The organism is Streptomyces macrosporus (assembly GCF_039533145.1).
Lineage (GTDB): Bacteria > Actinomycetota > Actinomycetes > Streptomycetales > Streptomycetaceae > Streptomyces > Streptomyces macrosporus.
Genome location: NZ_BAAASZ010000026.1, coordinates 171,247 through 228,917 on the forward strand (window position 1 = coordinate 171,247; position 57,671 = coordinate 228,917).

Consider the following 57,671-nt stretch of genomic DNA (forward strand, 5'->3'; position numbering starts at 1 on the left):
CACGCGCCGAACTCCACCGGCCGGCGCAGCGCCCGCCCGAAGACCCACGCGGGCGGGCTCAGCCGCAGGCTCTCCCGGACGACCGCCTCCAGCCACGGCCCGTCCCCGGCCCCTTCCTCCCCGCCCGAGACGGCCTCGTCCTCGGCCCGTGCCAACGCCGCCGGATGGTGCAGCAGCAGGTCGAAGGTGGAGGCGAGCGCCGTCGCGGTGGTCGCGTAGCCGCCCAGCAGGAAGGCGACGACCTGGTCGGCGAGGGCGTCCTCGGCGAGGCGCCCGTCCGCGCGGGCCCGCGTCAGATCGCCCAACAGCCCCGGCCCGCCGTCCCGTTCGGCCCGCGCCCGGGCCGCGGCCTCCAGACAGTCGGTCAGTTCGCGCCGGGCGCGCAGCACCCGCCGGTACGCGCTGCCGGGGACGTGCCGGGTCCACGGCAGCAGCAGCGAGCCGAGGGTGGTGCGGCGCAGCGTCTCGGTGAGGCGGGCGACCCGCGGCGCGAGCGGGTCGGCGTCGGCGTCGGTGCCGAAGACGGACCGGACCATCAACTCCAGCACCAGGGCGCGCATCTCCGCCAGCAGCCGCACGGGCCGCTCCCGGCTCCAGCCCGCCGCCGCCCGCCGCGCGGCCCCGGCGATCTCCTCGCGCCGGGCGAGCACGCGGGGGCCGCGCAGCACCGGCATCACCAGCCGGCGGGTCCGCCGGTGCTCCTCGCCCTCGATGACGAACGGCGAGCGCGGGCCCCACAGGAAGTCCGCCGCGGCGTTCCACTCGGTCGCCGTGGAGACCTCGTCCGGCAGCCTGGTCACCAGCCGGGCCAGGGCCGGGTCCGAGCTCCACACGGTGACCGGCCGCCGCGGCACCCCGAGCGTGTAGGTGTCGCCGTAGCGCCGCCGACAGGCCCCGGCGAACGCCTCGGGCGTGTACAGCATGCGCAACCCCTGGACGGTGTACGGCCGTCGGGGGCCGGGCGGCAGCATCGTCCGCCGCACCGACGCGGTGTCCACCATGCTCGCGGCTCCTCGCGTTCCGCGGCCCCGTGCCCGGCCGCCGGGACCCTCCTCGCAGGGGGCCAACGAAGGACCGGCGCGGGAGGGCACGGCGGGTCACTCCCGCAGCCCCGCCGACTCCACCGGCCGGCGCCGCAGCGCGAGCGCGGCCGGGACCGTCGCGGCGAGCACCGCCAGGACGGCGCACGCGCCCACGGAGACGCCCAGGACGTCCCACGGCACCACGACCGGGGCCCACACCCCCGAAAGCCCCGGCGCCGCCCACAGGCCGAGCAGGTTGAGCCCGGCGACCAGCGCCCCGAGGACCGCGCCCACCGCCACGACCGTCAGCGCCTCCGCGGCCGCCCACCACAGCACCTGCGGCCCGGTGGCGCCGGTCAGCCGCAACACCGCCGGGTCGCGGACCCGGTCGGAGGCCGCCGTCACCAGGACGTTGGCCAGGGCGATGCCCGTGTAGACCAGGGCGATGCCCAGGACCAGCGCGAAGCCGAGGCGCGTCGTCCCGTCGGGCCGGGGCGATTCGGCCCGCAGCCACGCCTCCCGGGTGAGGACCTCGGCCCCCGTCCCGGCGAGCGTGTCGCGCAGCCCGCCCGCCACCGCGGCCCGGTCCGCGCCCCCCTCGACCGCCACGTCGACCCGGTCGACCCGCGCGCCCGGCGCGTTGCGCGGCGTGACGAGGACGCCGTCGTCGCCGGTGCCGGTGCGCAGCACGGCCGCGATCCGCAGCGACCTGCGCGTGCCGTCGCCCAGCCACACGTCCACGGTCCGCCCGACGGCGTGCTCCTCCCACTCCTCGTTGACGACGATGGCGTCGTCGTCGAGGTCCGCCAGGCGGCCGGCGGCGAGCGGCGGCCGGACCGTCGCGGCGAACGCGTCGGGCTCGACGACCCGCGCGTCGGACCTGATCAGCGCGGTGCCCTCCTTCAGGACGTGGACGGCGCTCGCCGCGGTCGGCGAGACCACCGCCCCGGGCAGCGTCCGCAGCCGCCCCACCGCGTCCCGGTCGAGGCCCGCGCCGCCGGCGAGGACCACGAGGTCGGCCGAGGTCCGCTCCCGCAGCTCGACGGCCCGCGCCGCGTCGATCGTGGCGGTGGCCCCCGGCAGGGAGCCCCCCAGCGCCACCGTGATCAGCACGGGCGCCGCGAGGGCGGCGGTGCGCCGGACCCCCGCCGCCGCGTTCTCCCGCACGAGCACGCCCGTCGCGCCGGGCAGGCGCGCGGCAGGCCAGGCCACCAGCCGGACCAGCGGGCGCGCCGGCACCGGGGCGAGCAGCGCGAACGCGACGATCAGCAGCATCGGACGGCCGGTGTACGTCTTGCGGTGCAGCAGCTCGCCCGGCTTGGTGAGCAGGGTGAAGGCGAGCAGCCCGAGACCGGTCAGCAGCAGGCCCGCGCCGAGGAGCCGACGGAGGCACGGTCGTCGACCCGGAGGTCGTCCGCCAACTGCTGCGCCGCCGCCGCGACCCGCTGGAGCGCCCGACCCCCCGGGAGCGCGAGGTGCTGTCCCTCGTCGCGCAGGGGAGGTCCAACGGGGCGATCGCCCGGGAGCTGGTCGTCTCCGAGGCCGCGGTGGGCAAGCACATCGGCGCCATCCTGGCCAAGCTCGACCTCCCGCCGACCGACGAGAGCCACCGCCGGGTCATGGCGGTCCCGGCCTGCCTGCGGGCCTGACGGAACGCGGTCGTCCGGGTGATTCGCGCCGGGGATACGGGGGACCCGGGGAGCTGCTCCAGTGACATCCGCCGGTGGGAAGGAAGGTCGCAGATGAGGTACGACGAGTTCCTCGCCCGAGTCCGTGACCTGGGAGAGTACAAGAGCCAGAAGGAAGCGGAGGAGATCGCCGACGCGGTGCTGTCGGTGCTCGCCACCCGGATCACCCCGGGCGAGGTCGAGGACCTGGCCGCGCAACTGCCGGGCCATCTGAGCGAGGTCCTGGAGGAGAACCGGGTGGACCAGCCCGAGACGTTCGGCGTGGAGGAGTTCTGCCGCCGGGTGGGCGAGCGGACCGGCGCCCGGCCCAGGACGGCCGAGTGGGACGCCAGCGCCGTCCTGGCCCCCATGGCCGAGGCGATCTCCGGCGGCGAGTTCAACCAGATCCTCAGCCAGTTGCCCTCCGGGTACGCCGTCCTGTTCGGCAAGCCGGAACTGAGCGGGTGACCGTGGGCGACGAACGCCCGCCGTCCGTCGGCGTCCGGGGCCCCGCCGCGCGGCGGGGCCCCGGCGCGTACGGCACACGGACGCGACCACCACCCGTACGACAGATGTTCGCTGTGCGTCACCACTTGTCACGCTGAGCTACCGGTGTCACCGTGGGGGCGTGACGAACGACCTCCGACCCTCCGCACCCGCCATCCGTCCGGCCGCCCCCGCGCGACACCACCTTCCGCGGGTCGCCGGTCGCCCGACCGGGCCCGACCCGACGCGGGCGGCGGGCCGCCCCGGCGGGGAGGTCCCCGTGGGCGCGGGGCGCGAGCGGGAGACGGCGCGCTCCTACCGGGCCGAGGTCGTCGCCGAAGGACCGGTGAACGGCACCACCGTCGCCGTGCCGCTCGGACACCACTCGGCGTCCGACCGCCGCCTCGCGCTGCGCTGGCTGCGGGAGCAGGCCCGCCGCATCGCCGACGGGCTCGACCCCGAGCCGTCGGCGCACTGGATCCCGGCCGGCACGCTCGGCCGCGTGCCGGAGCGGCTGCCCGACGTGCCGACGGAGCTGCGGCGGTGGTGCGAGGACGAGGAGCGGCAGTGGGCCGCGTACGACCTCCTGGCCCGAGGGCTGGCGTTCCACCTCACCGTCGCCGACCACACCGGGAGCTACGCGCTGCGGGCCTGGCCCGTCGGCGTCACCACCCCGGCGCTCGGCACCTCGCCGCTCGTCTACGCGCGGCGGGCCCACCAGCCCCCGTCCTGGTCACCCGAGCCCCACCTCCACCCGGCCGTCCGCCGGGCGGGCTCGGCCACCCACCCCCGGTGACCAGGGCGGGTCCGGTTCCGCGTCGGGGCCCGGGGCAGAAGGCGGCCGGCGTCTAGCGGGCGCCGGCGCCGCCGTTCGGGCCGGGGGAGGGGCGGGTCTCGACGACGTCGCCGGGGGCGGCCCGGACGATCCGCGGGGCGGTGCCCTCGGCGCCGGACGAGCCGTCCGCCCTCATGGCCCTGGCCTCGCTCTTGAGGATGCGGGTCGCCTGGCCCGCGGAACGGGCCAGCTCGGGGAGCTTCTTGGCGCCGAGCACGACGATGACGACGATGAGGAGGATGGCGAGTTCGCTGATCCCGAACATCGGGCTGCTCTCTCCCGGGGGTGGCGGGCGACTGTGGAAACCTGCGGCGAAAATCTACAGCACTGTAGAAGCCCGGGGAAGGGCGTACCGCGGACGCCGGCTACGATGAACCGCCCCGCTGCGGGGCGCGGCTTGGAGGGAGACAGGGTGAGAGGCCGGCAGGAGCGCCCCAGGCGGCGCGGCCAGGGCGAGTTGGAGACGCAGGTGCTGTCGGCGCTGCGCGAGGCGCCGGGCCCGGTGGACACCGCGTGGGTGCGGGAGCGGCTCGGCGGCTCCCTGGCGTACACCACCGTGATCACCGTCCTGACCCGGTTGCTGGCCAAGGGCGTGGTGACCCGGCGGAAGGAGGGCCGGTCGTTCGTGTGGACGGCCGCCGCCGACGAGGCCCGGCTCGCCGCGCTGCGGATGCGCAGGGTGCTGGAGGCGGAGAGCGACCGGGAGGCGGTGCTCGCCGGCTTCGTGGCCGCGCTCTCCCCCGACGACGAGCAGGTGCTGCGGGACCTTCTGGGCCGGGCGGAGGAACCGGAGGACTGATGTCCATGGGGGTCTTCGTCTTCCTGCCGCTCGTCCTGCCGTTGACCGCCTGGCCCATCGCACACCTGGCCGAGCAGCGTCTGCACCCGCGCACCGCCACCCTCATGCTGTCGGCCACGGCCGGCGTGCTCGCGGTGTGCAGCTCGCTCTGCCTGGCGCTGCTGGTGGTCGTGGGGACCGCGCAACTGCCGGGCAACCCGCTGCCGGACGGCTGGTCGGACCCGGAGGTGCGCGCGGCGGTCCCGTACGACGAGATCGCGGGGAAGGCGTCCATCCCCGCCCTGGCCGCCGTGCTGGCGGCGGTCGCCAGGACCCTGTGGCGGCACCGCCGGACGCGGCGCCGCGCCCGGCGGGCGCTCCGGGGGCTGCCGGGGAAGTCCGTGGCGGTGCTGCCCGACCCCGCCCCCTACGCCTACGCGCTGCCCGGACCGAAGGGGCGCGGGGGCCGCGTGGTGGTCTCCACGGCGGTGCTCGCCCGCCTCGACGCGCCCGAGCGCCGCGCGCTGTTCGCCCACGAGCGGACCCACCTGGAGGCCCGGCACCACCGGTACCTGCTGGTGGTGCAGGTGGCGGCGCGGGCCAACCCGTTCCTGCGACCGCTGCGCACGGCCGTGGTGTACACCGTGGAGCGGTGGGCGGACGAGACGGCGGCCCGCGCGGTGGGCAGTCGGCGGACGGTGGCCCGCGCCATCGGCAAGGCGGCGCTGGTCTCCCGCGGCACGCCGGCGGCGACGCTGGCGGGGTTCGCCGGGCCCGGACCGGTGCCGCGCCGGGTGGCGGCCCTCCTCGGCCCGGCTCCGGCGCCGCGCGCCTGGCCCCCGGTGTTCACGGCCGCCGGGCTGGCGGTGTGGACGGCCGTGGCCGGTGCCGCGTTCTCCGCGCTCTCCTCGGCGAACTCGGCGGTCACCCTGTTCCTGGTGCTGAGGGCGGCCACTCCGCTGTGACGGCCTCGCGCGACAGGGGACGGGCGCGCCCGCAGGGCCGGGCGCGCCCTCTGGAAGGACCTTCCGATCAGCCCTCTTCCCCGTCTTCCTCGAAGAAGTCGCCCACCTCGTCGACGACCTCGGCCGCGACCATCCCGCCGGCGACGCCGACCGCGAGCCCCGCGGCGCCCGCGGCGATCGCGGCGCCCGCGCCGGGACCGGAGTGCCGGCCGTCGTGGCCGTGGTGACCGTCGTGGCCGTACGGGTCGCCGTGGCCGTGGAGACCGTGCGCGGCGCGGCTCTCCACCAGGTGCCGGACCCAGCCGTCGACCTCGGCGTCCCAGTCGCGGACGTCCTGGTGGCCGACGGTGAAGCGGGCGAGGGCGTCGTGGCCGCCGGAGAGGAACCCGCCGCGCTTGTCGGCCTCCAGCACCACCTCCATCCCGCCCGGGTACGCCAGGAAGGTGACCTCGATCTCGTTCACCGCGTGCGCGTACCGCGGGGACGGGGTGATCTCGATCTCCTGGTAGAAGGGGAGGCGCTGGCCGGTGCCGCCGATGTGCCCGTACTCCAGGTCGGCCGACCGGAACCCGAAGCCGAGCCGGCCGAACGCCTCCAGGACGGCCTCCTGCACGGGCAGGGGGCGGACGGTCAGGGGGTCGAGGTCGCCCTTGTCCTTCGCGCCGGCCACCGCCAGCTCGGTGCGCACCCCGAGGACGACGCCCAGCGGCTGCCCGTGCAGCTCGGTGATCGGGGTCTCCCACGGCAGCGTCACGGTGAACGGAACACTGTGCTCCGCGCCCTCGGCCAGGCGGAAGCCGCCGCCGACGGTGAAGCGCTCGAAGGCGACCGAGCCCTGGTGCTCCCCGTCGTCCGTCTCCGCCTCGACGTGGGCGACCAGTTCCAGGTCGATGCGCTCGACGTCGAAGTCGGCGCTGCCGCCCCTGAGGTTCACCCGCCCGGACAGGGGACCGCCCGGCAGGGCCGCGCCCGGGTCCAGGACCGTGTCCACCGTGGGACCGCCCACGCCGAGCGAACCGAGCAACCGTTTGAACACCATCGCGGCGTCCACTCCTTGTCGTGTTCCGATCTTCTACAGACGTGTAGAAGAATAGGGGAGCGCGGCCCGCCGTCCACCGCCCGCCGGGCGCCGGAGGGAGAACGTCCGAAAAGCGCCGGGCACCGAGCGTGACGACGCGTTTCCGCCGGGTGTTTTGCCGACCCTTTACTATGGGGCGGGGGTGTCGGTACTCTCCGGACATCCCGACTATCAGCCAAGAAAGGGCAACACACCCGCCATGGGCGAACCCCCCAGTACCAGCCGTGCCACCCGCGGCCGCTTCACCACCGGTGAGCGAACGGAGGTGGCACGGTGACCGAAGTCCTGCTCCTGCTGGCGGCCCTCGCACTCGTTCTGGGATGCGCCGTCTTCGTCGCGGCCGAGTTCTCCCTCACCACGGTCGAGAGGGGCGAGCTGGAACGGGCCGCGCGCGACGGTGAGCGCGGAGCCGACAGCGCGCTGAAGGCCGTCCGACACCTGACCTTCCAGCTCTCCGGCGCCCAGCTCGGCATCACGGTGACCTCCCTGGTGATCGGCATGCTCGCCGAGCCCTCCCTGGCCGTGCTGCTGCGCGGACCGCTGCTGGCCGTCGGTCTGCCCGCCGGCGCGGTCTCCCCGGTCGCCACCGTGCTCGGCGTCACCGTCTCCACGGTGGTGCTGATGGTGGTCGGCGAGCTGGTCCCCAAGAACTGGGCGATCTCCAGTCCCCTGACGGTGGCCAAGGTCGTCGCCGGGCCGCAGCGCGGCTTCACCGCCGCCTTCCGCCCCCTGATCCGTCACCTGAACACCACCGCCAACCACCTGGTGCGCCGCCTCGGTCTGGAACCCGCCGAGGAGCTGGCCTCGGCCCGCACCCCCGACGAGCTGGTCTCCCTGGCCAAGCGCTCGGCGAAGGAGGGCGTGATCGAGGAGGACTCCGCCGAGCTGTTCGTACGCACCCTCCACCTCAGCGAGCTGACCGCCGAGAACGTGATGACCCCGCGCGTGGACGTCAAGGCGCTGGAGGCGCACGCCACCGCCGCCGACGCCGCCAACCTGACCCTGGCCACCGGACTGTCGGTCTTCCCCGTCTACCGGGACACCCTGGACGAGGTGATCGGCACCGTCCACATCCGTGACGTCCTCGCCCTGGACGCCGCGCGGCGCCACCGGACCCCCGTCACCGACCTGCTGACCGAGGCGCTGCTGGTGCCCGAGACGCTGCCCGTCGACCGGCTGCTGGAGCGGCTGCGCAGCCGCCGCACCATCGCGGTCGTCGTCGACGAGTACGGCGGCACCGCCGGTGTCGCCACCGTGGAGGACATCGTCGAGGAGGTCGTCGGCGAGGTCCGCGACGAACACGACCCCCAGGAGGAACCCGCCCTGAACCCCGTGGGCCCGACCCCCGACGGCCGGGAGTGCTGGGAGGCCGACGGCGGCGTCCGTCTGGACGAACTGGAACAGATCGGTCTGACCGCCCCCGACGGCCCCTACGAGACGGCCGCCGGACTGCTCGCCACCCTCCTGGAGCGCATCCCCGTCCCCGGCGACGTCGTCGAGGTCGACGGCTGGGAGCTGCGCGTCCTCGACGTCGACCACCACCGCGCGGACCGGATACGGATCACCGCCCCCGCGCCGAGCCGCGAGCTGGTCGAGGAGGGCGCCCGATGACCACGGTCCAACTGATCGTCGGCGCCCTGACGCTGCTGACCAACGCCTTCTTCGTCGGCGCGGAGTTCGCACTGGTCTCCGTGCGCCGCAGCCAGATCGAGCCGCACGCCGAGAAGGGCGTCAAGCGCGCCCGCACGGTGCTGTGGGCCCTGGAGCACCTCTCCGCCCTGATGGCGACCGCCCAGCTCGGCATCACCGTCTCCTCGCTGGTCCTGGGCGCGGTGGCCGAGCCGGCGATCGCGCACCTGCTGGAGCCGCCCTTCGCGGCGATCGGCGTCCCCGACGCGCTGGTGCACCCCATCGCCTTCGTCATCGCGCTGACCCTGGCGACCTACCTGCACATGCTCGTCGGCGAGATGGTGCCCAAGAACATCGCGCTGGCCGCGCCGGTCCGCACGGCCCTGCTGCTCGGACCGCCGCTGGTGACCCTCACCCGGGCCCTGCGGCCGGTGATCTTCGGCATCAACGCCTTCGCCAACACCCTGCTGCGCCTGCTGCGGGTGGAGCCCAAGGACGAGGTCGCCTCCGTCTTCACCGACGAGGAGCTCGCCCGGATGGCCGAGGACGCGGACCGGGCCGGGCTGATCGAGTCCGGCGGCCACCGGCGCCTGCGCGACGCCCTGGCGCTGGGCCGCCGCCCGGTGGGCGAGATCCTGGTGCCCCTGCACGAGATGCACACCGTGGGCCACACGGTCACCCCCGACGAGCTGGAGCGCACCGCCACCGCGGCCGGCTACTCCCGGCTGCCGGTCACCGGACCGGGCGGAACGGTGCTGGGCTACCTGCACGTCAAGGACGCCCTCGGCGCCGTCCACCGGGACCGGCCGTTCCCGCCCGAGGCGCTGCGCAGGGTCGTCCGCGTCCGTGCCGACACCCCGATGGACGACGTCCTCACCACCATGCGCGCCGCCGGCACCCACCTGGCCGCCGTCACCGGCGACGAGGACGTGCTGCTCGGCTTCGTCACGATGGAGGACGTCCTGGAGCAGCTGGTCGGACCGGCCCCGGCGGCCGTCTGATCCGGCGACGGCCCGTGAACGACCGGGAGCCCCGCCGCGCGAACGCTCGCGCGGCGGGGCTCCCGCCGTGGTCGGGTCGGGCTTCCGTCGCGCCGGCGTGTCCCGGAACCCCCGAGCCGGACGCCCCGGACCGTCCGCGTCGCCCTCGACCGCGCGCTGCGCCGGTGGCGAATCCGGGCCGGGGTCGCGTGCGGTGAGCTCCTCGGACGGTCGCGCCCGAGGGCTCACCGCCGGGACGGATCGGCGGAACGGGCCGCCGGAAGGGCGCCCAGGGCCCACGGCATGTGCTTCCTGTGGGTGACGACGAGCACCGGCACGCCGCCGTCCTCGCACTCCAGGACCCGGGCCCGACCGTCGTGGTCGGGACGGTCGGGATGGTCCGCCGTGCAGGGCGGGCGCCCCCGACACGGCGAGGCGGAGCGCGCCCACCAACGGGACACCGAGCTGCCGGGGACACGCCCTGACCGAGGTGGGGGAGCGCCGGGCCAACCAGTACCGGGCCCACAGGAAGCCCGTTCCGTGGAAGCCGAGGGCGAGGCCGAAGGCGCAGAGGATCCGGTGGTCGTCACGCGGGTCTGCGGTCGTGTACCGGCGCCCGGTCTCGAAGTCGACGTACCGGCGCGGCGCCGCGCATCGCCGTGCGCTTCCTCGGGTGGGACACATCGGTCGTCGCGAACGTCACCGGCACATCCTGTGAGGGGGACGACGGGAGGGGACACGGGCGACGGGCGCCCCTGTGAAACACCGCTCGTCGCCGGAAACCGGCAACAGCCCGCCTGGCCGCGGCGGCGGTCGGGCCGCTCGTGACGGGCTCGGCCGAACGGCGTCCCCGGGTGCCGTGTGTGGACGGTCGTGTGCGCTTCGGCTTGAGATGTGATATCAATCCATGGCCTGCTTGTGAACTCAGTTGTCCGATAGAGTGGGCGTTGGGTGAGCACACGTCAGATGTTCACCGTTCGGCTCGGCCCGGTGGGGGCATGGCGGGGTTCGAGTCCCCGACCGGGCGCCATGCCTCCGACGTTCGGAGACAGGTGGAGGAAAGAGGGGGGTCTCATGGCCCAGTACAACTCCGGTCCCCAGCAGTGGGGTCCCGGCCGGCCGCAGCAGCCGATGCCGCCGCAGAAGAAGTCCAACGCGGGCAAGATCATCGGATTCGGATGCCTCGGCGTCATCGCCTTCTTCATCGTGATCGGCGTCATCGCCGCCGCTCTCGGCGGGGGCGGCGACGAGAGCGCGGAGAAGAAGCCGGCCGCGTCGTCGGCGCCGAAGGACTCCGGCGGCGAGAAGGGGGGAGAGAAGGAGGAGGCGCCGAAGGAGGAGGCCGCCGAGGAGTCTCCGATCGCGATCACGGCGGAGAAGACGGACCTCCGGCCGACCATCCTCGCCGACGGCGAGGACTACACCTCCATCCTGGTCACGGTCGTCAACAACGACACGGAGAAGGTCGACGTCAACCCGCTGTACTTCGAGGTCACGGGCGCGGACGGCGCGAAGTACGACGTCGAACTCGCCGTGGACGAGCGGCAGATCGACACGGTCGAGCTCGCCAAGGGCGAGAAGGTCACCGGGGCCGTCACCGTCAAGGGGACCATCGAGCCGAAGTCGGTCACCTTCATGAACGGTCTCCTCGGGGACACGATCAAGGCGGACGTCGAGTAGTAGCCGAACCGGTTACGGCCCGGCCCGAGTGCTCTCGGGGGCTCAGGGGGTTCGAATCCTCCACCGGGCACTGCGCCGCTCCCGCCGTTCGGGAGCGGCCGGAGGGGGACCGCGTCGCGGGCCGCGCCCGGCGACGCGCCCCGACAGGGCGCCGTACAGCGGGACTTGTACCGTGCCCGGGACGCGACGGCGGCCGGGGGAGGCGCGGAGTGGGGCGGCGGGCGAGGGCGGTCGCGGTGACGGACGCGTTCGTGGTGGGCGGCGCCGGATACGCGGCCGCGGAGGTCCTCCACCACAACGCCCGGTACGTTCTCCCGCCGAAGCCGACGCCCACCGTCGAACCCGGCCCCGTGGACCCGGAGGTGGCGGCGCTGTGCGAGGGGAGGGCGACCCCGGCCCCCACCCCGTCCGTCCCGACCCCGTTCCCGCGCGCGAGCGGCGACGGACGGGCGCACGCCACGGTCACGGTGGTGGCGTGCCCTCGGCGGTGGCCGCCGACCGTCCCCGAGGACTGGCGAGCGGACGAGCGGTGACCGCCGCGACGGCCCCGCCCCGCCGGCACGGCACACAGCCCGTACAACGCCGCCGCCGACGCGCACAGCGGCGCGGTGACCGGGTGTGACCACTTGCCGCCCCTCGGTGGCGGCGGTCACGGTGGAGGACGTGACGAACGCTCTCGCCTCCTCTCCCCGCCCGTCCCGTCCCGTCCGTCCCGCACCTCCCGCGCGGGACTTCTCGTGGCTCGGCGCGCGCCTGGTCGCGCTCGATCCCGCGCGGACGGCGGGCCGCTCGGGCCGCTCGGGTCGGGAGGGCTCCGGGAGCGCGGGCGGCGAGCGGGTCCGCTCCTACCGGGCCGAGGCCGTCGCCGTGGGGACGGTGCACGGCGGCAGGGTCGCCGTGCAGCTCGGCAGCCACGAGGCGCCCAGCCGCCGTCTCGCGCTGCGCTGGCTGCGGGAGCAGGCCCGCCGGATCGCCGACGGGCTCGACCCCGATCCCCGGGCGTCCACCTGGGTCCCGGCCGGCGCCCTCGTCCCCCTGCCGGAGCTGTCCGCCGACGTGCCGACGGAGTTGCGGCGGTGGTGCGGGGACGAGGAGCGGCAGCGGGCCGCCTCCGACCTGCTCGCCGAGGGACTGCCGTTCCACCTCGCCGTCGCCGACCACACGGGGAGCTACGCGCTGAGCGTCCGGCCCGTCGGAGCCGCCGACGCGTACCCCGACCCCGTCCCGTCCGCCGCCACACCCGCCCGCGTGCGGTGACCCCACCGACTCCCGCCCCGGTCACCCGAGTGCCGCCCCGGCCGGTCCCGGCCGCGCCGAACGGCGGACTCTCCCTCCCGCCCCCGGTGACCGGGGCGGGTCCGCGGCCCGCGCCGTAGAGGACGTCGTCGATCACCGAGGGAGCGGACCGCGCGGCGGCGGGGTCGTACGGGCGCGTACAGCGGGACCCCGAATCCGTACAACAAGCGGGTTGCTGTGCGTCACCACTTGTCGCGCTGCGTCATCGCGCGCCATCGTGGGAGACGCGGCGGCGCCGTCCCGCCGCCCCCGTCCTGGTCGCCACCCCACACGCCCCCCTCCCGGCGGCCAGGACGGGGCCGCGGGGCGATCCGGAGTCCCCCGGCGGACGGGGTTCCGGTGGCCGGGCGGCGCGTCGCCGCGCACCGGCCGTCACGGCGGGGGAGCCGGGCCGTCGCCGGTGCGGAGGTCTCGCCGAACTCCCTCCTCGGGCCGGGCCGTTCGCGGCGACGCTCCTCGGAACGCTAGAACGCGAGCACCGCCGCGCTGCCCAGGTAGACGGCGGCGAGCAGCACCCCGTCGAACCCCAGCCCCAGCCAGCCCCGCCGCTGCCGGACGAGCAGACCACCCAGGAGCACGGTGGTCATCACCAGGGCCGCGCCGATGAGGAAGAGCTCGTCGGAGCCGGCCGCGTGGAAGAGGGAACCCCCGCGGAAGGCCACGTCGCCGACCACGAGGTTGAGCGCGTCCAGGCAGTTCCCGCCGATGATGGCCGCGACCGCCAGCGTCACCGCCCCGCGCCGGACGGCCGCGACGGCCGCCACCGTCTCCGGCAGGGCGTTGACGACGCCCATCAGGATCGCGCCGACGAAGCCCGCGTTCATGCCCGTCCCGTCCAGGATGAACTCCGCCGCCCGCGCGACGGCCCAGCCGCCCGCCGCCACCAGCGCGGCGATCACCAGGAACTCCGCCCACAGTCCGCCGCCGCCGCGCTCGACGGACTCCTCTTCGTCGGGGAGGTCCGGCAGCGTCTCCCGGGTGCGGACCGCGCGCCACATCGGCTCGCCGTGGTCCCGGATGAGCCGGATGCCGCCCCAGTAGAAGGCGACCATCACCACCGACGCCGGATGCACGCCCAGCAGCGTCACGTCGGGACTGAAGGAGGCCGTCAACGCCACCCCCAGCAGCCCGACGAGGAGACAGCCGAACAGCATGTTCGACACGGAGGCGGCGGCGTGTTCGAGGTTGGCCCGCCGGTGGAAAGCGTCCGCGACCACCACGGCCAGGGTCTGCGCCGCGATACCGCCCACCGCGTTGCTGTACGCCAGCGAGGGGTGGTCGGCCAGCGCGCTGACCGCCGTCATCACGATGCCCGACAGGGAGGTGATCAGACCGAAGAACACGGCGCCGAACAGCGCCTCCCCCCACCCCGTCCGATCGGCCAGGACGTCCCCCAGCGTGGCGAGACGGACGCTGCACACCACCGTGACGGCGGCGGCCAGGACGAAGACCCCGACGCTCCATCCCAGACTCCACGTTCCTGTCAGTACCGAGAACACCCGGCTCTTCCTCCCCTGAGAACATCGACGGCGACACGCGGCCGGAACCCGCATACCCGGTCGCGGGGCCGCCAAGGCGGGGGGCGGGGACGGGCCGTCCCGTCCGGCCGACCGCGCGGCGGGGACGGGAGGTTGACGCCGGGACACACCCGCCGGGGCCGGAAATCCCCTGAAGGTAGGAACGTCGGACAGCCGTAACGGTTCGGCTCGCCGGCTGGTCGATACGGTCCGGCCATGGTCGAGAACGGGACCGGACGGCGGCCCGCCGTCACGGAGTTGCGGTTGTCCGCCTTCCGCGGACACCGCGGACTGCGCGTTCCCCTGGGGCCGTTGACCCTGGTCGCCGGGGCCAGCGGGAGCGGCAAGTCCACGGTTCTGGAGGCGTACGAGGCGCTGGCGCGGCTCGCCGGCGGCGAGAGCCTGGGCGAGGTCTTCGGCGGGGCGCGCGGCGGCCCGTCGGCGTACGTGCCGCGCGAGGCACCCCGGGACGGGCAGGGCAGGCGCGGCTTCCGGATCGGATGCACGGTGGACGGGGCCGCCGGGCCGGTCCGGCTCGACCTCGCCGTCCAGGCCGAGCCGTACCTGCGCGTCGCGGGCGAGCGGTTGACCGGCGCGGACGGCCGGACGCTGCTGTCCACGGCGCTGCGCGACCCGGCACGGCGCGCGGTCCTGGCGCAGTGGCACACCGCGAGCGCGGACCGGGTGGCGCGCGCCGCGCTGCCGGACGACCGGCTGGCCACCACGCTGCTGCCGCTGCGGGTGGCGGGCGCCACCGAGGAACAGCGGCGGGTGCTGGCGGCGGCCGAACAGGTCGTCGTGGCGCTGCGCTCGTCCTTCGCCTGCGACCCGCGGCCGGAGACCATGCGCGAACCGGTGGCCGCCGTGGACGGACTGCTGCGGGGCGGCTGCGACAACCTCGCCGCGGTGCTGCTGCGCACCCGCGGGGAGTGCCGCACCCGGTACGCGGTGCTGGTGGAGGCGGTCCGCGCGGGGCTCGCCGGGCCGGTCGCCGAACTGCTCACGGAGCCGCGGACGGAAGGGGAGCGCACGGGTCTGGTCGCCGCCCTCGTCGAGCACGGCGACGGGACCGACCCCACTCCCGTGGAGCGGCTCGGGGACGGGGAGTTGCGCTACCTGGCGCTCGCGCTGGTGCTGCTGACCGGCCCCGGGGTGCTCCAGGTCGACCCGGTGCGGGAGGTGCCCGAGGCGCACCAGGCGCTGACGGTGCTGGCCGACGGCCTCGACCGGGCCCTGGACGGACGGCAGCGGCGGGAACTGGTGGGGCTCGCGGCACGGATGTGCGAGCGCGGCCACATCCGGCTGCTGGGGACGGTCCACGACGCCGCCGGCGTCGCGCGGGTGCCCGGCGTGCGGCTGGTGGACCTGGACGCCGGGACGTGGCGGGGGACGGCGGCGGGCGCGCGGACGGCGGCGGGGGCCTGACGCGCCGGCCGGCCGGGACCGGCACCGCGCGGGCGGCGGCGTGCGACCGGCGGGCCCGCGCGCCTGGTAGACCTGGGCGCATGAGCGAGTCAGGGGACGGCGGTGCGCGCGAGGGCGGACGGCCCGAGGGACGGATGGGCGAACTCCAGCGCCGGCTGGCCGAGTTCGCCGCGGCACGGCACTGGGAGCCGTACCACACCCCGAAGAACCTGGCGACCGCGCTGAGCGTGGAGGCCGCGGAGCTGGTCGAGATCTTCCAGTGGCTGACGCCGGAGGAGTCGGCGCGGGTGATGGGCGACCCGGCCGTGGCGGCCCGGGTGGAGGACGAGGTCGCCGACGTCCTCGCCTATCTGTTGCAGTTCTGCGAGGTGCTGGGGATCGACGCGCTGGAGGCGCTGGCCGCGAAGATCGACCGCAACGAACGGCGTTTCCCGGTGCCCGGAACGGGTGGAGGGGCCGGTGAGACGGACGGTCCCACGGACGGGCACGGACGGACCAATCGTCACTCTGCGGAGTGACGAAGTTCTCCACAGTGCCGATTTTCTCCACAGTTTTCCCGAAACCCCTAGCCAGACGGAGACATGGGTATCACTCTGGGTAGTGGGGAGTTACGGAGGGAAAAGGTGGATGCGGTACCACTCATCGAAGACACGCGACAGGCGCTTGCGCACAGTACGGAAGCCCCTGACATCGTTACCGAGGCGTGGCAGGCGCAGGCCCTCGCGGAGGCGGTCGGGAGCCATCTGGTCCTGAGCGGCCCGCCGGAGGTGCGGGTCCAGGCCGGCGGCCTGCGCGAGGCGAGCGGCCGCGCCTGCGGCTCGCTGCGCGGTCCGGGGCAGCGGGCCGACGGGGCGCGCGCCGCCCTGCTGACGGAGATCCACGACCTGTTCGCCGCCCTCCAGGATCTGGGCGGGCTGCTGGACGAGGCCGGGGGCGCGCTGGTGAGGGTGGCGATCGGGGCGGAGGAGGAAGGGCTCTACTGGCGGTGCATCGAGGGCATCGACGCCGCCGACGAGTGCGGTGACCGGGTGGCGGAGATCCTCAAGCGGTTGGCCGACAGACCGCCGTCCGCCCCCGGCCCCCGCGCTCCGGGGCCCCGCGCGCCCGGGCGCGGGAGCCGGGCCGGCCCCGCGGACACGGTCGGCGGCCGTCCGGCGGCCAGGGAGGAGGTGCGGGGGGAGGCACGGTGACGGTGCAGGATAGAGGGCATGGATCTGCGTATCTTCACCGAACCCCAGCAGGGCGCCTCCTACGACACTCTGCTCAAGGTCGCCAAGGCCACCGAGGACCTCGGCTTCGACGCCTTCTTCCGCTCCGACCACTACCTGCGGATGGGCGACGGCGACCCGATGCCCGGGCCCACCGACGCCTGGACGACCCTGGCCGGACTGGCCCGCGAGACCAGCCGCATCCGGCTCGGCACCCTGATGACCTCGGCCACCTTCCGGCTGCCGGGCATCCTGGCCGTCCAGGTGGCGCAGGTGGACGCCATGTCCGGTGGACGTGTCGAGCTGGGGCTGGGCGCGGGCTGGTTCGAGGCCGAGCACACCGCGTACGGCATCCCCTTCCCCAAGGAGAAGTTCGCGCGCCTGGAGGAGCAGCTGGAGATCATCACCGGGCTGTGGGAGACCGAGCCCGGCAAGACGTTCAGCTACGAGGGCACCCACTACCGGCTGGCCGACTCGCCCGCGTTGCCCAAGCCCGTGCAGGAGAAGGTGCCGGTGCTCATCGGCGGCCACGGCGCCAAGCGCACTCCGGCCCTGGCCGCGCGCTTCGCCGACGAGTTCAACATCCCCTTCGCCTCCGTCGAGGACACCCGGCGGCAGTTCGACCGGGTGCGGGAGGCCGCCGAGCAGCACGGACGCTCGGCCGACGATCTGGTCTACTCCAACGCCCTGGTGGTCTGCGTCGGCCGGAACGACGCCGAGGTGGCGCGCCGCGCCGCGGCCATCGGCCGCGAGGTGGAGGAGCTGAAGGAGAACGGCCTCGCCGGGTCCCCGGCCGAGGTCGTCGACAAGATCGGCCGGTACGCCGAGACCGGCTCCTCCCGGATCTACCTCCAGATCCTGGACCTGAGCGACCTCGACCACCTGGAGCTGATCTCCTCCCAGGTGCAGAGCCGACTCTCCTGAGGCACCGCGAGGCCGACATGGGCACCCCGCACCCGCCCCCGCTCGCCGACGCCCTCGCGCGCGGCCCGCTCGTCCTCGACGGCGGGCTCTCCAACCAGCTCCAGGAGCAGGGCTGCGACCTCTCCGACGAGCTGTGGTCGGCCCGGCTGCTCGCCGACGACCCCGCACAGGTCCAGGCGGCCCACGCCGCCTACCTGCGGGCGGGGGCACGGGTGCTCATCACCGGCAGCTACCAGGCGTCCCACCGGGGCTTCGCCCGGCGCGGACTGGGCCGGGAGGAGACCGACGCCCTGCTGCGGCGCAGCGTGGCCCTGGCCCGCGCGGCGGCGGCCGGCGTGCCCGGGGAGCCGGTGTGGGTGGCCGCCTCGGTCGGCCCGTACGGGGCGGTGCTCGCCGACGGCGGCGAGTACCGCGGCCGGTACGGGCTGAGCGGGGCCGAACTGGAACGCTTCCACCGCCCCCGGATCGAGGCCCTGGCGGCGGCCGGACCGGACGCCCTGGCCCTGGAGACCGTGCCGGACGCCGACGAGGCCGAGGCGCTGCTGCGGGCGGCGGCCGGCTGCGGAGTGCCGGTGTGGCTGTCGTACACCGTCGCCGCCGGCCGCACCCGCGCCGGGCAGCCACTGGAGGACGCCTTCGCCGTCGCCGCCGGGAACGACCAGGTGATCGCGGTCGGCGTCAACTGCTGCGACCCCCGCGACGCCGGGGAGGCCGTGCGCACGGCGGCCCGGGTCACCGGCAAGCCCGTCGTCGTCTACCCCAACAGCGGCGAACGCTGGGACACCCGGCGCGGCGCCTGGGAGGGGAGGACGCTCTTCGACCCGGCCGACGCGCGGGCCTGGCTGCGGGACGGCGCCCGCCTGATCGGCGGCTGCTGCCGGGTCGGCCCGGAGGAGATCGCGCGGCTGGCCCGGGAGCTGGAAGCGGCGGAGACACCGTAAAACCGGTGGGCGCGCGGCTCCCCCCAAGTCATACTCGCTCGGGTGTTCCTGACGATGACCACCACCGGCAGCGCCGAGCGGCCCGCCACCGACCTCGGGTACCTGCTGCACAAGCACCCCGACCGGGCGCAGGAGTTCTCCACCTCCCACGGCACCGCGCACGTCTTCTACCCCGAGGCGGGGCCGGAGCGCTGCACCGCGGCGCTGCTGCTGGAGGTCGACCCCGTCGGGCTGGTCCGCCGCGGCCGGGGCAAGGGCCGCGGCGGCGCACCCGACTCCGCGCTCGCTCAGTATGTCAACGACCGGCCCTACGCCGCCTCCTCGCTGCTGGCGGTGGCGCTGGGCACGGTGTTCTCCAGCGCCCTCAAGGGCCGGTGCGGGGCCCGCCCCGACCTGGTCGACCGGGCGCTGCCGCTGCGGATCGAGGTGCCCGCGCTGCCCGCCCGCGGCGGTGCCGAGCTGGTGCGGCGGCTCTTCGAACCGCTGGGCTGGACGGTGGCGGCCGAGCCGGTGCCGCTGGACGCGCGCTTCCCCGACTGGGGCGACTCCCGCTACGTGCGCCTGACGCTCGACGGCGAGACGAGACTGGCCGACGCGCTGCGCCACCTGTACGTCCTGCTGCCGGTGCTGGACGACGCCAAGCACTACTGGGTCGCCCCCGACGAGGTGGACAAGCTGCTGCGCGCCGGAGAGGGCTGGCTGGAGCACCACCCCGAGCAGAAGCTGATCACCACCCGCTACCTGACCCGCCGCCGGCGGCTCACCCGCGACGCCCTGGAGCGCCTGGAACTCGCCCGGCTCGCCGAGGCCGACGGCAGCGAGGTCGAGGAGTTGGACAACGCCGTCGACGCCGACGCCGACGGCGACACCGATGTCGACACCGACACCGAGGAGCGCCCCGCCCCGCTGGCCGTCCTGCGCCGGGAGGCGATCCTCGCCGCGCTGCGCGAGGCGGGCGCCGCCCGCGTGCTCGACCTGGGCTGCGGACAGGGCCAGTTGGTGCAGGCGATGCTCGAGGACGCCCGGTTCACCGAGGTGGTGGGCGTGGACGTCTCGATGCGGGCCCTCCACACGGCCGGACGGCGGCTGCGCACGGAGCGGATGTCCGAGCGGCAGGCCGCGCGCGTCACCCTCCTCCAGGGCTCCCTGACGTACACCGACCCCCGGCTGAGCGGCTACGACGCCGCGGTGCTCGGCGAGGTGATCGAGCACGTCGACCCGCCGCGGCTGCCCGCCGCCGAGTACGCCGTCTTCGGCGCGGCCCGGCCGAGGACGGTGGTCGTCACCACGCCCAACGCCGAGTACAACGTGCGCTGGGAGACGCTGCCCGCGGGGAGCGTGCGCCACCACGACCACCGCTTCGAGTGGACGCGCGAGGAGTTCCGCGCCTGGGCGCGCGGCGTCGCCGAACGGTACGGCTACGCCGTGGAGTTCCGGCCCGTCGGGGACGACGACCCCGAGGTCGGCCCGCCGACCCAGCTCGCCCTGTTCACACTCGTCCAGGCCCCGGGCCGGGCCGCGGAACCGGTCACGAGGGAGCCGACCACGAAGGAGGCGGTCGCATGACGACCGGTACGACGGCCCCCACGAGGACGCTCGCCGTGCCCGACCTGTCCCTCGTCGTGCTGGTCGGCACCACCGGAGCGGGCAAGTCCACCTTCGCCCGGCGCCACTTCGGGCCCACCCAGGTCGTCTCCTCCGACTTCTGCCGCGGCCTGGTCGCCGACGACGAGAACGACCAGAGCGCCACCCCCGACGCCTTCGACGTCCTGCACTACATCGTCGGCAAGCGGCTGGCCGCCGGGCGGCTGACCGTCGTCGACGCGACCAACGTCCAGACCGAGGCCCGCCGGCAGTTGGTGCGGATCGCCCGCGAGCACGACGTGCTGCCCGTGGCGATCGTCCTCGACGTGCCCGAGCGCGTCTGCGCCGAGCGCAACGCCACCCGCCCCGACCGCGCGGACATGCCCGCCCACGTCATCCCGCGCCAGCGGCGCGAGATGCGCCGCTCCCTGCGCTCCCTGGAGCGCGAGGGGTTCCGCAAGGTGCACGTGCTGCGCGGGGTCGAGGAGGTGGAGGCCGCCCGGATCGAACTGGAGCGCCGCTACAACGACCTGCGCCACCTGACCGGCCCGTTCGACATCGTCGGAGACGTCCACGGCTGCTGCGCCGAGCTGGAGACCCTGCTGGAGAAGCTCGGCTACGCCATCGAGCGCGACGCGGCCGGCCGCGCGGTGGACGCCTCCCACCCCGAGGGCCGCACGGCCGTCTTCGTCGGCGACCTCGTCGACCGCGGACCGGACAGCCCCGGCGTGCTGCGGCTGGTGATGGGCATGGTCTCCTCCGGGCACGCGCTGTGCGTCCCGGGCAACCACGAGAACAAGCTCGGCCGGTACCTCAAGGGCCGCAGGGTCCAACACACCCACGGGCTGGCCGAGACGATCGCGCAGTTGGAGGAGGAGGCCGCGAGGGACCCGGAGTTCCCCGCCCGGGTGGCCGCGTTCGTCGACTCCCTCGTCAGCCACTACGTGCTCGACGGCGGCGCGCTGGTCGTCTGCCACGCCGGGCTGCCCGAGAAGTACCACGGCCGCACCTCCGGCCGGGTCCGCTCGCACGCCCTGTACGGCGACACCACCGGTGAGACCGACGAGTTCGGCCTGCCCGTGCGCTACCCGTGGGCGGAGGACTACCGGGGCCGGGCGGCCGTGGTCTACGGCCACACCCCCACCCCGCGCGCCACCTGGCTGAACAACACCCTCTGCCTGGACACCGGCTGCGTCTTCGGCGGCGCCCTCACCGCCCTGCGCTGGCCCGAGCGCGAGCTGGTCGACACCCCCGCCGAGCGGGTCTGGTACGAGCCGGTCCGGCCGCCGGCCACGGACGTGCCGGGCGGTCACGAGGGACGCCCACTGGCCCTGGCCGACGTGCACGGCCGCCGCGTGGTGGAGACCCGTCACGCCGGCCGGGTCGCCGTGCGCGAGGAGAACGCCGCCGCCGCGCTGGAGGTGATGAGCCGCTTCGCGATCGACCCCCGGCTGCTGCCCTACCTGCCGCCGACGATGGCGCCCTGCGCCACCTCGGGGTCGGCGGACCACCTGGAGCACCCGGCCGAGGCGTTCGCCGAGTACCGCGCCGCCGGGGTGGAGAAGGTGGTGTGCGAGGAGAAGCACATGGGCTCCCGCGCCGTCGTCCTGGTCTGCCGCGACGCCGAGGCGGCCGCCGAACGCTTCGGCGTGACCGGAGGGGAGACGGGCTCGCTGTACACCCGTACCGGGCGGCCGTTCTTCGCCGAGCCGGCGGTCACCGAGCGGGTCCTCGCCCGTGTCCGCGCCGCCGCCGACGCCGCCGGGCTCTGGGAGGAGCTGGACACCGACTGGCTGCTGCTCGACGCCGAACTGCTGCCCTGGTCGCTGAAGTCGGCCGGGCTGCTGCGCCGGCAGTACGCCGCGGTCGGCGCCGCCGCCGGGGCCGTCTTCCCCGGTGTGCTGGCCGCTGTGGAGGCGGCCGCGGCCCGGGGCGTGGAGATGGGCGGGCTGCCGGCGCGGCAGCGGGAGCGCGCGGCGGACGCGGCGGCGTTCACCGAGGCGTACGGTCGGTACTGCCGTCCGGTGGACGGGCTCGACGGCGTCGAGCTGGCGCCGTTCCAGATCCTGGCGGTGCGGGGCCGGAGCCTGGCCGCCGTGCCGCACGACACCCAACTCGCCTGGTTGGACCGGCTGGTCGCGGCCGACCCCACCGGTCTGCTGCGGCGCACCGACCGCCTGATCGTGGACACCGGCGACGAGGCGTCCGTCGCGGCGGGCACCGACTGGTGGCTGGGGCTGACCGAAGCAGGCGGCGAGGGCATGGTCGTCAAGCCGCTGGGCGCGTCGGTGCGCGACGAGGACGGCCGGCTCGTCCAGCCGGGCGTGAAGTGCCGGGGCCGCGAGTACCTGCGGATCGTCTACGGCCCGGAGTACCTCCGCGAGGAGAACCTGCGGCGGCTGCGCGTGCGCCACTTGGGCCACAAGCGCTCGCTCGCCCTGCGCGAGTACGCGCTCGGCCTGGAGGCGCTGGACCGTCTGGCCGACGGGGAGCCGCTGTGGCGCGTCCACGAGGCGGTCTTCGCCGTCCTGGCCCTGGAGTCGGAACCGGTCGACCCCCGGTTGTAGACGGAGGGCGGATCGACCGGAGAAAAGCGGAGTGAGGCGTTCGGAAACAATCGTTTCCGAACGCCTCACGCGTCATTCCGATCGCTTCCATTCATTCGCGTCGAACGGTCAACTCGAACATGAAAAGACCCATGGGTAGCCGTTGACGCTCCTCCGTCGCCTTCCTAGTGTTCAGCGCGCTGAGGGGGTTGTTTTCTCGCGGCCGACGCGCTCGGGCCGCGACGAGAGGGGAGCATGGGGGTGAACGCGTTTCCCGTTCTCACGGGGAACGGTGTCCGCGGTATCGGAAACGCGCCGACCGCGGGGAAAATCCGGTCTCGGGAACGACTCCGCCGCGTACGAGGGCTCCGCCCGGCAGGTCCGGGCCGGCTACCGTACCGGCGGAGGGAAGATGAGCATTTTCGAAGACGAGCGTCCTTTTCTGGACGCCTTGCCGCCGCATGAACGGAAAGCCCTGACGGCACTGGGCCGGCCGAAATCCTACGCACCGGGGGACGTGCTCCTGCTGGAGTCGGACACCACCTCGTTCGTCGTGGCGATCCTCTCCGGCTGGGCCATGGTCTCCGTGGAGACCGAACGGGGCGTCAGGCTGATTCTCGCACTGCGGGGAGCGGGCGAGATCGTGGGCGACCAGGCCGCCATCGACCACCGCCCGCGGAGCGCCACGATCACCGCGCTCGGGCGGATGAACGTGGTGGTCATCCCCGCGGACAGGTTCCGCGCGTACGTGATGGCCCGTCCGGCGGCCGGCGTCCTGCTGATGCGCCAGCTCAGCTCGCGGCTGCGCAGCTCCGACGACGAACGGCGCTCACTGGCGTCGGAGAAGGTGCTGCAACGGCTGGCGGCCCGCCTGGTGGAACTGGCGGAGCGCACGGGGCGCGCGGTCGACGACGGCATCGCCGTGGACCTGCCGCTGCCCCAGCACGACATCGCCGCGGCCGTCGGGGCGACGCGGGAAGCGGTCGCCAAGGCGCTGCGCTTCCTGCGCGACCAGGGAGCCGTGCGGACCGCGTCGCGGCGCTTCGTGGTGGTGGACCTCGGCCTGCTGCGGCTGCTGGCCGAGAGCGGCACGACGGGGGAGCGGGCGGGGGAGCGGTCGGCGAGAGGACCGACCGAATCACCGCCGACTGTGTAAACGGATACATCCGCCGGAGCGCGCCACCGCAATGCTGGTCACGCCGGAGCGAGATGGGGGAGATGGGTGTGAACAGCACGGAGGCCGTGCACCAGTTGGTGATCAGCGGGGACGTTTGCGGTTCCGGACGGCTGGGCATGCGCGGCAAGCTGCGGATGCGCGAGGCGATGTACGAGGCCGTCCACGGCGCGTTCGAGAGGGTCGGCGTACGCGGCGGACTGCACCTGGAGGACCGCGGCGACGGAGTGCTCGCCGCGCTCCCCCCGCAGACCCCGCCGTCACTGATGGCCGGGCTCTGGGTGGACGAACTCCACCAGCGCCTGCGCCAGGGCAACGAGGGGCGGGCCGAGCCGCTGCGGATGCGCGTCGCGATGCACGCGGGACCGGTCTCCCACGACGGGAGGGGGCTGGTCGGCCGCGCGGTGGACCTCGCCTGCCGGCTGTGCGACAGCGACGTGGCCAAGCGGACGATGGAGCGCGCCCAGGGGGTGCCGCTGCTGCTCGTCGTCTCCGATTCCTTCTACCGCGACGTGGTGGCGGAGGGCGGCCGGTACATCGAGCCCGAGCACTACCGCAGGGCGCGGGTGACGGCCAAGGAGACGGACGAGGCCGCCTGGTTCCACGTGCCGCGCATGTCCGTACCGCCCCTGCCCCCGGACACGCCGGGCGGCCGGCCGGGCGAGGCCGGGGGGCGCGCGGGGGGCGGACCGTCGGCGGAGGGCGAGGGGGCGGACCGGGGGGCGGATCGGGGGAGGAGCCGGGAAGCGGGCCGGGGGGAGCGTCCGGAACGGAACGCCCCGGACGTGAAGTACCTCTTCGAGCACATCGGCGGCGACAACCTCGTCGTCGAGGGCAACACCGTCCACGGGGGCTTCACCGGCATCCGCAAGGAGTACCGCGCCGGCACGGGGGAGGGCTCCGGCGATGAGTGAGCAGGAGGCCGGCGCCGAACCGGTGGACGAGCAGGACCGACCGCGGCCGGACGGGAGGCAGGAGAGCGGGGACGCGGACCGGGGCCGGGACGCCGAGGGCGAGGAGCGGCAGCGGCTGAGCACGCCCCGGAGCAGCCCCCTCGGCGGGGCCGGCGCGGCCGGCGGCTCCCGCACCGCCCGCGAGGCCCGCACCAACTTCCACATCGCCGGCGACAACCGGATCTACGAGAACAACGCCTTCATCCAGAGCCAGTTCCTCCTCGGCACCGACGAGGTGCTCGTCGCCGGACCGGTGCCCCGGGAGGAGCTGGAGCACCTCGACCGGGTCTACCACCAGGTCCCCGGCTACCGCGACATGAAGGAGCGGCTCCGCCGCACCCGGCTGCTCGCGCTCTGCGGCGAGCACGGGACGGGGCGCACCTCGACCGCCCTCGCGCTGCTGACGGAACTGACCGGCGGACGCGTCTCCCGGCTCGACCCCGCGACGGCGCTCGGCACCGTCGACGGGGAGAAGCTGGAGAAGGACCACGGCTACCTCCTGGAACTGCCCGCCGAGGACCTGTCGGGCCTGCCGGCCGGACACGAGCACCACGACGGCCGGGAGGCGCGGGCGCCGGGGTACCCCACGGAACTCCACCTGGACCGGCTCAGCGCGCTCTTCGCCGAGCGGGACTCCTACGGCGTCCTGCTCGTCGACGGAGGGGACCTCGCCGAACACCTGCCGCGCGGCCGCTACGGCGTGGTGTGCGCGCCTCCGCCCGCCGCCGAGGTGCTGGACCGGCACCTGCGGATCCTGCTGGCCGACGCCCCCGCGGAGACGCTGCGCCTGGCCCGGGCGAACGCCGACCGCGCGGACGTCAAGGAGGCCCTCGGCCTGGACGAGCTGCGGCCGGGCGAGGCGGCGCGGCTCGCGGCCCACCTGGCGCGGCACAGCCTGGGCGAGCTGTCCGACGACGAACTCCTCGAAGAGTGCCGGTGGTTCGCGCCGCGGCAGGCGCGCGACTGGTTCACCGGGGCCGATCGCCCCGGACGGCTGCCCGAGGCCATGCCCGCGCTGCGCGCGGCGGCGCTGCGGATCGCCCTGGCCGTCTTCAACGGCTCCGCCTACAGCATCGTGGCCGAGGCCGGCGAACTGCTGGCCTGGGAGATGGCGCTGACCCTCGACCCGCGCCACTCACCGGGCAGGCCGCTGTTCGGCACGCGCACCGCCGACCGGCCCGCGGTGGCGCGGGCGGTGCACGACGAGGGCGTCGAGGACCTGGGGGACGCGACGATCCCGGTCCGGGTGGTGCGGTTCGAGGGCCGCCGCCTGACGTCCGCCGTGCTGCGCGAGGCGTGGAACGGCCACCACAACGTCCGCGGTCCGATGGTCCGCTGGCTGCGCGCGCTGTGCGACGACCCCCGCCCGCAGGTGTGGGTGCGGGCGGCGATCGCGGCCGGAGTGCTGTGCTCCTGGGACTACCTGTACGGGTTCACCGAACTGCTGCTGCCGCTCGGCCGCGCCGACAGCGCCGTCCAGCGCATGGCGGCGGCCACGGCCCTGGCCGAGGCGTCCCGCGACCCGGCGGTGCGGCCGGCGGTGAAGGGGCTGCTGCGCGAGTGGGCCCGCGGCGACGACGGGCACCCGCTGGAGACGGCGGCGCTCGCCCACGGCTACGGCCTGCCGGCCGGCTCGGTCTCCGCCTCCCTCGACGAGCTGGGCCGGATCGGCTGCCGCGAGGACGGCGGAATGGCCGACATCGCGTCCTACAGCGTGGCCCGTCTGCTGGCCGGGACGGAGCCGGGGACCGTCCTCAGACGGCTCGCCCGCTGGCTGAACGACCGGCGGCAGGCGAGGCAGAACCTCGCCCTGCTGGCGGTGCTGCGCGCCGTGTCCACCCGCACCTCCCACCTGTGGGGGTTGCAGGACACCCCCGCCCTGGAGCCGTACGGCTCGTGGCCGCTGGTCGGCGCGCTGGCCGCGGCCCGCCCGGAGCTCGGGGAGTGGCTGGCGGACCTGGTCTGGTACGCGCTGGACACCGCCCGCTCGGGCGCGGCGGCCCAGGAGGCGGTCGCCGTCTGGCTCCGCGGGGCGGCGCGCGACGAGCGCCAACTGGACGTGGCACGCGGCTTCCTGCCGCGGCTGGTGTGCGAACCCCGGGACCGGGACCGGCTGTTGCTGCTGGTCGCCCGGCTGGCACGGGACGGTGACGAGCCGCTGGACGGTCGGGCGGCGGCACTGCTGCGCGAGGCACTGGAAGAAGCGGAGGCACGATGAACGGCAACGGCACCCGGCCCGGGGAGAACGCCACCGGACCGCTGGTGCGCGAGTACCGGCCGACAGGGCGGTACAAGCGGCCCAGCGGCCAGGTGGCCGCGGTCCTGCTGTACGAGAACGGCGGCTACAGCGTGGTCTGGCCGGACCGCCGCGAGGACGTGGACAAGCCCCTGATCAGGGGGCCCTACACGGTCTTCGAGGTCCGGATGGGCTGGCACATCACCAAGTTCGGCACCGAGCTCCCGGCGGCCGGGGGCGCCGAGTCCTTCCGCGCCGAGGTGGAGGTGCGGTGGCGGGTCGCCGACCCCCATCTGGTCGTCACCTCCCTGGTGTGGGACGTCGCCGAACACTTCTCCCCGGTGCTGCTCCACGCCCTGCGCGGCGTCACCCGGCGGTTCCGGATCGACGAGGCGGAGGAGGCGGACCGGGCGGTGCAGGACCAACTGCTGGAGACCGGCGACCTCGACCCGGGGGCCGAGTTCGGGCTGGAGACCCGGGTGTTCGTACGGATCGACCTGAGCGACCGGGGCGTCCAGGCCAAGCAGGAGCTCTCGGCCGTCGAGCAGACCAGGGAGGTGGAGCGGCGCAGGCATGCCCTGGAGGTGGAGCGGGAGAGGCAGGAGCAGGAGATCAACCGGATGCGGGCCCGGGAACTCCAGGAGGTCCTCAGCAGCGGGGACGAGTTCCGGATCGCCTGGTTCATGGGACGGGACAAGGAGCAGGCCTGGCGGATCCACCAGGAGATCCGCAAGGAGCAGCGGGCCGACCGCGAGCTGTCCATCGAGACGGTCTTCCGGTTCGTGGACGGAGGGCTCATCGAGCGGCAGGACCTCAGCGACCAGACCCTGGCGGCGATCGACTTCCTGCGCTCGGCCACCGTACGGGCCAGGAGCCACGCCGTCGACGGCATCTTCCAGGAGGCGGACCGCCGTCTGGAGGAGGACGGCTCGCGGCGGAGCGCCCGGGAACGGCGGCAGTTGGAGTGGCGGGAGCCGGCCGCGGAGCCCCGGGACCACGGGGACGGGGCCTCCGACGCCCGCGACTCCCGTGACTCCCGTGACGGCCGCGGCGAGGACCGCGCCGATCGCGGCGCCCACACCGACCGCGACGGGTACGGGGACGGGTACGCCGACCGCGACGGACACGGGGACGGACCCGGAGACGGGGACGGGTACGGCGACCGCGAGGCGGGCCGGGTCCACGAACCCACCCGCGTCGAGCCCGGAGCCGCGCGCACCCGCGACGGCGCGCGCCGCCGCTGGAGCGCGAACCTCGACTGGGGGGACGAGTGATGGCCTCCGCCGCTCCCGCCCCCCGGCCCTCCGCCGGGTCCCCCGGCGACGGCGCCCACATCGTCGCCGAACGGCTCCTCGCCTCCGTCCGCGAGGAGATAGGCCGGGCCGACACCAAGGCGTCGATCCTGCTCTCCGGCTCGCTGGCGGTCCTCCTGCTGTTCTCGGGGCGGACCGGGGAGCCGGCCGACCGTCCGGCCGCCAGGGTGGCGCTCACCCTCGTCGGCGGCCTGCTGTGGATGGCCGGCATCGCGATGTTCGTCGCCGTGGTCCTGCCGCGCACCCGCGTCACCGGACGGGCTGCGGGCGACGGGGAGGCGGCGCTCTTCCCGGACCTCGCCCGGGGCGCCACCGTCGAGGAACTGCTGCCCCGGATCGCGGCCGCGGGGCTGGACACCGTGCGCTGGTCGACGGGGCAGGCGTGCGAACTGGGACACATCCTGGCGTCGAAGTACCGCTGGCTGCGCGTGGGCGTCGGCTGCCTGGTGGCCGGGGGCGTCGTGGCCCTGGCCGGGAATCTGTGGTGAACGGGGAAGACATGTCTGTGACCATCTCCCGGTCGGGCGCGTCCCGACACGGGGTCCGTGCGACGGCCGACGGCCGGCGCACCTCTCGACGCCGGCGCGCGACGACGGCCGCCGCGGTGCTGTGCGCACTCGCCGGACTGCTGTACGCGCCCCCCGGCACGGCGGCGCCCGGCGCTCCCGCCGACGGACCCGACCCGATCGACTTCGCCGTCGTCGTCGACGTGTCGGCCAGCATCGACGAGAAGGCCCTGGACCTGGAGGCCGAGGCGGCCGCGCTGATCAGCCAGGGCGAGATATCGGAGCGCTCCCGGGCCACCGTCATCGGCTTCGGCAGCGCGGAGAAGACCGGCCAGCAGCCGGTGTACGAAGCCTGTCCCCCCACCGTCGTCGACACCGCCGGACGGCAGGAACTCAGCGACTGCGTCAAGGACCTGACGGACCGCGAGGAGCACCGGCTCGGCCCCGGGACCGACTTCCCGGCCGCCCTCTCCCAGGCCCTGGAACGCCTCGCCGAGGGCGGGCCCGAAGGGGCCCCGAAGGTCGTCTTCCTGCTCACCGACGGCAAGCTCGACGTCCGGGACAGCCCCTCGTACGGGGCGGACCCCACGAGCCGTCAGGAGAACGCCCGCAAACGGCTGGACGACCTGCTGGCCCAGGCCCGTCGGGAGAAGGTGCAGATCTGGCCGCTCGGCTTCGGGAACGGGATCGACCGGAAGGCCCTGCGCGACATGGCCGCCCGGGGGTACCGCGACGGCTGTGCCGACATCTCGGACGCCAAGCCCCGGATGCGGGTCGTCCAGGGCGCGGCCGACGTGGACAAGGCGCTCCAGGAGACGTTCGCCGCGGCCCGCTGCGCCAAGGTCGAACAGGGCGGACCGGGCGAGGGCCCGGGCGAGCTGCGCGTGACGATCCCGCCGCTGGCGACCGACGGCTCGATCACCGTCATCAAGCGCGACCCCCGGGTCACCACCACCTACTACGACCCCCGCGGGAGGAAGGTCCCCGTGGAGGGGACGTTCGACGGGTCGCGGTTCGAGCTGAGCGGCCAGAACAGCCCCGTGGAGGCGCTGCGCGTCAAGGACCCGCTGCCGGGCGAGTGGCGGGTGCGGGTGAAGATGCCCGACGGACGGCGGGACGGCCCCGTCACCGTGCGGGCGATCTGGCAGGGCGTGCTCCGCTCCTTCGTCTCCCTGGAGCCCTCCGCGCCGCGTCCCGGCGAGGAGGTCGTGGTCCAGATGCGGATGCAGACCCGGCGCGGCGTGGTGATCAGCGACCCCGGGCAGCTCGCCGGGGTGAAGGTCACCGCCCGGCTGTCCGGCGACGGCTTCGACCCGGTGGACGTGGTGCTCCGGGACGACGGCAAGGGCCCGGACGAGCGCGCGGACGACGTGCGGTACACCGCCGGACTCCGCGTCCCGCGGGAGGCGTCCGGCAAGCTGGAGCTCACCGGGGAGATGGCCGCCCCCGGCATCAGGAGCGACCGGCGGCCCTTCGCCACCCGGATCTCGCTGGAGAACCCGAAGGTCACCGCCGGGGTCACCCTGGACGGACACACCGTGCACCCCGGCGGCAGGGTGACCGGGACGCTCACGGTGCGCAACAACGACAGCGCGCCCCACACCCTGCGGCTGGAGCTCCGGGACCAGGGGACGGCGTCCCCGGCGCGGATCGACCCCTCCCGGGTCACCGTGGAGCCGGGCGCCCGCGAACGGGTGCCGTTCGACCTCCGGTTCGACGCCGACGCGGCCCCGGGCGAGGCCGGCGGCACCATCGCCGTCGTCGACGCCACCGACGCGGACCGCACGCTGCGCACCTCCTTCCTCGCCGTCACGGTGGAGCCCGAGCCCACGTGGTGGGACCGGTGGTGGTGGGCGGTGGCCCTGGCCTGCGGCGTGCTGGTGGTCGGCGCCGGCGTCGTGGCCGCCCGCGTCCTGTACGGCAGGCGGCGCGACTCCCTCCACGGGCTGGTGGTCGAACTGCGCCGCGAGGGACGGTCGTTGGGCGAACTGCGGGTGCGGGGCAGCGGCGTGCGCTCCTACCACTTCGCCGTCGAGGGCCCCTCCTCGGCCCGCCCGTCGCTGCGCCGCAGGAACTCCGGCTCGGACGGGACGTACCGCCTGTGGCGCAGGGACGGCGGGCTCCGGCTCCGCACGCCGGGGGGCCGCGAACAGGCGGTGCCCCGCGGGGGCGCGGTGCCGCTGGACCACGGGCTGGAACTGCTGGTGCGCGGTGAGCGCGCCCCGTCCCGCGACCGCCGTTCCGGAACGGCGGGGCGCGACTCCGGAAGCCGCCCGCGGCCGGCGGGCGGCACCCCGAGGGCCGGGGCGGGCCGCGCGACCGCGGGCCGCGGCACGACCGGCCGCACCGCCCCGGGCGGGAGGCCGGGCAGGGGGTCGGGCGGCCACGACCCCGCCTTCTGACCCGCCTTCCGACCCGGCCTTCCGGGCGGGCCCTCCGCTTCCGTCGGGCGGGCCCGCCCACCGACTCCGCCCTCCGCTGTACGCACCGTCGGTCCGTGGGACACGGACAAGGGAAGTGACGAGATGAAGATCTACCAACCCATGCTCTTCGTGGGGCTGGGCGGCACCGGCGCCCGCATCGGCGTCGAACTCGAGCGCGGCCTGCGCCGGGAACTGTGCGGCCCGGACGGCACCGCGCTGGTCAACGGGGGCAAGCGGGCGCCGTTCCAGCTCCCGGACTGCCTCCAGTTCGTGTACGCGGACTTCAGCGAGTCCGAACTGGACCGGCTGCCCCACCTGAGCGCGCGGGGCCCCGAGGCGGGGGCCTACGCCCGCACCTCGCGCGCCGTCCACAACCTGCTGCCCACGTACGACAGTTCGCCCGAGGTGACCCGCATGTTGCGGATCGCCCTGCACGACGAGGTCGCCGACTGGCTGCCGCCGCGGCTGGACGAGCCCCGCGTCTCCCCGCTGCACACCGGGGCCGGACAGCTCCCCACGGTGGGCCGGGCCTCGCTCTTCGCGACCATGCGCAGCGGCCCCGACCAGGTGCTCGGCCCGCTGCGCGCCGCGATCGACGCGCTCAGCAAGTCCGCGGGCGACATCCGGGAGCTGGGCGGCCGGCAGATCCGGGGCTACGACGTGTTCGTGGCCTTCTCCGTCGCGGGCGGCACCGGGGCGGGCATCTTCTACGACTTCCTGCACCTCATCGGGCACGCCTTCAACGAGGTGAACCTGACCGGCGTCAAGATCTACCCGCTGGTCGTGATGCCGTCCGCGTTCCCGCCGGAGGCGGGCGGCGGACGCGAGGCCGAACTCAACGCCTCCCGCGCCCTGGTGGACCTCTCCCGGCTGGTCGACGACCAGAACGCGACGGACGCGGCGGCCGACATCGGCGACGTGGAGATGGAGCAGCGCGGCTCGCTGGGGGTGAAGTACCCGCACCTGACCCCGGTGCGGCTGCGCACCTCGACCGTCCAGACCGCGTTCCTGTTCAGCCGTACCGCGGGCATGCGCCCCGACGACCTGCGGCGCTCCATCACCGCGATGGTGATGTCCCTGATCGGCACGGAGCTCGGCGACGAGAACGGCCGGGGACGCGCGGACGACGAGTACCAGTCCTTCGCGGCGAGCTTCGTCAACCGGGGAACGAGCAGGTCGGCCCCGTCCGCCACCGGCATCGGCCTCCAGGGCATGTCCACCAGCCTGGCCGCCTCGCTGACGGTGCCGGTGGACGAGCTGGCGGAGATCGTCGCCTCCCGGATGCTCGCCGCCGCGGTGCGCGGGCTGGCGGACCAGGCGCGCAAGGGCGGGGAGCTGCACCGGACCCTGGTGGCGGACGCCTTCCGGGAGTCGGGCGTGGAGGAGGTGTGGCGGCGCGACGCCCTCCCCGTCCAGCCGCCCGATCCGCTGCCCAGGGGAGGCAAGGAGATCACCCAGGCGCTGCGCGACCGGCTCGGCGACATGGAGGACCAACTCTCCCAGCTCGACCGGCAGTTGGACCGCAGGGCGGCGGAGCTCGCCGAGCGCTTCAACCCCCGCCGGGGCCTGTACGCGCTCCTGAAGGACCACGACCCGTTCCGGCTGGAGCGGGTGTTCGCCGGCAACCCCGGGGACGACGACCGGGTCGCGCGGGCCGGCTTCGTCGGCATGCTGGCCCAGCGCCGCAACGCCCCCGAGCCGCGCGACGGGGTCGAGACGACCCCGCCCCAGGTGCCGCGCATCGGCCGCCGGGTCGGCGGGATCGTGCCGGCGCGCTGGGGCGACCCCGACGTGGAGGCGGCGCTCCAGGAGCAGGACGAGTGGTACGGGTGGTCCGCGCACCGGCTGTGGCACCGGCAGTGGAAGGAGCAGGAGAGCCGCTGGCGCCCGGCCGCCGACCGGGTGCTGAAGGACCTCGGCGATCTGGTCCGGGCGTTCCGCGAGCACGAGGAGGAGGAGGCCGGGCACTTCAGCCGGCGCACCAAGGAGCTGTACCGGGAGGACCGGACCGGCGTCACCTACCTGCTCCCGCCGCAGAACACGCTGCGCGACTTCTACGACGACGTGATGGCCCGACTGCTCCAGCGCGAGGGCATGGAGGAGCACCAGGACGAGGCCGACCTGCTGGTCCGGCTCGTCGAGCCGCGCTCCTGGCAGAGCGCGCTGGAGGCGGTGTCCCGCTCCCCGCGCGCCGCGGTCAAGGAGGTCAAGCAGGTCCTGGAGGAGCACATCAAGCGCCTGTTCGTGGAGACGGGCGCGAACCAGGAGCGGCCCCTGCTGCCGTCGCTGGCCGTGCTGCTCGCCGCCGCGGCGGGCGACGAGGAGGCCCTCGCCTCGGTCGACGAGCGCTGGCTGGAGCAGTTCCGCTCGCAGCTCGCCGGGATGCTGCCGGACGGCTTCACCCCCGACGGCACCGGGAAGCTGAAGATCCTCATCGTCCACCCCCAGACCCGGCTGGGCAGGAGCGTCAGCGCCACCCTGGCGCAGGAGCTGAAGCTGCCGCGGGACGACAACAGCCTCCCGCCCGAGTTCCGCGGGGTGCCCACCGAGTCGATCACCGTGGTGCTGTTCCGCAGCGAGATGAGCCTCACCGAGATCTCCGAGGTCCGTCAGGTGCTGCGGCTGTGGGGCCAGGCCCGGGAGCGGGAGGGCCGCGAGGACTACCTCGCCTGGCGCCAGCGCCTCGGCTACCGCGACGTGTGGCTGGCCAGCACGGAGAGCGACCGGCAGCGCATCCTCCAGCGGATGCTGTGCGCGATGTGGAACGGACGGGTGGAGGTGGTCGGCGATCCGCTCTCGCCCGACCGCGTCCGCTTCCGGCTGAGGGACGGCGACTCGGCGACGATGACCCTGGCCCTGGAGGCGTACGACCGGTCCGTCTCCAGTTGGTCGGACCTGTTGCGCGCCTACGAGCGCTGGGCGCTGCTGGACGCGGGCTCCGCCACCAAGGACTTCTGCCGGGAGCTGATGGACTCCCTGCCCGAGGGGCTGACCACCTCGCCGCGCGAACCGCACGCGCTGTTCCGGACGTTCGTGGAGCGGATCGCCCCGCGGGAGACCGAGCGGCTGGAGAAGCTCTCCGAGGAGCTGGACGAGGACGCGCGGGAGTGGATCGAACCGCTGCTGCGCTTCTGGACCACCACGGTGACGGGCGCCTTGGACCTGCGCTTCCCCCGGGGGCTGCGGGCCAACCGCCCGACCCTGCGGGCCCTCGCCCAGGCGGTGACCGACGGCGACGGGCGCCGGGAGGAGCCGGACGGCGACCGGAGCGCCCCGGTCCCGGAGGCGCGCCGGCACCGGGACGAGTACCGGGACGAGCGGAGCCGCCGGTACGGGGACGAGCGGGGTCCGGACGGTCCGGCCGGGAGCGCGTGGGAGCGCCGGGTCAACGGACGCCCGGCACCGCGGCCGGCCCACCGGTACGGCGACGAGCGGTACGACGGTGAGCGGTACGACGGTGAGCCCGCCTCCGTCCGGGAGCCGTCCCGCCCGGCCCCGAGAGGGCCGGAGCGGACCGCCTTCGACGACCCCTGGGACGAGGAGGACCACCGGTGAGCACCCCCACCCCGACGGCCCCGGTCGTCCGACTGGACCTGACACAGGCCCCGTCGCGGCTCGCGGACCCCGCCGAACTGCGGCGCGTCGTGGGCGAGGCGCTCGGCGAGGCCGCCACCGCCGCCACCGAGCGGTTCCTGGTGCTGGACACCGCCGAGGGACTGGTCCACAACCAGCGGATCTACGAACAGGTCCTCGCCTACGGCTCCGGGCACGCGCTGTGCGTGGTGACCGGGGCCCCGCCCGCCGGTCCCGACGACGGGGACGCGCCCGACGGCCCCGCCCCCTGGATCCTCGACAAGCCCTCGTCCCTGCGCCCGCCCACCGTCGGCGTGCTGTGGGTGCCGGACCCGTACGGCGGGGCGGGTCCGGCACCGGACCGGTCCGGCGCGGCGCTGCGCCCGCTCCTCGACCTGCTCGCCGCCCCCGCCCTCTTCGACGCGGTGCTGGCCGCGGTCGCCGTCCTGCCCAAGGGCGTGGCCATCCCCGCCCTGCGGGTCCTGGAGCACGACCTGTCGGACGCGGCCCGCGCCCGGGCGTGGCAGCAGGCGCTCACCGCCCTCGTGGGCGAGGAGACCCCCGGCGCCGCGGTGCCCGTCGTGGGCGCCGACACCGACGGCGTGCCCGCGGTGCTGGAACCCCTCGTCGGCGGACCGCTGCCCAAGAGCGTGGAGAACGCCCCGTGGTGCCGCCCCGACGGCGAGGTGGACCGCAACGCGCGGGCCTGCGACACGGCGCTGCGCGAGGCGGAGGAGGAGTACGAGCGGGTGCGCGGCGCCGCCGGCCTCCTGGGCGGGCCGGGCCGGACCGTCCGCCTGCGCGACGCCCTGGACGAGGTCGCCCGGTGCCTGGCGGACCACCGCGACACGGTGCGCCACGCCCTGGTGGAGGGCGACGCGGTCGGACTCCCCCCGGAGCAGCGCGGCAAGCTGTACGAGCGCGGCATCGACGTGCCCCCGATCCCGGACCTGTCGCGCGCGGACATCGTGCCGGGACTGCGCCTGTTCGCGGGCGTCCTGTTCCGGCGGCGGCTGCCGCTGCGCTCGGTGGCCGACCGGCTGGGCGCGCTGTCGGACCGGGCCACCCCCACCGGCAGCTCCGCCCGGCTCGGGCAGTTGGACCAGGAGTGCCCGCCGGACCTGATCGGACGGCTGGCCGAGCCGCGGCCCTTCCTGGTGCGCCGGGTGCGCCGCCGGGAGCTCGCCGCCCTCGGCGCCGCCGCGGCGGCCGTCGCCCTGTGGCCCGGGATCGGCCGGCTCCTCGGCCTGCTCGTCGCCGCCGCGGCGGCGGCCCTGGCCCTGCTGGCGGCGGCACGGAACCCCGAGGGGAGGCGGGGCTCGGAGAGCAGGCCGGGCGCCTGGCCGCGGCTGGCCGCCGGGGTGCTGGGCACGGCGGCGGGAGCGACCGCGGGCACCGCCCTGGGCGTCCCGATCGCGGTCGGAGTGGCGGCCCTTCCCCTGGCGGCGGCCGTGCCGGTGCTGTTCGCCGTACGCCGCTGGACGGAGGCGGTGGACGACTGGTGGGAGGCCACCGGGGCGCCGGCGGCGCGCGGCGCCCAACTCGGCCTCGAACGGCTCCTGGAGGAGGCGGCCGTCCACGACTGGCTGCTCGCCGATGTGCGGCTGTACTGCGCGAACGGCGCCCGGGCCGCCGCCGGGATGCTCCGGAGCGTGACGGACGCGGTGGAGGAACACCGCGCCGAGCACGCGGCCGGCGGCCCCGGCCGCCCGGCCGCTCCGGGCATCCCGCGCCAGGCCGCCGAGGAGAACCGCCCGGAGCGGCGGCGGGGCGGCCGGGACGACCGGGACGAGTGGGGCGACTGGGACGACTGGAACCCGCGGGACTCGCAGGACGAGTGGGACGACTGGGGTGACTGGGACGATCCCCCGGCCCCCGGGGCGGACCCGCCCGCGCCCGGCTCCCCGGGCACGAGCGCCCCGTCCGGCGAGGAGCCCGAGGACGCCCCTCCGCGGTGGCTGGAGCGGGAGGTGATGGACGGCGGCCCGGAGCTGGTCGCCACCCTCGCCGGCGACCTCTTCGACGGCGTGGCACGCCTCCTCGCCCCTTGGTGGGGCGCGTTCGAACGCGACCCCGACAAGGCCGCCGCCCTCCCCCTCCACCGGGAGGTGCGGCACCTGCTGGACGGCGAGATCGCCCGCCTGGCCGAGGAGGGCGTCACCGCCCCGCCCCCGTTCGCACGCGACCTCGGGGCACGTCCCGACCCGGCGATGCTGCTGGGCATCGCGCCGGAGCGGGTGGCCGGGACGCTGGCCGCCGAGGAGACGGGCCCGGGCCTCGTGGCGCTGTGCGCCCGGGAGCACCGGCGGCTGCTCTCGCGGGAACGGCGGGCCGGCCGCCGGGTGCGGTTCGCCCCCGAGAGCGTGCGCCGCGCGGCGCACCCGGCCGTCGCGTCGCCGGAGCTCCGGGAGCCCTGGGACGACGGGGAGGACATCGTGTGGACCCCCGTCGGCCGGTACGCGGGCGTCCTCAGGCTGCTGCCCCTGCGGCTCGGCTCCGTGCGGACGGTCCGGCCCCGGGACGGAGCCGATCCGCCCACGGCGCCCGGGACGGGCGGAGAACGGACGGAGAGGGGGGAACGGCGTGGAGGAGCGGATGCGGTGGCCCACCACCGGGGTGACGACTGAGCGGCCGGACGGGGCGGACGCGCCGGGAGGCGGCCCGGACGCCCACGGGGAACTGGCCTTCTTCACGGACGACGGCGCGCACCAGCGGCTGACCGTCTCCCACCGGGAGGAGGTGCCCGCACCGGACCGCGAACCCCTGCGGGCCGGAAGGCTGGTCCTGGGCACCGGCTGGAAGGTGGTCCAGTACCGGCTGCCGCGCGAGGCCCGGGACGACCACCGGGCACGCGACCGGCTGGAGCGGGAGGTCGGCGCCGGACTGGCCGTCAGCCGCGCGTACCGGGGGGCGCCGTACGCGCGGCTGTTCCCCCGGCTCGCCGGCTACCACCTGGACACGGAGGAGCCGTTCGTGTTCTACCGCTCCTCGCGCGGCACCCCCCTGGCCGGGCTGGCGGGCCGCGTGGACGTGCGGGACCAGCGGACCATCATGGGCGACCTCGTCCTCGCCGTCCGGCTCCTGGAGGCCGTCGGGATCGTCCACCGGGGCATCACCCCCCACGGCGTGCTGTGGGACGGGGAGCGGGTGCGCCTGCCCGAGCCGTACACGGCCACGCGCGCCGGCCTGCCCCGGGAGCCGCTGGGCGCCGCCCCCTGGGCCGGCCCCGAACAGCGCGAGGGCCGGGGCGAGGCCGATCCCAGGGACGACCTGTGGAGCGTGGCCCAGGTGATGTACCACCTGCTCACCGGCCGTCCCGGAAGCGCGTCCGGGCCCCATCGCGACCTGGCGGGACGTCCCGCGCTGGCCGTGCTGGCCGATGCGTTCGCCCCCCGCGCGGCGGACCGGCCCCGGCCCGCCGAGGTGCTGCGGATGCTCAACCGCCCCGACCCGCTGGAGGAACGGCCGTTGCCCCCCGACCCGCTGGAGGCGGACCGCAGGGCGTTCGACGACGAACTCGCCCGCAAGCGCCGGGCCCTGGGCCTGGCGCCAGCCGCCGACGGCGACGGGTACGGCAACGGGTACGGCAACAGGGACGGCGGCGGGTACGGCGGGGGAGACGCGGACGACGACGGCTTCGGCCCGCGCGTCCGGCGCGGGTGGTTCGGCGGCAGGGGAAGGCGGCGATGAGCGTTCCCACCGGCGACACCGGCACGCGCCGGGTGATGTGCCCCTACTGCCTCGACCCCCTCGCCTTCGACCCGGACCGGCTCTACGCGCTCAACGAGCAACGGCGGTACGAGCCGGTGGACGTCTCCGGCGAGTACAACCCGATCCGCCGGCAGGACCTGCTGCGCACGATGTACCAGAAGTGCGTCGGCACGGCGGACATGAAGGAGCACTACGTCCCCGTCCCCTACCTCACCCACGGCGAGCCGCTGACCGTGGCCCTGGTCGGCGGCTCGGCGGCCGGCAAGACCCACCTGCTCGCCGCGATGATCGGGGAGGTCGAGCGCGGGGCGCTCGGCCGTCACGGCCTGCGGGCCGCCCCCCTCAACGCCGAACTCCACCGCAGGTTCGTCGACGAGCGGGTGCGGCGGCTGCGGGAGGGGACGATGCTGGACCACACCGAGCAGGTCCACATCGACGACTTCGCCCGGTTCACCGACGGCCTGCTGATCGGCGGCGGCCGGGAGACCCGTCCGGTGGTGTTCTTCGACCTGTCCGGCGAGGACCTGGAGCGGTCCGACCGGGTCACCCGGTTCCTGGCCGGGGTGAGCGCGTTCGTGTTCGTCGTCGATCCGCTGCGCGCCCTGCGCCTGCCCTACCTGGACCCGGTGCGGGAGAGGAACGAGCAGCGCGAGACCGACCTGGGGGACCGGGCGTTCGGCGCCGTGCTCGACCGGATCCCCCGCGCCGGCGCCTACCTGGACACCCCGGCCGCGATCGTGATCGGCAAGAGCGACCTGGTCCGCTTCGAACCGCCCGTCGACCGCTGGCTCGGCGAACACGAGGACGCCACGCCCACGCCGCGGACCCTGCGCGAAGAGAGCCGCGACGCCTACGCCTTCCTGCGCCACCACGCCGGGCCGGCGTGGTTGAAGCCCTTCGCCGAGTGCGCGCGGTGCACCCTGCACTTCGTGACGGCCACCGGAGGCGAGCGGCAGGGCGACGGCTTCCCCCAGGGCGTCAGACCGCGCCGGGCCCTGACCCCGCTGCTGTCGATCCTCGCCATGTGCGGGCTGCTGCCCGGAATCGACCCGTGGGAGGTGGGGCTGTGAGGACGACCGACGGAACGGCCGGCGCGACGGTGCACCAGGTCGTCTACCGCTGGGGCGGGCGCAACGCCCTGGGCAGCGCGGGCATCGGCCCGGCCGCCTGGTCCGGCGAACGCGACCGGCTGGAGGCGATCCACCGCTATGTGGCCCCGTCCCTGCGCGTACCCGGCGAGGCGGCCCGGGAGAGCATCGCCCGCCTGGTCCTCCCCAAGGAGCTGGAGCCCGCCGGGAAGGTGCTGCTCATCCGCCGGACACCGGTCACCGACCCGAGCGGGCGGCCCAGCACCTGCTGCCACGCCCTGTTCGGCTCCGGGCGGGTCCTCACCCCGGACCTGTGCCTGCGGCTGTACCCCTGGCGGTGGCCGGGGGGCGACGCGTTCCCCTGGGAGGCGGAGGGCGAGGCGCTCGCCCCCGTCCCCGTCGCGGCCCTGGGCCGGGCGGCGCACGGGGTGGGCGAGAGGCTCGGCGAGGCGGTGGAGGAGTTCCGGGGGGAGCTGACGGCGCTGGTCGCCGAGGCGCTGCGCCGGCCCGACCACCGGCTCTCCCTCCTGGACCGCACCGGCGGCCGGGCCCCGCTGCCGCTGCTGTGGGGGGCCGTGCGCATCCTCCAGGGACTGCTGCGGGGCCAGTGGTCCTTCGCCACCCACGACACCCGGGACTCCGGGCCGTTCCGGTTCGTGTTCGTCCCGGAGTGGCCCGAGTCCGCCGCCGACGACGGACTGCTCCACCGCGTGGACCTCGCCCGGTCCCACCGCCACGACCAGGCCCACACGGCCGCGGAGGAGCTGGTCGCGCACCACCTGCGGATCCGCCGCGACGAGGAGGCGGTGCGGCACACCACCCACCGGTTGCGGGAGTACGTGGGCCCGCTGGACCGGCACCGCCTGGGCGACCAGCTCTTCGAGGTGCAGCAGACGCTGGCCCTGCTGCGGCGCGGCGGCCCGTCCCGCCCGGGGACGCCGGCGCCGCGCGCGTCCGCCGCGACGGAGCCCCCGAGGGAGAGGGAGCCGCGGACCGCGCCCCCCGACCCGGCACGGGCCCCGTACGGCGGGCCGGGGCACGACGCGGACCGCGTCCGCCCCGGTGCCGGCACCGGGGTCGCTCCCGGGGACCGGGAGCGGCGCGCCGGCGACGACGCGCCGCTGCGCCGACTGGAGGCCGGGGCCCAGGGCGAGGACGCCGTCGCCGCCCTCCGCGAACTGGTCAACGGCGACCTCCTGCGGAGCGGGGCGGAGCGGGAGGAGGTGTGCCGGACGGTGCTCTCCGCCGACCTCTACGTGGACCGGCTGCGGCCGGCGCGGGTGGGGGAGGCGGTCGAGGTCTACCGGACGCTGGTGCGTCCCTGCGTCGGGGACGAGCGGCTGGCGGCACAGTTGGCGCGGACGCTGCCGAGGCTGTGGAGCCGGCACGGGGAGGCCGGCCGCGAGGTGGTGCGCCGCCTCGTCGACGACCCGAGCCCCACGGGCTTCGGCGAGCAGGGGTGGAAGGCGCTGTTCCGGGAGACGGCGCGGTACGGGAGCGTCCCCGCCGCCGCGTCCCCGTCTCCCGCCGCATCCTCTCTCGCTGCCTCTTCTCCCACGCCCTCTTCCTCCGCGCCCCCCGCGCCCCGGTCCCCGGACCGTCCCGTGGTGACCGGTCGGCCGCCCGCGACCGCGGCGCCCCGTCCGGCGCCCACCCCGCCCCCCGAGCCGCGGGGCCACGGTCTGCGGAGCCACGAGCCGCGGGGACACGCCGCGCGGAGCCACGAGCCGTCGAGCCACGCCCCCCGGGACCACGTCCCCGACCACGCCCCGCGGAGCCACGCGCCGCGGGACCAGGGCCCGCCCGTGGCGGAACCGGACGGACGCGGGAGCCGCGGGGACCCGGCGGACCGCGCCCGGCCGCCCGGACCGCGACGGCGGTGGTGGAGGAGGGCCCCCCGGCCCCCCGTCTCCGACGTCGTCGACGCGCCGGAGCCGTCGCGGCACGCCGGACAGGTGTGGGTGATCCTCCTGCTGTCGGTGCTCGTCGTCGCGGTGGTGCTCATCATCGTCCTGGCGGCGTCCTGACGACGCGCCGACGGCACCCGTGCCGGTGCGCGCGACCGCCGCGCGCACCGGCACGGGCCGCGGGCGCGCGGCGGGGGCGTCCGGTGGTCACGGGTGTATCGGGCGGCGGGGCGGTGAGGATGGTGGCATGGGATTCCACGTCGATTCCGAAACCGGGCGGCTGCGTCGCGTCATCCTCCACCGCCCCGATCTGGAGCTGAAACGGCTCACCCCGTCCAACCGGGACGACCTGCTCTTCGACGACGTGCTCTGGGTGCGGCGGGCACGCCAGGAGCACGACGGGTTCGCCGACGTGCTGCGCGACCGAGGCGTGGAGGTCCACCTCTTCGGCGACCTGCTGGCGGAGACCCTGGAGGTTCCCGCCGCCCGCGCGTTCGTCCTGGACCGCACCTTCCACGAGAAGGAGTACGGGCCGCTGGCCGCCGACCACCTGCGCGCCGTCTTCGACGAGATGTCCGGGAGCGAGCTGGCCGAGGCGCTGGTGGGCGGCATGACCAAGCGGGAGTACCTGGCGCGGTACCAGGAACCGGTCTCCGTCCGCTTCCACGTGATGGACCTGGACGACTTCCTGGTGGCGCCCCTGCCCAACCACCTGTTCACCCGCGACACCTCCGCCTGGGTGTACGACGGGGTGGCCGTCAACGCCATGCGCTGGCCCGCCCGCCAGCGCGAGACCGTCCACTTCGAGGCCATCTACCGCCACCATCCCCTCTTCACCTCCCCGGAGCACGGCTTCCACGTCTGGTCCGAGGGGCAGGGCGCCTACCCCTCCACCATCGAGGGCGGGGACGTCCTGGTGCTGGGCAACGGCGCGGTGCTCATCGGGATGAGCGAGCGCACCACCCCGCAGGCGGTGGAGACGCTCGCCCGCGGCCTGTTCGCGGCGGGTTCGGCCCGGACGATCGTGGCGCTGGACATGCCCAAGAGCCGTGCCTTCATGCACCTGGACACCGTGATGACGATGGTCGACGGCGACACCTTCACCCAGTACGCGGGCCTGGGGATGCTGCGCTCCTACACCATCGAGCCGGGCGCGGCGGAGACGGAGCTGAAGGTCACCGACCACCCGCCCGAGCACATGCACCGCGCCATCGCCGCCGCCCTCGGCCTGGACGACATCCGGGTCCTCACCGCCACCCAGGACGTGCACGCCGCCGAGCGGGAGCAGTGGGACGACGGCTGCAACGTGCTGGCCGTCGAGCCGGGCGTCGTCATCGCCTACGAGCGCAACGTCACCACCAACACCCATCTGCGCAAGCACGGGATCGAGGTCATCACCGTCCCCGGCAGCGAGCTGGGCCGGGGCCGGGGCGGGCCGCGCTGCATGAGCTGTCCGGTCGAGCGGGACGCGGCGTGACGGGACGGCGTGACGGGACGCGACACGGTGGACACGGCACAGTAGGACGGGCGCGGCAGGACGCGGCGCGGCGGAGCGTCGGCGGATCGCACGGCACCCCGCCTGCATAGTGATGCGATTCTTCGTATAGACTTCCGTTTCTCTCGTCGTACCCGACAGTCCCTAGGAGCCCCCATGGCGATCGATCTCACGGGCCGCCACTTCCTCAAGGAGCTGGACTTCACCCCCGAGGAGTTCCGCCGGCTGGTCGACCTGGCCGCCGAGCTGAAGGCGGCCCGCCGGGCGGGCACCGAGGAGCAGCGGCTGCGCGGGAGGAGCATCGCGCTGATCTTCGAGAAGACCTCCACCCGCACCCGCTGCGCCTTCGAGGTCGCCGCCGCCCAGCAGGGCGCCCACACCACCTACCTCGACCCGTCCGGCTCCCAGATCGGCCACAAGGAGTCGGTCGGGGACACCGCACGGGTGCTGGGGCGGATGTACGACGCCATCGAGTACCGCGGCAGCGGCCAGGAGATCGTCGAGGAACTGGCCGCCCACGCCGGGGTCCCCGTCTACAACGGGCTCACCGACCAGTGGCACCCCACCCAGATGCTCGCCGACGTGCTCACCATGACCGAGCACAGCGACAAGCCCCTGACCGGGATCGCCTACGCCTACCTCGGCGACGCCCGCAACAACATGGGCAACTCCTACCTCGTCACCGGCGCCCTGCTCGGCATGGACGTGCGCATCGCCGCGCCCAGGAGCCTGTGGCCCGAGGAGGGCGTGATCGCCGCGGCCCGCTCCCTGGCCGAGCGCACCGGCGCCCGCGTCACCCTCACCGAGAAGGTCGAGGAGGGCGTCCTCGGCGCGGACTTCGTCGCCACCGACGTGTGGGTGTCGATGGGGGAGCCCGAGGAGGTGTGGGAGGAGCGCATCGAACTGCTGCGCCCGTACGCCGTCACCATGGACGTCCTGCGCGCCACCGGCAACCCGGACGTGCGGTTCCTGCACTGCCTGCCCGCCTTCCACGACCTGGGCACGGCCGTCGGACGGGAGATCCACCGGCGGTACGGACTGGAGTCCCTGGAGGTGACGGACGAGGTGTTCGAGTCGGAGCACTCCGTCGTCTTCGACGAGGCCGAGAACCGCATGCACACCATCAAGGCCGTCCTGGTCGCCACCCTCGCGGGGGCCTGAGCCCCCGCGCCGGTGGATCGCACACCGCGCCGCGCGGTGCCGTCCGGAGGGGAGTCGGCACCGCGCGGCGCGGGTCCGGTCCGGTGCGGCCGGCCGCGCGGCCCCGAAGGTCACCGCCGGTCACTGCCGGCCACCTCCGGTCACCGCCGCACCGGCAGTTCCACCAGGCCGGCGAGTTCCGCGTCGGTCGCCGGCCGGAGCGTGGACAGGACGTGCCGGGCCGCGGGCAGCCCGGCGGAGGCGTCCCGCACCGTCACGGTGTGCACCAACCCGTCACGGCGCAGCCGCAGCTCCCACCACTCGTGGTCGCCCTCGTACACCACCAGCAGACGGCCCCCGCCGTCGTCCTCGCAGCGGATCGTCTCGCCGTAGGGGACGGGGCAGCCGCGCCGGTCGGTGCGCCGGGTGTCGTGGCCGACGCGCTCCACGGACAGGTGCAGCCCGGCCGAGCCGGGCCGCACGTACGCGGCGCCGAAGCCGTCCTCGCTCGCGCCCACGCCGCCCAGCACGTGGCCGGGCGGCGGGTCGCCCACGCGCAGCAGGGCGCGGTCCACCCCGTTGGCGGCGATCCACTCGTCGAGGGTGGGCGTCCGGCCGGCGTCCCAGGCGACGTACCACCAGCCGGCCGCGAGGAGGACCGCGGCCCCCAGGGCGGCCGTCCGGACCCGGGGTCCCGGCAGGAACAGCGCGGCGGCGAGCGCGTGGCAGGCGCCGCCGAACGGGAAGAGCAGGTCGTCGATCTCCGGGCCGCCGCCCCGAGGGCGCATCGCCAGGGCCACCGCCACGGCCCCGACGGTGCAGACCGTGCCGAGCGCGTGCACACCCGCCGCCCACCGCCACGGCCCGCGCCGGCGCCGAACGAGCGGCACGAACGGCCGGAAGGCCGCCCCGACCGCCGCGAGCAGGGCCGTTCCCACCACCGCCACGACGGCGAGGGCGGCGAGGGCGACGCCGACGACCCCACCGGTCGTCCGACCGTCGGAATCGGTGGCGAAGACCGCGACGAGGACCGCCTCGACCTGGACGACGGTGAGGAGGCAGCCCGCGACGAAGACCGATGCCAGGCGGGCGGACACCGACCGCCACGTTCCGTTCTCCGGGACTCCCACGACCATGCCCTGTGATCACGCGGCGACGGCGCGTGCGGTTCCCGCTCGTCCGGAACCGCTTCCGGCGGGAGCGATGAGTTCGGCGTCCCCGAGGAGTCTGCACGACGTGAAGGGCGCGTCGACGCGCCGACCGCGGACGACCACGGACGACGGAAACGAGGACGACGGACCATGAGCGACAGCGCATCCGGCCTGGCGATCGAGACATCGGGGCTGGTCAAGGTGTTCGGGGAGACCCGCGCGGTGGACGGTGTCGACCTCGCCGTGCCCGCGGGCACGGTCTACGGGGTCCTCGGTCCCAACGGCGCGGGGAAGACCACCACGGTCAAGATGCTGGCCACCCTGCTGCGCCCCGACGGCGGCGAGGCCCGGGTCTTCGGGCACGACGTGCTGCGCGAGGCCGACGCCGTGCGCGGCCGGGTCAGCCTGACCGGACAGTACGCGTCGGTGGACGAGGACCTGACCGGGACGGAGAACCTGGTCCTGCTGGGCAGGCTGCTGGGGCACCGCAAGCACGCCGCCCGGGAGCGGGCCGCGCAGCTGCTGGACGCCTTCGGACTGAGCGAGGCCGCCGACAAGCAGGTCAAGAACTACTCGGGCGGGATGCGGCGCCGCATCGACATCGCCGCCTCCATCCTCAACACCCCCGACCTGCTCTTCCTCGACGAGCCGACCACCGGCCTGGACCCGCGCAGCCGCAACCAGGTGTGGGACATCGTGCGGGCCGTGGTCGCCCAGGGCACCACGGTGCTGCTGACCACCCAGTACCTGGACGAGGCCGACCAGTTGGCGTCCCGCATCGCCGTCATCGACAAGGGCAGGGTCATCGCCGAGGGCACCAAGGGCGAGCTGAAGGCGTCGGTCGGCGCCGGCGCGGTGCACCTGCGGCTGCGGGACGCCGCCCGGCGGCCCGAGGCCGAGCGGCTGCTCGCCCGGGTGCTGGACGCGCAGGTCCAGCTCGACCCCGATCCGGTCGCCCTGACCGCCCGGGTCGGCACCGACGGCGACGGCCGGGGGGCGGCCGAGCAGGCGTCCCGGGCGCTGGCGGAACTGGCCCGGTCCGGCATCACCGTCGACACCTTCGCGCTGGGCCAGCCCAGTCTGGACGAGGTCTTCCTCGCCCTCACCGACCGCCCCGCCCCCCACACCACCGACAAGGAAACCGGCCGGGAAACCGGCAGGGAAACCGGCAAGGAAGAGGTCTCCGCATGACGACCACCACGGCCCGTGAACCACAGACCGGAGAGGTGGCCCCCGTCGCCACCGAGACCCTGACCGACCTGTTGGTGGCCCGGCGGCGACCGCCCCGGCCCAGCGCGTGGTCCGCGTCGTTCACCTTCGGCTGGAGGGCGGTGCTGAAGATCAAGCACGTGCCCGAGCAGCTCTTCGACGTCACCGCCTTCCCGATCATGATGGTGCTGATGTACACCTACCTCTTCGGAGGGGCGCTGGCCGGATCGACCACGCAGTACCTGCAGTTCCTGCTCCCCGGCATCCTGGTGATGAACGTCGTGATGATCACGATGTACACCGGGGTCGCGGTCAACACCGACATCGACAAGGGCGTCTTCGACCGGTTCCGCACCCTGCCGATCTGGCGGCCGTCGGCGATGGTCGGCTACCTGCTCGGCGACATGCTGCGCTACGCCATCGCCTCGGCCGTGATGCTCACCCTCGGCCTGATCCTGGGCTTCCGGCCGGAGGGCGGGGTCGCCGGGGTGCTCACCGGGGTGGCCCTGCTGATCGTCTTCGCGTTCGCCTTCTCGTGGATCTGGACGATGTTCGGCCTGATGCTGCGCACCGAGAAGTCGGTGATGGGCGTCAGCATGATGGTGATCTTCCCGATGACGTTCCTCAGCAACATCTTCGTGGATCCCTCCACCATGCCCGGCTGGCTCCAGGCGTTCGTCAACAACAGTCCCGTGACCCATCTGGCCTCGGCGGTGCGGGGGCTGATGGCGGGCGAGTGGCCCGCGGACGAGATCGCCTGGTCGCTGGGGTGGAGCGGGGTGCTGCTCGCCGTCTTCGGGCCGATCACCATGCGGTTGTACAACCGCAAGTGACGTCCGGCGGGCGGCGGTCCGGGTCGCCCGGTGCCCTCACGGGTGCCGGGCGGTCCCGCGTCCGGTGCCTCGGTCCGCGTCCGTCCGGAGGTCGTCCGTCCAGAAGTCGGCCAGGGCGCGGGCCGCGCCGTAGCCGGGCGGTTCCGGCGCCTCGGCGGTCGGGTCGGCGATCGAGACGGCCGACTCCACGGCGCGCCCGAGGGCGGCGCGGAACAGCAGCGACCCCAGGCTGATCCGCGCCACGCCCAGCTCGGCCAGGCGCTCGCAGGTGTGCCGCCCGGGGGAGAAGAGGACGTTCAGCGGTACGTCCAGCTCGCCCGTCAGCGCCCGGATGCCGTCCTCGTCGACGAGGGCGGGCACGAAGACGCCGTCCGCCCCGGCCTCCCGGTACACGCGCGCCCGGCGCAGCGCGGCGTCCACGGTGGGCTCGGCGGCGAGCCAGTGGGTGTCGGTGCGGGCGTTGACGAACAGCGCGGGCGCGGCCTCCTTGACGGCCGCGATCTTCGCCGCGTGCCGGGCCGGATCGGCGAGGCGTCCGTCGGGCAGCCCGTCCTCCAGGTTGATCCCGGCCACCCCCGCGTCGGCCAACTCCCTCGCCAGTGCCGCCACGTCGGCGGGCTCCTCGCCGAACCCGCCCTCGACGTCGACGCTGACGGGCACCGGGAGGCGGGCCAGCCGCCGGCCGAGCGCCAGGGTCTCCTCCCGCGCGGCGCCCGTGGCGTCGGGCAGTCCCGCGGCGGCGGCCACCCCCAGGCTGGTGGTCCCCAGGGCCGGGAAGCCGTGCGCGACCAGGGCGGCGGCCGAGGCGTGGTCCCAGGCGCAGGGCAGCAGCAGCGGCCGCTCCCCGTGGTGCAGCGCGCGGAAGACGGCGGACGCGGACGTGCTCATCGGATGTGACTCCCCTCTGGACTTCCCCCTCGTACGGTGCCGGCCCCGGCGGGGCTCACCCCAGGGCGGAGGTGTCCGGCTCCACGGCGAACGGCTCGGGGAGCCGGACGGGCGTGCCGAACGGATGTGGTCCTTCCACCCGGGTGTGGCCGAGTTCCCCGGGTTCGGCGAACAGCGTGCAGGCGCGCTCCCGCCGGTCGACCAGCAGGTACAGCGGCGCGCCGTACTCCGCGTGGCGACGGCGTTTGGCCGTGCGGTCGGTGTCGGCGGTCGACTCCGAGGTGACCTCGACCACCAGCAGCGTCTGGTCCGGGAGGGGCGCACCCGCTCCCTTGGCCAGGTCGCGGGGGACGACGGCCAGATCCGGTACGTACCAGTTGCTGCCGCCCGGCAGGTCCGGATTCCCCGATCCCGCCACACAGCCGAGCCGTCGTACGGCCGGACCGATCTGCTCGCGGATCGCGTCCGCCGCGGCCTCGTGGTCCCAACTCGGTGACACCGGCTCGATGACCCCCTCCACGAATCTGCACCCGGTCCCCCCGGATGTGCTGGTTCGCGTACTTCAGCGCTGTTTCCGGGTCGGCGGCTGCGTACGAGTGCGGCTGGGCGCTCATCGGTCCTCCACGGACGGGACAGGTGCAGCATGACGACACATCCGGGTCCACCGCGATCCGGGGCGACCCGCCGCCCGCCGTCTCCGGTGTCGCCCGTACGGAGGACGGTCCGGGTCGCGGCCCTCACACCGGGCTCCCCGCGGACTCGCCGGCGAGGTCGGCGTCCGTGAGGCCCAGCAGGTCGCGCAGCGCGTGCCGGCCCCCGTCGGTCACGCGCAACGCCCGCCGGGTGCCGATCCGTTCGCACCAGCCGGCGTCCAGGGCGTGGCGGCACAGCGCGGCACCGGCCACCCCGGCCAGGTGGGGGCGGCGTTCGGTCCAGTCCAGGCAGGCGCGGACCAGGGGGCGGCGGCCGCGCGGGCGGGCCGTGAGGTCGATGCCGAGCCCGGCGAACCACCGCAGCCCGGCCTCGGTCACCGCGAACCCGGTGTCCTGCTGGAGCAGCCCCCGCTCCAGCAGGGCGTCGGTGACGGCCACCCCCAGCCGTCCGGCCAGGTGGTCGTAGCAGGTGCGGGCCCGTGCCATCGCCGTGCCCGCGGAAGCGCCGCGCAGCGAACGCGCGGCGGGCGGCGGACCGGCGTGGGCGGCCAACTCCTCCACCAGACGCGCGGACGAGGGATCGGCCAGCCGTACGTAGCGGTGCCGTCCCTGCCGCTCCTCGGCCAGCAGGCCCCCGGCCACCAGCCTGTCCAGGTGCCCACTGGCCGTGGCGGGCGCGACCCCCGCCAGGCGGGCCAGCTCACCGGCCGTCCACGCCCGTCCGTCCAGCAGCGCCAGGCAGAACGTCGCCCGGGTCTCGTCGGAGAGCAGTCCGGCCAGCCGGGCGAGCCGCGAACCCGCGTGCTCGGGGCGGCGCGTGCGGTGGGTGCGGTCGGAGGAGTCCATGGCTCCCAATCATGCGGCCGGGTCGTTTGGGCGAGCACCGAAACGAGCACCGAAACGACCCGTCCGCGAGGCCGGGCACCCCACCGGGGCGGTCGCCCACCGCTCCTCGGGGACCGAACCGGAACCCTCCACGCCAAAGGGACGGATCACCTTAGCCCTGCCTCAGCTCTTCCCGAACGCATCCGGAAGATCGCTCACCGCGCCGGTCGGGCGGATTGCGTTCCCCTCCCGGACGTCGCCGGCAGCGCGAGCCGGCAACGAGAGAACGGAGCGAATCTGTGCAGGTGAAGCAGGGACGGGGCCGACGGGCACGCAGGCGGCCGATGCTGCTGAAGGCGGCCCTCGGAGCCGCCGTCGTGTCCGTGGCCGCCGGCACGATGGTCGCGCTGCAGCCCGAGGCGGACGCCATTCCCGCGCCGTCGCTCCTCAGCGCGGTCGAGGCGAAGGCCCTCGCGCACCGGCTGGAATCGAAGCTCGGCGACGCGGCGGCCGGGGCCTACTACGACCCCGCCACGAAGAAACTGGTCGTCAACGTCGTCAACGTCGTGGACGCCGGCGACGTGACGACGGTCCGGAAGGCGGGGGCCGTGGCGAAGGAGGTCGAGAGCACCTCCGAGGAACTCGCCAGGGCCAAGTCCTCGCTGGACCGCACCACGCGCACGCCGGGCACCTCCTGGGCCGTCGACCCCCGCACCAACAAGGTGCTGGTCACGGCGGACTCCACCGTGACCGGAGCCGAGTGGCGCGCCCTGAAGAAGAGGGTCGGGGCGCTGGGCGGGAAGGCGCGAATAGAGCGAATGGACGGCGTGTTCGAGCCCTTCGTCGCGGGCGGGGACGCCATCACGTCCGGGGGCGCCCGCTGCTCGGCCGGGTTCAACGCCCGCAAGGGCGACGAGTTCTTCGTCGTCACCGCCGGGCACTGCACCCGGAAGGGCGCGACCTGGAGCACCGGGGGCTCCTCGCGCCAACAGGTCGGAAAGGCCGTGGAGAGCAGCTTCCCCGGTGACGACTACGCGGTGATCAGGTACGAGAACCCCCGGGTTCCCCACCCGGCCGCCGTGAACCTCCACAACGGCGGCACGCAGGAGATCAAGAGCGCCGGGCAGGCGTTCGTCGGCCGGCGGGTCCAGCGCAGCGGCAGCACGACGGGGCTGCACGGCGGCACCGTGACCGGCCTGACCGCCACGGTGAACTACCCGCAGGGAAGGGTCCACGGCCTCATCCGCACGAACGTGTGCGCCCAGCCCGGCGACAGCGGCGGAGCCCTCTTCGCGGGCAGCGTCGCCCTCGGCCTCACCTCGGGCGGCAACGGCGACTGCCGCGGCGGCGGCACCACCTTCTTCCAACCCGTCACCGAGGTCCTGGACCGGTTCGGCCTGACGGTCGACCTCGGCTCGCAGGAGCCGCCGGCGGACGGCGCCGGGACCCCGGAGCCGCCCGCGTCGGAGAAGCCCGCCGAACCGGAGCCGGGCACCGACGAGACGGCCGCGCGGAAGGTGCTCCACCTGGTCAACGCGGAGCGGGAGAAGGCCGGTTGCCGTCCGCTGACGGCGGACGAGAAGCTCACCCGCGCCGCGCGGTCGTACGCCGAGGTCATGGCCGACCACGGCGTGCTGTCCCACACGGGCCCCGACGGCTCCACCCTGTCCTCGCGGGTGACGGACGCCGGGTACGCCTGGTCCGCGCCGGGGGAGAACATCGCCCGGGGGCAGAGGACCCCGGAGCAGGTGATGGACGGGTGGACGAACGGCTCGGGGCACCGCGCGAACATCCTCGACTGCGCCTACCAGGACATCGGCATCGGGGTGAGCGAGAAGCCGAACGGCCCCTGGTGGGTGCAGAACTTCGGCAAGCGGCGCCGAGCCGCGGGCCGTGGGACGGCGGCGACACGGAGGCGACACGGAGGCGACACGGAGGCGACACGGAGGCGACACGGAGGGGAGGCGACCGGAACAGACGAGAACGGACGGAACGGACGGGAAGAGGCGGAGGCCCGGCTCGTGCGAGCCGGGCCTCCGCCGTCCGCGGGGCCGCCGGCCGGGCGCGAGGGCGGAGAGGCGAGTTCGGGACGCTCGCCGAGAGCGCCGGCGCGCCGATTCTCCGGGCACGTTCCACGGTCCGCGCACGGCCTTTCGCGACCCGACGGGTCGCTAGACTCTGCACTTCACCCGATGCCCTCGCAGACCATCGGGGGCGCGCCGCGTTCGGCCGTGTTCTTGGAGGACCGTTCCCCGTGTTGACTATGCAAGGTGCCCTGCTGGCTCTGAACGAGTACTGGACCCAGCAGGGTTGCCTGGTCGCCCAGCCGATGAACACCGAGGTCGGCGCCGGCACGCTCAATCCCTCCACGTTCCTGCGCGTCCAGGGGCCGGAGCCGTGGCGCGTGGCCTACGTCGAGCCGAGCGTCCGTCCGGACGACTCCCGGTACGGCAAGAACCCCAACCGCCTCCAGACCCACACCCAGTACCAGGTCGTCCTCAAGCCGGAACCGGGCAACGCGCAGGAGCTGTTCCTGGGCAGCCTGAGGGCCCTGGGCATCGACATCGCGGCGCACGACGTCCGCTTCGTGGAGGACAACTGGGCCTCGCCGGCGCTCGGGGCCTGGGGCCTGGGGTGGGAGGTGTGGCTCGACGGACTGGAGATCACCCAGTTCACGTACTTCCAGCAGGCCGGCGGCATCTCCCTCGACCCCGTCTCGGTGGAGATCACCTACGGCATGGAGCGCATCCTGATGGCGCTCCAGGGCGTCGGCCACTTCAAGGACCTCCTCTACGCCCCGGGCATCACCTACGGCGAGGCCTTCGGACAGGCCGAGTACGAGATGAGCCGCTACTACCTCGACGACGCCGACATCGAGACGCAGCGCACGCTGTTCGAGGCGTACGCGACCGAGGCCCGGAAGATGATCGACGCCGGGCTCCCGGTGCCGGCCTACTCGTACGTCCTCAAGTGCTCGCACACGTTCAACGTGTTGGACGCGCGCGGTGCCGTCTCCACCACCGAGCGGGCCCGTTCCTTCGCGCGGATGCGCCGTCTGGCGCACGAGGTCGCCGAGCTGTGGGCCGGGCGCCGGGAGGAGCTGGGCCACCCGCTGGGCACCGCGGCCCCGGACCGGCCCGAGGCTCCCCGGACCGTGGAGACGGAGCCGGTCGCCTCCGCCGACCTGGTCTTCGAGATCGGCACCGAGGAGTTGCCGCCCGCGGAGGTGACCCGCACCGCGGAGGCCGTGCGCAGGGCGCTCACCGAGAAACTGGCGGCGACGCGGCTCGGGCACGGCGAGATCGACGTCGTCGCCTCGCCGCGCCGCGTGGTGGCGACCGTGGCCGCCGTCGGTCCCCGGGAGGACGACCACGAGGAGACCGTGCGGGGGCCGCGCGTGTCCGCGGCCTTCGACGCGGAGGGGCGGCCCACCAAGGCCGCGGAGGGCTTCGCGCGCAGCCAGGGGGTGGACGTCGACGCCCTCGGCCGGGTCACCGTCGGCGGCAACGAGCACGTGGCGGTCGTCCGGCAGGTGAAGGGCCGTCCGGCGGTCGAGGTGCTCTCCGCGCTCCTGCCGGAGGTCGTCACCGAGCTGCGGGCCGAGAAGAACATGCGGTGGAACGCCCCCCGGCTCGCCTTCAGCCGTCCGATCCGGTGGCTCCTGGCGCTGCTGGGCGACGAGGTCGTCCCCGTGACCGTCTCCACCCTGGTGGCGGGCAGGACCACGCGCGTCCACCGCAACGCCGAACGTCCCGTGGTGGAGGTTCCCCACGCGAGCGGCTACCTGGACTTCCTGGCGGAGCACGGCATCCTGGCCGACGCCGACAGGCGGCGCGAACTGGTGCTGGAGGGCGCCGCCAGGCTCGCCGAGGAGGTCGGCGGCACCGTCGACACGGCCCGCCACGAGGGCGTCGTCGCGGAGATCACCAACCTCGTCGAGTGGCCGACGCCGATCCTGGGCTCCTTCGACGAGAAGTACCTCGAACTGCCCGCCGAGGTCCTGGTGACGGTGATGCGCAAGCACCAGCGCTACCTGCCGGTGCAGGACTCCGAGGGCAGGCCGATGCCGTACTTCGTGGCGGTGGCGAACGGCTCCTGCGACCACGACGTGGTGCGCCGGGGCAACGAGGCGGTGCTGCGCGCCCGTTACGAGGACGCCGCCTTCTTCTGGCGCGCCGACCTGGAGACGGACCCGGGCGCCATGAAGGACAAGCTCCGCCTGCTCACCTTCGAGGAGCGCCTGGGGTCGATGGCCGACCGCGCCGAGCGCATCGCCTCCATCGCCTCCCGGCTGGCCGATGCCGTGGGCCTCGACGGGGAGGAGCAGAGCACGCTGGAACGGGCCGCGTCCCTGGTCAAGTTCGACCTGGGCTCCCAGATGGTCACCGAACTGTCGAGCCTGGCGGGCGTCATGGCCGGGGAGTACGCCGCGCGGGCCGGCGAGGGCGAGGCGGTGGCCCGGGCCGTGTTCGAGACGGAACTGCCCCGGTCCGCCGGGGACGCCCTGCCGGAGACCGTGCCGGGCGTCCTGTTGGCCCTGGCGGACCGCTTCGACCTGCTGGCCGGCCTCTTCGCCGTCGGAGCCGAACCGACGGGCAGCTCCGACCCGTTCGGCCTGCGGCGCTCCGCGCTGGGCGTCGTCAACATCCTGCGGGCCCACCCGGAGATCGCCGGGCTCACCGTCTCGCGGGGCCTGGCGATCGCCGCCGAGCACCAGCCGGTGGAGGTCGGGGAGCAGGCGCTCGACAACGCGTCGCTGTTCGTCGGGCGCCGCTTCGAGCAGCTCCTGCTGGAGGCGGGCCACCCGGTGCACGACGTCCGGGCCGTGCTGCCGCTCGGCGACGCGCCGGTGCGGGCGGAGCGGCGGCTGGCCGAACTGGCCGGGCTCCGGGGCGACTCCCGGTTCGCCGACCTGCTGGCCGCGGTCCAGCGGGTCCGCCGCATCGTGCCGGCCGGGGTGGCGGCGGAGTACCGCCCCGACCTGTTCGAGAACCCCGCCGAGCACGCATTGGACGAGGCCCTGGTCAAGGCCCGCCGGCTGCACCGGGAGCAGCCGACGCTCGCGGGGTTCAGCGCCGGGTCCGCCGCGCTGGTCGGCGCGGTGAACAGGTTCTTCGACGAGGTGCTCGTCATGGCCGAGGACCCCCGGATCAGGGCGAACCGGCTCGGACTGCTGGCCTCCGTCAAGGGCCTGACCGACGGACTGCTGGACTGGGAGGCGCTCGGCTGACCGCCCCCGCGTCCCCCGTCCCGGCCCGCGTTCCCGCGCGGGCCGGGACGGGCGGGGCGGCTCAGATGTCGCGGAACGTCTCGATCTGCGCGCCCACCGAGTTCAGCCGTTCGGCCAGGTCCTCGTAGCCGCGGTTGATGACGTAGACGTTGCGCAGCACCGAGGTGCCCTCGGCGGCCATCATCGCCAGCAGGACGACGACGGCCGGGCGCAGCGCGGGCGGGCACATCATCTCGGCCGCGCGCCAGCGGGTGGGGCCCTCGACCAGGACGCGGTGGGGGTCCAGGAGTTGGAGGCGTCCGCCGAGCCGGTTGAGGTCGGTCAGGTAGATGGCGCGGTTGTCGTAGACCCAGTCGTGGATCAGCGTCTTGCCCTGGGCGCTGGCGGCGATGGCCGCGAAGAAGGGCACGTTGTCGATGTTGATGCCGGGGAACGGCATCGGGTGGATCTTGTCGATCGGCGCCTCCAGCTTGGAGGGGCGCACGGTGAGGTCGGCCAGCCGGGTGCGGCCGTTGTCGGCGTGGTACTCCGCGCCGCGGTCGTGGTCCAGGCCCATCTCCTCCAGGACGGCCAGCTCGATCTCCAGGAACTCGATCGGCACCCGCCGGATGGTCAGCTCCGACTCGGTGACGACCGCGGCGGCCAGCAGGCTCATCGCCTCGACCGGGTCCTCGGAGGGGGAGTAGTCCACGTCCCGCTCGATGTGGGGGACGCCGTGCACGGTCAGGGTCGTGGTGCCGACCCCCTCGATCCGCACGCCGAGCTGCTCCAGGAAGAAGCACAGGTCCTGGACCATGTAGTTGGGCGAGGCGTTGCGGATGACGGTGACGCCGTCGTGCCGGGCGGCGGCCAGCAGGGCGTTCTCGGTGACGGTGTCCCCGCGCTCGGTCAGCACGATGGGCCGGGTGGGGCGGACGGAGGGATTCACCACGGCGTGGTACATGCCCTCGGTCGCCGTGATCTCCAGACCGAAGTGCCGCAGCGCGCTCATGTGCGGCTGCACGGTGCGGGTGCCCAGGTCGCAGCCGCCGGCGTAGGGGATGCGGAAGTGGTTCATCCGGTGCAGCAGCGGACCGAGGAACATGATGATGCTGCGGGTGCGGCGCGCCGCCTCGGCGTCGATGGCGTCCAGGTCCAGCTCGGCCGGGGGCACGATCTCCAGGTCGGAGCCGTCGTTGATCCAGCGGGTGCGCACCCCGATGGAGTTGAGCACCTCCAGGATGCGGTAGACCTCCTCGATCCGGGCGACCCGGCGCAGCAGGGTGCGGCCGGAATTCAGCAGGGAGGCGCACAGCAGGGCGACGCAGGCGTTCTTGCTGGTCTTGACGTCGATGGCGCCCGACAGTTGCCGTCCCCCGACGACACGCAGATGCATCGGGCCGGAGTAGCCGAGCGAGACGATCTCACTGTCCAGGGCTTCACCGATCCGGGCGATCATCTCAAGACTGATGTTCTGGTTGCCGCGCTCGATGCGGTTGACCGCGCTCTGACTGGTGGCCAGAGCCTCCGCCAGCTGGGCTTGGGTCCAGCCACGATGCTGACGGGCGTCACGGATGAGTTTGCCGATACGCATGAGGTAGTCGTCGGTCATGGGGGTGATGGTATCTCAGATATGAGATGTCAAACTCCGGGGCGCCGGTGTTTACCTCTTTTCTTCTTACTTTCACTCTTTTGTCCGCTCTCCGGTGGCGCGAAGGGCGGTTTTCGGCCATCTCTCGTTCCTCTCCGGGCCGTCCCCTCGGTGTCCCCGGTCGCCCCCTCGGCGCTCCCGGCCGGCCCCGCCGCCCCCTTCGCGTCCGGGCGGCCGGTTGGCGCGCCGGGCGCGGGTACCCGGAGTCCGGGGCGGGACATGACCGGGGAACGCCGATGTACTAGAGTTATCTCGACATCGAGATATCTGCCGAGAGACGTACCGCCGCCGCGTCCGCCGACATCGCCGCCGAGGCCACCTCAACTTAGGTGAACCTCAGCGGAGAGGCCGGGGTCCGGGGCGGCAGGATCGCGGTGGTACGCGCGAACTCATGCACCGAAGGAGACTGTCGTGTCGGCGAACAGCTTCGACGCCCGCAGCACGCTGCAGGTGGGCGACGAGTCGTACGAGATCTTCAGGCTGGACAAGGTCGAGGGCTCCGCCCGCCTGCCCTACAGCCTGAAGGTGCTGCTGGAGAACCTGCTCCGGACCGAGGACGGCGCGAACATCACCGCCGACCACATCCGCGCGCTGGGCAACTGGGACGCCGGCGCACAGCCCAGCCAGGAGATCCAGTTCACGCCGGCCCGCGTGATCATGCAGGACTTCACCGGCGTCCCCTGCGTGGTCGACCTGGCCACCATGCGCGAGGCCGTGAAGGAGCTGGGCGGCGACCCGTCCCGCATCAACCCGCTGGCGCCCGCCGAGCTGGTCATCGACCACTCGGTGATCGCCGACGTCTTCGGCGCCCCGGACGCCTTCAAGCGCAACGTGGAGCTGGAGTACGGCCGCAACAAGGAGCGCTACCAGTTCCTGCGCTGGGGCCAGACCGCCTTCGACGAGTTCAAGGTCGTGCCGCCGGGCACCGGCATCGTCCACCAGGTGAACATCGAGCACCTGGCCCGCGTGGTCATGGTCCGCGACGGCAAGGCCTACCCCGACACCCTGGTGGGCACCGACTCGCACACCACCATGGTCAACGGCCTCGGCGTCCTCGGCTGGGGCGTCGGCGGCATCGAGGCCGAGGCCGCGATGCTCGGCCAGCCCGTCTCGATGCTCATCCCGCGCGTCGTCGGCTTCAAGCTGACCGGTGAGCTGCCCACCGGCACCAC

42 protein-coding genes and 3 pseudogenes (2 of these 45 only partly in view) are annotated in these 57,671 nt (G+C 74.7%); 35 read left to right on the plus strand and 10 right to left on the minus strand.

The window, feature by feature from the left end; all coding sequences use genetic code 11:
• Positions 1 to 1,001 carry the 5' portion of a cytochrome P450 gene (locus tag ABD335_RS17810; RefSeq protein WP_344324050.1) on the minus strand. It extends 355 nt beyond the left edge of the window, so only the first 1,001 of its 1,356 coding nucleotides appear in the window; its start codon is at positions 999 to 1,001; its stop codon lies off the left edge, out of view.
• Between the two features lie 96 nt (positions 1,002 to 1,097).
• Positions 1,098 to 2,408: pseudogene (locus ABD335_RS17815) on the minus strand (FtsX-like permease family protein); the annotation flags it as partial.
• Here ABD335_RS17815 and ABD335_RS17820 point away from each other — a divergent pair.
• The 3 genes and pseudogenes from ABD335_RS17820 to ABD335_RS17830 form a co-directional block, all read left to right on the plus strand.
• A pseudogene (locus tag ABD335_RS17820) lies at positions 2,402 to 2,671 on the plus strand (response regulator transcription factor); the annotation flags it as partial. The pseudogenes ABD335_RS17815 and ABD335_RS17820 overlap by 7 nt on opposite strands.
• A 93-nt stretch (positions 2,672 to 2,764) precedes the next feature.
• Positions 2,765 to 3,157, plus strand: coding sequence for a DUF2267 domain-containing protein (locus ABD335_RS17825; protein WP_344324054.1), 393 nt, complete (start codon positions 2,765 to 2,767; stop codon positions 3,155 to 3,157).
• A gap of 298 nt (positions 3,158 to 3,455) precedes the next feature.
• Positions 3,456 to 3,971 (plus strand): hypothetical protein, encoded by a 516-nt coding sequence (locus ABD335_RS17830; RefSeq protein WP_344324057.1) that lies wholly within the window; start codon positions 3,456 to 3,458, stop codon positions 3,969 to 3,971.
• 52 nt (positions 3,972 to 4,023) lie between these two features.
• Here ABD335_RS17830 and ABD335_RS17835 read toward each other — a convergent pair whose 3' ends face one another.
• Positions 4,024 to 4,275, minus strand: a complete 252-nt coding sequence (locus ABD335_RS17835) for a twin-arginine translocase TatA/TatE family subunit (RefSeq protein ID WP_344324059.1) — start codon at positions 4,273 to 4,275, stop codon at positions 4,024 to 4,026.
• 105 nt (positions 4,276 to 4,380) lie between these two features.
• Between ABD335_RS17835 and ABD335_RS17840 the strand changes: the two genes are divergently transcribed.
• Positions 4,381 to 4,809: a BlaI/MecI/CopY family transcriptional regulator gene (locus tag ABD335_RS17840; protein ID WP_425583665.1), complete on the plus strand. Its 429-nt coding sequence runs from the start codon at positions 4,381 to 4,383 to the stop codon at positions 4,807 to 4,809.
• A gap of 5 nt (positions 4,810 to 4,814) precedes the next feature.
• The gene (locus ABD335_RS17845; RefSeq protein ID WP_344324713.1) at positions 4,815 to 5,753 is read left to right on the plus strand and encodes a M56 family metallopeptidase; all 939 of its coding nucleotides are present in this window, start codon (positions 4,815 to 4,817) and stop codon (positions 5,751 to 5,753) included.
• A gap of 67 nt (positions 5,754 to 5,820) precedes the next feature.
• Here ABD335_RS17845 and ABD335_RS17850 read toward each other — a convergent pair whose 3' ends face one another.
• Positions 5,821 to 6,792, minus strand: coding sequence for a sporulation protein (locus ABD335_RS17850; protein WP_344324063.1), 972 nt, complete (start codon positions 6,790 to 6,792; stop codon positions 5,821 to 5,823).
• A gap of 312 nt (positions 6,793 to 7,104) precedes the next feature.
• Here ABD335_RS17850 and ABD335_RS17855 point away from each other — a divergent pair, with 312 nt between their 5' ends.
• From ABD335_RS17855 to ABD335_RS17875, 5 genes are all read left to right on the plus strand, one after another.
• The gene (locus ABD335_RS17855; protein ID WP_344324065.1) at positions 7,105 to 8,442 is read left to right on the plus strand and encodes a hemolysin family protein; all 1,338 of its coding nucleotides are present in this window, start codon (positions 7,105 to 7,107) and stop codon (positions 8,440 to 8,442) included.
• Positions 8,439 to 9,461 (plus strand): hemolysin family protein, encoded by a 1,023-nt coding sequence (locus ABD335_RS17860; protein ID WP_344324068.1) that lies wholly within the window; start codon positions 8,439 to 8,441, stop codon positions 9,459 to 9,461. The genes ABD335_RS17855 and ABD335_RS17860 overlap by 4 nt, the downstream gene beginning before the upstream one ends.
• A gap of 1,053 nt (positions 9,462 to 10,514) precedes the next feature.
• Positions 10,515 to 11,120: a DUF4352 domain-containing protein gene (locus ABD335_RS17865; protein ID WP_344324070.1), complete on the plus strand. Its 606-nt coding sequence runs from the start codon at positions 10,515 to 10,517 to the stop codon at positions 11,118 to 11,120.
• Between the two features lie 236 nt (positions 11,121 to 11,356).
• Positions 11,357 to 11,653 (plus strand): hypothetical protein, encoded by a 297-nt coding sequence (locus ABD335_RS17870; RefSeq protein WP_344324072.1) that lies wholly within the window; start codon positions 11,357 to 11,359, stop codon positions 11,651 to 11,653.
• A gap of 130 nt (positions 11,654 to 11,783) precedes the next feature.
• Positions 11,784 to 12,377 (plus strand): hypothetical protein, encoded by a 594-nt coding sequence (locus ABD335_RS17875; protein WP_344324074.1) that lies wholly within the window; start codon positions 11,784 to 11,786, stop codon positions 12,375 to 12,377.
• Positions 12,378 to 12,880: 503 nt separating this feature from the next.
• Here the strand turns inward: ABD335_RS17875 and ABD335_RS17880 are convergent.
• Positions 12,881 to 13,915 (minus strand): sodium:calcium antiporter, encoded by a 1,035-nt coding sequence (locus ABD335_RS17880; RefSeq protein ID WP_344324076.1) that lies wholly within the window; start codon positions 13,913 to 13,915, stop codon positions 12,881 to 12,883.
• 234 nt (positions 13,916 to 14,149) lie between these two features.
• On the opposite strand from ABD335_RS17880, the gene ABD335_RS17885 reads away from it, so the two are divergent.
• The 20 genes from ABD335_RS17885 (at position 14,150) to argF (ending at position 44,101) form a co-directional block, all read left to right on the plus strand.
• Entirely contained in the window at positions 14,150 to 15,358 is a 1,209-nt protein-coding gene (locus ABD335_RS17885) for an AAA family ATPase (protein ID WP_344324078.1), read from the plus strand.
• Positions 15,359 to 15,492: 134 nt separating this feature from the next.
• On the plus strand, positions 15,493 to 15,876 hold the full coding sequence (locus ABD335_RS17890; RefSeq protein ID WP_344324715.1) for a nucleotide pyrophosphohydrolase: 384 nt from the start codon (positions 15,493 to 15,495) through the stop codon (positions 15,874 to 15,876).
• A 105-nt stretch (positions 15,877 to 15,981) separates the two neighbouring features.
• The gene (locus ABD335_RS17895; protein WP_344324080.1) at positions 15,982 to 16,548 is read left to right on the plus strand and encodes a DUF6099 family protein; all 567 of its coding nucleotides are present in this window, start codon (positions 15,982 to 15,984) and stop codon (positions 16,546 to 16,548) included.
• A gap of 18 nt (positions 16,549 to 16,566) precedes the next feature.
• Entirely contained in the window at positions 16,567 to 17,490 is a 924-nt protein-coding gene (locus ABD335_RS17900) for an LLM class F420-dependent oxidoreductase (protein ID WP_344324082.1), read from the plus strand.
• Positions 17,491 to 17,507: 17 nt separating this feature from the next.
• Positions 17,508 to 18,431 (plus strand): homocysteine S-methyltransferase, encoded by a 924-nt coding sequence (gene mmuM, locus ABD335_RS17905; protein WP_344324084.1) that lies wholly within the window; start codon positions 17,508 to 17,510, stop codon positions 18,429 to 18,431.
• Positions 18,432 to 18,473: 42 nt separating this feature from the next.
• Positions 18,474 to 19,997 (plus strand): 3' terminal RNA ribose 2'-O-methyltransferase Hen1, encoded by a 1,524-nt coding sequence (locus tag ABD335_RS17910; protein WP_344324086.1) that lies wholly within the window; start codon positions 18,474 to 18,476, stop codon positions 19,995 to 19,997.
• Complete coding sequence (locus tag ABD335_RS17915; RefSeq protein ID WP_344324089.1) at positions 19,994 to 22,582, plus strand: polynucleotide kinase-phosphatase; 2,589 nt, start codon at positions 19,994 to 19,996, stop codon at positions 22,580 to 22,582. Before ABD335_RS17910 ends, ABD335_RS17915 begins: the two co-directional genes overlap by 4 nt.
• Before the next feature lie 391 nt (positions 22,583 to 22,973).
• Positions 22,974 to 23,717 carry a Crp/Fnr family transcriptional regulator gene (locus ABD335_RS17920; protein ID WP_344324091.1) on the plus strand — a complete coding sequence of 248 codons (744 nt, stop codon included), beginning with the start codon at positions 22,974 to 22,976 and terminating at the stop codon, positions 23,715 to 23,717.
• A gap of 68 nt (positions 23,718 to 23,785) precedes the next feature.
• Entirely contained in the window at positions 23,786 to 24,649 is an 864-nt protein-coding gene (locus ABD335_RS17925; protein ID WP_344324093.1) for a nucleotidyl cyclase domain-containing protein, read from the plus strand.
• A complete protein-coding gene (locus ABD335_RS17930; protein ID WP_344324095.1) occupies positions 24,642 to 26,906 on the plus strand; it encodes a hypothetical protein in 2,265 nt (754 codons plus the stop codon). The genes ABD335_RS17925 and ABD335_RS17930 overlap by 8 nt, the downstream gene beginning before the upstream one ends.
• On the plus strand, positions 26,903 to 28,198 hold the full coding sequence (locus ABD335_RS17935; RefSeq protein ID WP_344324098.1) for a hypothetical protein: 1,296 nt from the start codon (positions 26,903 to 26,905) through the stop codon (positions 28,196 to 28,198). Before ABD335_RS17930 ends, ABD335_RS17935 begins: the two co-directional genes overlap by 4 nt.
• On the plus strand, positions 28,198 to 28,725 hold the full coding sequence (locus ABD335_RS17940) for a Pycsar system effector family protein (protein WP_344324101.1): 528 nt from the start codon (positions 28,198 to 28,200) through the stop codon (positions 28,723 to 28,725). The genes ABD335_RS17935 and ABD335_RS17940 overlap by 1 nt, the downstream gene beginning before the upstream one ends.
• A gap of 11 nt (positions 28,726 to 28,736) precedes the next feature.
• Complete coding sequence (locus ABD335_RS17945) at positions 28,737 to 31,145, plus strand: VWA domain-containing protein (protein WP_344324104.1); 2,409 nt, start codon at positions 28,737 to 28,739, stop codon at positions 31,143 to 31,145.
• A gap of 123 nt (positions 31,146 to 31,268) precedes the next feature.
• Positions 31,269 to 34,721 carry a tubulin-like doman-containing protein gene (locus ABD335_RS17950; protein WP_344324107.1) on the plus strand — a complete coding sequence of 1,151 codons (3,453 nt, stop codon included), beginning with the start codon at positions 31,269 to 31,271 and terminating at the stop codon, positions 34,719 to 34,721.
• Positions 34,718 to 37,366, plus strand: coding sequence for a hypothetical protein (locus ABD335_RS17955; protein WP_344324110.1), 2,649 nt, complete (start codon positions 34,718 to 34,720; stop codon positions 37,364 to 37,366). Before ABD335_RS17950 ends, ABD335_RS17955 begins: the two co-directional genes overlap by 4 nt.
• The gene (locus ABD335_RS17960; protein WP_344324113.1) at positions 37,335 to 38,429 is read left to right on the plus strand and encodes a protein kinase family protein; all 1,095 of its coding nucleotides are present in this window, start codon (positions 37,335 to 37,337) and stop codon (positions 38,427 to 38,429) included. The genes ABD335_RS17955 and ABD335_RS17960 overlap by 32 nt, the downstream gene beginning before the upstream one ends.
• On the plus strand, positions 38,426 to 39,520 hold the full coding sequence (locus tag ABD335_RS17965; protein WP_344324116.1) for a hypothetical protein: 1,095 nt from the start codon (positions 38,426 to 38,428) through the stop codon (positions 39,518 to 39,520). The genes ABD335_RS17960 and ABD335_RS17965 overlap by 4 nt, the downstream gene beginning before the upstream one ends.
• Positions 39,517 to 41,565 carry a hypothetical protein gene (locus ABD335_RS17970; RefSeq protein ID WP_344324119.1) on the plus strand — a complete coding sequence of 683 codons (2,049 nt, stop codon included), beginning with the start codon at positions 39,517 to 39,519 and terminating at the stop codon, positions 41,563 to 41,565. Before ABD335_RS17965 ends, ABD335_RS17970 begins: the two co-directional genes overlap by 4 nt.
• Positions 41,566 to 41,692: 127 nt before the next feature.
• On the plus strand, positions 41,693 to 42,922 hold the full coding sequence (locus ABD335_RS17975; RefSeq protein WP_344324122.1) for an arginine deiminase: 1,230 nt from the start codon (positions 41,693 to 41,695) through the stop codon (positions 42,920 to 42,922).
• 174 nt (positions 42,923 to 43,096) lie between these two features.
• A complete protein-coding gene (argF, locus tag ABD335_RS17980) occupies positions 43,097 to 44,101 on the plus strand; it encodes an ornithine carbamoyltransferase (RefSeq protein ID WP_344324125.1) in 1,005 nt (334 codons plus the stop codon).
• A gap of 140 nt (positions 44,102 to 44,241) precedes the next feature.
• On the opposite strand, the gene ABD335_RS17985 is transcribed toward argF, so the two are convergent.
• Positions 44,242 to 45,177 carry a hypothetical protein gene (locus tag ABD335_RS17985; RefSeq protein WP_344324127.1) on the minus strand — a complete coding sequence of 312 codons (936 nt, stop codon included), beginning with the start codon at positions 45,175 to 45,177 and terminating at the stop codon, positions 44,242 to 44,244.
• Between the two features lie 204 nt (positions 45,178 to 45,381).
• Between ABD335_RS17985 and ABD335_RS17990 the strand changes: the two genes are divergently transcribed.
• On the plus strand, positions 45,382 to 46,422 hold the full coding sequence (locus ABD335_RS17990; protein WP_344324130.1) for an ATP-binding cassette domain-containing protein: 1,041 nt from the start codon (positions 45,382 to 45,384) through the stop codon (positions 46,420 to 46,422).
• Positions 46,419 to 47,273 (plus strand): ABC transporter permease, encoded by an 855-nt coding sequence (locus tag ABD335_RS17995; RefSeq protein ID WP_344324133.1) that lies wholly within the window; start codon positions 46,419 to 46,421, stop codon positions 47,271 to 47,273. Before ABD335_RS17990 ends, ABD335_RS17995 begins: the two co-directional genes overlap by 4 nt.
• A gap of 36 nt (positions 47,274 to 47,309) precedes the next feature.
• On the opposite strand, the gene ABD335_RS18000 is transcribed toward ABD335_RS17995, so the two are convergent.
• From ABD335_RS18000 to ABD335_RS18010, 3 genes and pseudogenes are all read right to left on the minus strand, one after another.
• Positions 47,310 to 48,161 (minus strand): isocitrate lyase/PEP mutase family protein, encoded by an 852-nt coding sequence (locus ABD335_RS18000; RefSeq protein WP_344324136.1) that lies wholly within the window; start codon positions 48,159 to 48,161, stop codon positions 47,310 to 47,312.
• Positions 48,162 to 48,216: 55 nt separating this feature from the next.
• Positions 48,217 to 48,775 (minus strand): annotated as a pseudogene (locus ABD335_RS18005) (Uma2 family endonuclease).
• Between the two features lie 123 nt (positions 48,776 to 48,898).
• The gene (locus tag ABD335_RS18010) at positions 48,899 to 49,660 is read right to left on the minus strand and encodes an ArsR/SmtB family transcription factor (RefSeq protein WP_344324138.1); all 762 of its coding nucleotides are present in this window, start codon (positions 49,658 to 49,660) and stop codon (positions 48,899 to 48,901) included.
• 323 nt (positions 49,661 to 49,983) lie between these two features.
• Here ABD335_RS18010 and ABD335_RS31030 point away from each other — a divergent pair, with 323 nt between their 5' ends.
• Together ABD335_RS31030 and ABD335_RS18020 are read left to right on the plus strand one after the other, a co-directional pair.
• On the plus strand, positions 49,984 to 51,900 hold the full coding sequence (locus tag ABD335_RS31030) for a CAP domain-containing protein (protein ID WP_344324141.1): 1,917 nt from the start codon (positions 49,984 to 49,986) through the stop codon (positions 51,898 to 51,900).
• A 2-nt stretch (positions 51,901 to 51,902) separates the two neighbouring features.
• Positions 51,903 to 54,869, plus strand: a complete 2,967-nt coding sequence (locus tag ABD335_RS18020; protein WP_344324717.1) for a glycine--tRNA ligase — start codon at positions 51,903 to 51,905, stop codon at positions 54,867 to 54,869.
• A 61-nt stretch (positions 54,870 to 54,930) separates the two neighbouring features.
• Here the strand turns inward: ABD335_RS18020 and ABD335_RS18025 are convergent, their stop codons facing one another.
• Positions 54,931 to 56,460: a helix-turn-helix domain-containing protein gene (locus tag ABD335_RS18025; protein WP_344324144.1), complete on the minus strand. Its 1,530-nt coding sequence runs from the start codon at positions 56,458 to 56,460 to the stop codon at positions 54,931 to 54,933.
• A gap of 450 nt (positions 56,461 to 56,910) precedes the next feature.
• On the opposite strand from ABD335_RS18025, the gene ABD335_RS18030 reads away from it, so the two are divergent.
• Positions 56,911 to 57,671 carry the start of an aconitate hydratase gene (locus tag ABD335_RS18030; protein WP_344324147.1) on the plus strand. The gene runs 2,077 nt beyond the window's last position, so 761 of the gene's 2,838 nt are visible here — the first part of the coding sequence; the start codon lies at positions 56,911 to 56,913; the stop codon falls past the right edge of the window.

Bases quoted from the DNA above. Each gene is read 5' to 3' on its own strand.
- ABD335_RS17940 (WP_344324101.1), top strand. From the start codon at position 28,198: ATGGCCTCCGCCGCTCCCGCCCCCCGGCCCTCCGCCGGGTCCCCCGGC.
- ABD335_RS17835 (WP_344324059.1), bottom strand. From the start codon at position 4,275: ATGTTCGGGATCAGCGAACTCGCCATCCTCCTCATCGTCGTCATCGTC.
- ABD335_RS17885 (WP_344324078.1), top strand. From the start codon at position 14,150: ATGGTCGAGAACGGGACCGGACGGCGGCCCGCCGTCACGGAGTTGCGG.
- argF (WP_344324125.1), top strand. From the start codon at position 43,097: ATGGCGATCGATCTCACGGGCCGCCACTTCCTCAAGGAGCTGGACTTC.
- ABD335_RS17935 (WP_344324098.1), top strand. From the start codon at position 26,903: ATGAACGGCAACGGCACCCGGCCCGGGGAGAACGCCACCGGACCGCTG.
- ABD335_RS17990 (WP_344324130.1), top strand. From the start codon at position 45,382: ATGAGCGACAGCGCATCCGGCCTGGCGATCGAGACATCGGGGCTGGTC.
- ABD335_RS17950 (WP_344324107.1), top strand. From the start codon at position 31,269: ATGAAGATCTACCAACCCATGCTCTTCGTGGGGCTGGGCGGCACCGGC.
- ABD335_RS17930 (WP_344324095.1), top strand. From the start codon at position 24,642: ATGAGTGAGCAGGAGGCCGGCGCCGAACCGGTGGACGAGCAGGACCGA.
- ABD335_RS18020 (WP_344324717.1), top strand. From the start codon at position 51,903: ATGCAAGGTGCCCTGCTGGCTCTGAACGAGTACTGGACCCAGCAGGGT.
- ABD335_RS17900 (WP_344324082.1), top strand. From the start codon at position 16,567: ATGGATCTGCGTATCTTCACCGAACCCCAGCAGGGCGCCTCCTACGAC.
- ABD335_RS17995 (WP_344324133.1), top strand. From the start codon at position 46,419: ATGACGACCACCACGGCCCGTGAACCACAGACCGGAGAGGTGGCCCCC.
- ABD335_RS18025 (WP_344324144.1), bottom strand. From the start codon at position 56,460: ATGACCGACGACTACCTCATGCGTATCGGCAAACTCATCCGTGACGCC.
- ABD335_RS17825 (WP_344324054.1), top strand. From the start codon at position 2,765: ATGAGGTACGACGAGTTCCTCGCCCGAGTCCGTGACCTGGGAGAGTAC.
- ABD335_RS17890 (WP_344324715.1), top strand. From the start codon at position 15,493: ATGGGCGAACTCCAGCGCCGGCTGGCCGAGTTCGCCGCGGCACGGCAC.
- ABD335_RS17920 (WP_344324091.1), top strand. From the start codon at position 22,974: ATGAGCATTTTCGAAGACGAGCGTCCTTTTCTGGACGCCTTGCCGCCG.
- ABD335_RS31030 (WP_344324141.1), top strand. From the start codon at position 49,984: ATGCTGCTGAAGGCGGCCCTCGGAGCCGCCGTCGTGTCCGTGGCCGCC.
- ABD335_RS17850 (WP_344324063.1), bottom strand. From the start codon at position 6,792: ATGGTGTTCAAACGGTTGCTCGGTTCGCTCGGCGTGGGCGGTCCCACG.
- ABD335_RS17840 (WP_425583665.1), top strand. From the start codon at position 4,381: ATGAACCGCCCCGCTGCGGGGCGCGGCTTGGAGGGAGACAGGGTGAGA.
- ABD335_RS17845 (WP_344324713.1), top strand. From the start codon at position 4,815: ATGGGGGTCTTCGTCTTCCTGCCGCTCGTCCTGCCGTTGACCGCCTGG.
- ABD335_RS17960 (WP_344324113.1), top strand. From the start codon at position 37,335: ATGCGGTGGCCCACCACCGGGGTGACGACTGAGCGGCCGGACGGGGCG.
- ABD335_RS17965 (WP_344324116.1), top strand. From the start codon at position 38,426: ATGAGCGTTCCCACCGGCGACACCGGCACGCGCCGGGTGATGTGCCCC.
- ABD335_RS17945 (WP_344324104.1), top strand. From the start codon at position 28,737: ATGTCTGTGACCATCTCCCGGTCGGGCGCGTCCCGACACGGGGTCCGT.
- ABD335_RS17975 (WP_344324122.1), top strand. From the start codon at position 41,693: ATGGGATTCCACGTCGATTCCGAAACCGGGCGGCTGCGTCGCGTCATC.
- ABD335_RS17865 (WP_344324070.1), top strand. From the start codon at position 10,515: ATGGCCCAGTACAACTCCGGTCCCCAGCAGTGGGGTCCCGGCCGGCCG.
- ABD335_RS18010 (WP_344324138.1), bottom strand. From the start codon at position 49,660: ATGGACTCCTCCGACCGCACCCACCGCACGCGCCGCCCCGAGCACGCG.
- mmuM (WP_344324084.1), top strand. From the start codon at position 17,508: ATGGGCACCCCGCACCCGCCCCCGCTCGCCGACGCCCTCGCGCGCGGC.
- ABD335_RS17915 (WP_344324089.1), top strand. From the start codon at position 19,994: ATGACGACCGGTACGACGGCCCCCACGAGGACGCTCGCCGTGCCCGAC.
- ABD335_RS18000 (WP_344324136.1), bottom strand. From the start codon at position 48,161: ATGAGCACGTCCGCGTCCGCCGTCTTCCGCGCGCTGCACCACGGGGAG.
- ABD335_RS17860 (WP_344324068.1), top strand. From the start codon at position 8,439: ATGACCACGGTCCAACTGATCGTCGGCGCCCTGACGCTGCTGACCAAC.